Annotated in this window: 43 protein-coding genes and 1 pseudogene; 34 read left to right on the plus strand and 10 right to left on the minus strand. The window is 72.9% G+C overall.

Going from position 1 to position 49,343, the window contains the following annotated elements; genetic code table 11:
* Positions 1–61 precede the first annotated feature (61 nt).
* Genes PAI11_RS12255 through PAI11_RS12265 form a run of 3 tightly spaced genes read left to right on the plus strand, consistent with a single transcriptional unit; the run spans position 62 to position 3,444 of the window.
* Complete coding sequence (locus PAI11_RS12255) at positions 62–1,267, plus strand: glycosyltransferase (protein ID WP_040600058.1); 1,206 nt, start codon at positions 62–64, stop codon at positions 1,265–1,267.
* A complete protein-coding gene (locus PAI11_RS12260; protein ID WP_007575061.1) occupies positions 1,264–2,049 on the plus strand; it encodes a DUF2334 domain-containing protein in 786 nt (261 codons plus the stop codon). The genes PAI11_RS12255 and PAI11_RS12260 overlap by 4 nt, the downstream gene beginning before the upstream one ends.
* Positions 2,050–2,061: 12 nt before the next feature.
* Positions 2,062–3,444 (plus strand): MGH1-like glycoside hydrolase domain-containing protein, encoded by a 1,383-nt coding sequence (locus tag PAI11_RS12265; RefSeq protein WP_007575063.1) that lies wholly within the window; start codon positions 2,062–2,064, stop codon positions 3,442–3,444.
* Positions 3,445–3,494: 50 nt separating this feature from the next.
* Here the strand turns inward: PAI11_RS12265 and PAI11_RS12270 are convergent, their stop codons facing one another.
* Positions 3,495–4,133, minus strand: a complete 639-nt coding sequence (locus tag PAI11_RS12270; protein ID WP_007575065.1) for a DUF47 domain-containing protein — start codon at positions 4,131–4,133, stop codon at positions 3,495–3,497.
* Positions 4,134–4,261: 128 nt separating this feature from the next.
* Here PAI11_RS12270 and PAI11_RS12275 point away from each other — a divergent pair, with 128 nt between their 5' ends.
* From PAI11_RS12275 to PAI11_RS27205, 10 genes are all read left to right on the plus strand, one after another.
* Complete coding sequence (locus PAI11_RS12275; protein WP_050897224.1) at positions 4,262–4,624, plus strand: winged helix-turn-helix domain-containing protein; 363 nt, start codon at positions 4,262–4,264, stop codon at positions 4,622–4,624.
* Between the two features lie 152 nt (positions 4,625–4,776).
* Positions 4,777–5,892: a phosphate ABC transporter substrate-binding protein PstS gene (pstS, locus tag PAI11_RS12280; RefSeq protein WP_007575068.1), complete on the plus strand. Its 1,116-nt coding sequence runs from the start codon at positions 4,777–4,779 to the stop codon at positions 5,890–5,892.
* A gap of 111 nt (positions 5,893–6,003) precedes the next feature.
* The gene (gene pstC, locus PAI11_RS24340) at positions 6,004–8,004 is read left to right on the plus strand and encodes a phosphate ABC transporter permease subunit PstC (RefSeq protein WP_007575070.1); all 2,001 of its coding nucleotides are present in this window, start codon (positions 6,004–6,006) and stop codon (positions 8,002–8,004) included.
* Positions 8,001–8,906: a phosphate ABC transporter ATP-binding protein PstB gene (gene pstB, locus PAI11_RS12290; protein WP_007575071.1), complete on the plus strand. Its 906-nt coding sequence runs from the start codon at positions 8,001–8,003 to the stop codon at positions 8,904–8,906. The genes pstC and pstB overlap by 4 nt, the downstream gene beginning before the upstream one ends.
* A gap of 41 nt (positions 8,907–8,947) precedes the next feature.
* A complete protein-coding gene (phoU, locus tag PAI11_RS12295) occupies positions 8,948–9,757 on the plus strand; it encodes a phosphate signaling complex protein PhoU (RefSeq protein ID WP_007575073.1) in 810 nt (269 codons plus the stop codon).
* Between the two features lie 117 nt (positions 9,758–9,874).
* Positions 9,875–10,738, plus strand: a complete 864-nt coding sequence (locus PAI11_RS12300) for a response regulator transcription factor (protein WP_138974280.1) — start codon at positions 9,875–9,877, stop codon at positions 10,736–10,738.
* Positions 10,739–10,836: 98 nt separating this feature from the next.
* A complete protein-coding gene (locus tag PAI11_RS12305) occupies positions 10,837–11,196 on the plus strand; it encodes a hypothetical protein (RefSeq protein ID WP_007575077.1) in 360 nt (119 codons plus the stop codon).
* Between the two features lie 91 nt (positions 11,197–11,287).
* A complete protein-coding gene (locus tag PAI11_RS12310; RefSeq protein WP_007575079.1) occupies positions 11,288–11,620 on the plus strand; it encodes a TadE/TadG family type IV pilus assembly protein in 333 nt (110 codons plus the stop codon).
* Positions 11,617–11,955, plus strand: a complete 339-nt coding sequence (locus tag PAI11_RS12315) for a hypothetical protein (protein ID WP_007575081.1) — start codon at positions 11,617–11,619, stop codon at positions 11,953–11,955. The genes PAI11_RS12310 and PAI11_RS12315 overlap by 4 nt, the downstream gene beginning before the upstream one ends.
* Positions 11,955–13,799, plus strand: coding sequence for a lytic transglycosylase domain-containing protein (locus tag PAI11_RS27205; protein ID WP_007575083.1), 1,845 nt, complete (start codon positions 11,955–11,957; stop codon positions 13,797–13,799). The genes PAI11_RS12315 and PAI11_RS27205 overlap by 1 nt, the downstream gene beginning before the upstream one ends.
* A gap of 154 nt (positions 13,800–13,953) precedes the next feature.
* Here the strand turns inward: PAI11_RS27205 and PAI11_RS12325 are convergent, their stop codons facing one another.
* From PAI11_RS12325 to PAI11_RS27850, 3 genes are read right to left on the minus strand one after another with little or no spacing between them, the layout of a single operon-like run.
* Complete coding sequence (locus tag PAI11_RS12325) at positions 13,954–14,622, minus strand: histidine phosphatase family protein (RefSeq protein WP_007575085.1); 669 nt, start codon at positions 14,620–14,622, stop codon at positions 13,954–13,956.
* 34 nt (positions 14,623–14,656) lie between these two features.
* Positions 14,657–15,640, minus strand: a complete 984-nt coding sequence (locus PAI11_RS27845; RefSeq protein WP_040600061.1) for an alpha-ketoacid dehydrogenase subunit beta — start codon at positions 15,638–15,640, stop codon at positions 14,657–14,659.
* Positions 15,624–16,634 (minus strand): thiamine pyrophosphate-dependent dehydrogenase E1 component subunit alpha, encoded by a 1,011-nt coding sequence (locus tag PAI11_RS27850; RefSeq protein ID WP_007575089.1) that lies wholly within the window; start codon positions 16,632–16,634, stop codon positions 15,624–15,626. Before PAI11_RS27850 ends, PAI11_RS27845 begins: the two co-directional genes overlap by 17 nt.
* Positions 16,635–16,766: 132 nt before the next feature.
* Here PAI11_RS27850 and PAI11_RS12340 point away from each other — a divergent pair, with 132 nt between their 5' ends.
* Together PAI11_RS12340 and PAI11_RS12345 are read left to right on the plus strand one after the other, a co-directional pair.
* Positions 16,767–18,035, plus strand: a complete 1,269-nt coding sequence (locus tag PAI11_RS12340) for a dihydrolipoamide acetyltransferase family protein (RefSeq protein ID WP_007575091.1) — start codon at positions 16,767–16,769, stop codon at positions 18,033–18,035.
* 52 nt (positions 18,036–18,087) lie between these two features.
* A complete protein-coding gene (locus PAI11_RS12345) occupies positions 18,088–19,302 on the plus strand; it encodes a M20 family metallopeptidase (protein WP_007575093.1) in 1,215 nt (404 codons plus the stop codon).
* Positions 19,303–19,378: 76 nt separating this feature from the next.
* On the opposite strand, the gene PAI11_RS12350 is transcribed toward PAI11_RS12345, so the two are convergent.
* Together PAI11_RS12350 and PAI11_RS12355 are read right to left on the minus strand one after the other, a co-directional pair.
* Positions 19,379–20,092 carry a FadR/GntR family transcriptional regulator gene (locus tag PAI11_RS12350; RefSeq protein ID WP_007575096.1) on the minus strand — a complete coding sequence of 238 codons (714 nt, stop codon included), beginning with the start codon at positions 20,090–20,092 and terminating at the stop codon, positions 19,379–19,381.
* Between the two features lie 66 nt (positions 20,093–20,158).
* Positions 20,159–20,839, minus strand: coding sequence for a TetR/AcrR family transcriptional regulator (locus PAI11_RS12355; RefSeq protein WP_007575099.1), 681 nt, complete (start codon positions 20,837–20,839; stop codon positions 20,159–20,161).
* 136 nt (positions 20,840–20,975) lie between these two features.
* Here PAI11_RS12355 and PAI11_RS12360 point away from each other — a divergent pair, with 136 nt between their 5' ends.
* The 16 genes from PAI11_RS12360 (at position 20,976) to gpmI (ending at position 43,453) form a co-directional block, all read left to right on the plus strand.
* Positions 20,976–24,473 (plus strand): indolepyruvate ferredoxin oxidoreductase family protein, encoded by a 3,498-nt coding sequence (locus PAI11_RS12360; RefSeq protein ID WP_040600064.1) that lies wholly within the window; start codon positions 20,976–20,978, stop codon positions 24,471–24,473.
* Between the two features lie 167 nt (positions 24,474–24,640).
* On the plus strand, positions 24,641–25,945 hold the full coding sequence (locus PAI11_RS12365) for an ABC transporter substrate-binding protein (protein ID WP_040600067.1): 1,305 nt from the start codon (positions 24,641–24,643) through the stop codon (positions 25,943–25,945).
* 9 nt (positions 25,946–25,954) lie between these two features.
* Entirely contained in the window at positions 25,955–27,892 is a 1,938-nt protein-coding gene (locus PAI11_RS27210) for an ABC transporter permease (RefSeq protein ID WP_007575106.1), read from the plus strand.
* The gene (locus PAI11_RS12380) at positions 27,889–28,602 is read left to right on the plus strand and encodes an ABC transporter ATP-binding protein (protein WP_007575108.1); all 714 of its coding nucleotides are present in this window, start codon (positions 27,889–27,891) and stop codon (positions 28,600–28,602) included. Before PAI11_RS27210 ends, PAI11_RS12380 begins: the two co-directional genes overlap by 4 nt.
* A complete protein-coding gene (locus PAI11_RS12385) occupies positions 28,602–29,351 on the plus strand; it encodes an ABC transporter ATP-binding protein (protein ID WP_007575109.1) in 750 nt (249 codons plus the stop codon). Before PAI11_RS12380 ends, PAI11_RS12385 begins: the two co-directional genes overlap by 1 nt.
* An 18-nt stretch (positions 29,352–29,369) precedes the next feature.
* The gene (locus PAI11_RS24350; RefSeq protein ID WP_138974281.1) at positions 29,370–29,867 is read left to right on the plus strand and encodes a cupin domain-containing protein; all 498 of its coding nucleotides are present in this window, start codon (positions 29,370–29,372) and stop codon (positions 29,865–29,867) included.
* 22 nt (positions 29,868–29,889) lie between these two features.
* Positions 29,890–31,611, plus strand: coding sequence for a CocE/NonD family hydrolase (locus tag PAI11_RS12395; protein ID WP_007575113.1), 1,722 nt, complete (start codon positions 29,890–29,892; stop codon positions 31,609–31,611).
* Between the two features lie 62 nt (positions 31,612–31,673).
* Positions 31,674–32,528, plus strand: a complete 855-nt coding sequence (locus tag PAI11_RS24355) for an alpha/beta fold hydrolase (RefSeq protein WP_007575115.1) — start codon at positions 31,674–31,676, stop codon at positions 32,526–32,528.
* The gene (locus tag PAI11_RS24360; protein ID WP_007575116.1) at positions 32,529–34,664 is read left to right on the plus strand and encodes an alpha/beta hydrolase fold domain-containing protein; all 2,136 of its coding nucleotides are present in this window, start codon (positions 32,529–32,531) and stop codon (positions 34,662–34,664) included.
* 27 nt (positions 34,665–34,691) lie between these two features.
* Entirely contained in the window at positions 34,692–35,333 is a 642-nt protein-coding gene (locus tag PAI11_RS12410) for a VOC family protein (protein ID WP_007575118.1), read from the plus strand.
* A 7-nt stretch (positions 35,334–35,340) separates the two neighbouring features.
* Positions 35,341–36,345: a zinc-dependent alcohol dehydrogenase gene (locus tag PAI11_RS12415; RefSeq protein ID WP_007575120.1), complete on the plus strand. Its 1,005-nt coding sequence runs from the start codon at positions 35,341–35,343 to the stop codon at positions 36,343–36,345.
* Positions 36,346–36,485: 140 nt separating this feature from the next.
* Complete coding sequence (gene uvrC, locus PAI11_RS12420; protein ID WP_007575122.1) at positions 36,486–38,375, plus strand: excinuclease ABC subunit UvrC; 1,890 nt, start codon at positions 36,486–36,488, stop codon at positions 38,373–38,375.
* Between the two features lie 147 nt (positions 38,376–38,522).
* Positions 38,523–39,521, plus strand: a complete 999-nt coding sequence (gene gap, locus PAI11_RS12425; RefSeq protein ID WP_007575124.1) for a type I glyceraldehyde-3-phosphate dehydrogenase — start codon at positions 38,523–38,525, stop codon at positions 39,519–39,521.
* Between the two features lie 86 nt (positions 39,522–39,607).
* Positions 39,608–40,825 (plus strand): phosphoglycerate kinase, encoded by a 1,218-nt coding sequence (locus PAI11_RS12430; protein WP_050897226.1) that lies wholly within the window; start codon positions 39,608–39,610, stop codon positions 40,823–40,825.
* Between the two features lie 100 nt (positions 40,826–40,925).
* Positions 40,926–41,684, plus strand: a complete 759-nt coding sequence (gene tpiA, locus PAI11_RS12435; protein ID WP_007575130.1) for a triose-phosphate isomerase — start codon at positions 40,926–40,928, stop codon at positions 41,682–41,684.
* Positions 41,681–43,453: a 2,3-bisphosphoglycerate-independent phosphoglycerate mutase gene (gene gpmI, locus PAI11_RS12440; protein WP_007575132.1), complete on the plus strand. Its 1,773-nt coding sequence runs from the start codon at positions 41,681–41,683 to the stop codon at positions 43,451–43,453. Before tpiA ends, gpmI begins: the two co-directional genes overlap by 4 nt.
* A gap of 97 nt (positions 43,454–43,550) precedes the next feature.
* Here the strand turns inward: gpmI and wrbA are convergent, their stop codons facing one another.
* Positions 43,551–44,165 carry an NAD(P)H:quinone oxidoreductase gene (gene wrbA, locus PAI11_RS12445; RefSeq protein WP_007575134.1) on the minus strand — a complete coding sequence of 205 codons (615 nt, stop codon included), beginning with the start codon at positions 44,163–44,165 and terminating at the stop codon, positions 43,551–43,553.
* 167 nt (positions 44,166–44,332) lie between these two features.
* Between wrbA and PAI11_RS12450 the strand changes: the two genes are divergently transcribed.
* Positions 44,333–44,818 carry a MarR family winged helix-turn-helix transcriptional regulator gene (locus PAI11_RS12450; protein WP_007575136.1) on the plus strand — a complete coding sequence of 162 codons (486 nt, stop codon included), beginning with the start codon at positions 44,333–44,335 and terminating at the stop codon, positions 44,816–44,818.
* A gap of 57 nt (positions 44,819–44,875) precedes the next feature.
* On the plus strand, positions 44,876–46,168 hold the full coding sequence (gene tgt / locus PAI11_RS12455; protein WP_007575138.1) for a tRNA guanosine(34) transglycosylase Tgt: 1,293 nt from the start codon (positions 44,876–44,878) through the stop codon (positions 46,166–46,168).
* Positions 46,169–46,179: 11 nt separating this feature from the next.
* Here the strand turns inward: tgt and PAI11_RS24365 are convergent, their stop codons facing one another.
* From PAI11_RS24365 to PAI11_RS27220, 3 genes are read right to left on the minus strand one after another with little or no spacing between them, the layout of a single operon-like run.
* Positions 46,180–47,496, minus strand: a complete 1,317-nt coding sequence (locus PAI11_RS24365; RefSeq protein ID WP_007575140.1) for a protein kinase domain-containing protein — start codon at positions 47,494–47,496, stop codon at positions 46,180–46,182.
* On the minus strand, positions 47,493–48,098 hold the full coding sequence (locus PAI11_RS27855; RefSeq protein ID WP_007575142.1) for a hypothetical protein: 606 nt from the start codon (positions 48,096–48,098) through the stop codon (positions 47,493–47,495). Before PAI11_RS27855 ends, PAI11_RS24365 begins: the two co-directional genes overlap by 4 nt.
* 22 nt (positions 48,099–48,120) lie before the next feature.
* Entirely contained in the window at positions 48,121–48,852 is a 732-nt protein-coding gene (locus PAI11_RS27220; protein ID WP_007575145.1) for a metallophosphoesterase family protein, read from the minus strand.
* 121 nt (positions 48,853–48,973) lie between these two features.
* On the opposite strand from PAI11_RS27220, the pseudogene PAI11_RS27225 reads away from it, so the two are divergent.
* Positions 48,974–49,343 (plus strand): annotated as a pseudogene (locus PAI11_RS27225) (hypothetical protein); the annotation flags it as partial.

A 49,343-nucleotide genomic window follows, 5' to 3' on the forward strand; every position in this document is an offset into this window, starting at 1 on the left:
GACGCCGAGGCCGCCGCCACCCGCGAGGCGATCCTGGCAAACCACGCCACCCGGCCCCGGCGTGTCGCGTGAGCCGCTGAGCGCGGTCGCCACCCGCCCGCGGCCCGGCCGCGGGCGGGCGACGACCGAATCGGTGGCGCCCGACGGCGCCGGGCGGGGGCTCGGCCGTCACGGCCGCCGGCTGCGGGTCGCCGACGTCACCCTCTGGTACGGCGAGCGCAGCGGCGGGATCAAGAGCTACCTCGACGCCAAGCGCCGTCACGCCGCGATCACCGGGGCCTACGAGCACCACATCGTCGTCCCCGGCGAGCGCGACGAGGAGCGGGCCGGGATGCACCGGATCCGCGGCGTCCGCGTGACCCGCAACGACTACCGGATCCCGCCCGGCGGTCGCGGCCTCTGCCGCACCATCGAGCGGCTGCGGCCGGACGTGCTGCTGCTCCACGACCCGTTCTGGACCCCGCGCCAGGCGATCGCCGCCGCCCACCGCTCGGGCGCGATCGTGATCGCCGTCCACCACGGGTCGGCGGCGCTGGCGGCCGCCGGGATGCCGGGGCCGGACGCGGCCTGGCGGCCGATCTTCCGCTCGTGGATGCACCACGCCTATCGCGACGTCGACGCGATCATGTCGGTGATCGACCCGGTCCCCGACAGCGGCCGCGGGGCCGACCTGCCGCTGCGGCTGGGGCTCGACCCGGCGTTCCGCCCGCAGCCGGACGTCCGCCGCGGCGACCACGTCCTCTACGCCGGACGGCTGTCGCGCGCGAAGGGCGTCGGCGAGCTGCTGGAGGCGACCCGCCGCGGCGACTGGACCCTGCAGCTGGTCGGCGACGGGCCCTGGCGGACGGCGCTGCCGGCCGAGATCGCGGCGCTCGGCCTGGCCGATCGGGTCACGCTCGGCGACTACGTCAGCGACCCGGCCGAGCTGGCCCGCCGCTACGCCGCCGCGTCGTGCGTGGTGATGCCCGGGCCGAACGAGACCTTCGGGCTGGTCGGGCTCGAGGCCGCCGCCTGCGGCGCCCGGGTCGTGACCTGCGACAACGCCCCGTCGGCGACGACGATCGGCGCGCTCGGGCACACCTACAGCGCCGGCGACGTGGTCGGCCTGCAGCGGGCGATCGACGCCGCGCGGCGGGCGGCACCGGACGCGGGCGCGGCGGCGGCGCTGGCGTGGCGCCACGGCTGGACGGTCCTCTTCCACCAGGAGCTGCGTGACATGGTCGATCTGCTGGAGCGGCGCGAGCGCCGTCGGGAACGGGCGGCATGACGGTCCCGGGGGGTGGGGGAGCGGTCCGCTCGCTGGCGCTCCACCGCGGTCGCGGCCGGGTCGATCCGCGCGACGCGATGGCGGTCACCGTCCACGACGTCGAGCCCGCGACCTGGGAGCGCTGCGCGCTGCTGCGCGAGTGGCTCGCCGACCACGGCGTCGCCCGGGTCACGCTGCTGGTGATCCCGGCGCCGGATCTGCACCCCTTCGACCGCCGCAGCCCGGCCCTGCGCTCGTGGCTGGGGGAGCGGATCGACGCCGGCGACGAGGTCGCCCAGCACGGCTTCCGCCACGAGCAGACGCGCCCCGCCGCCCCGCTGCGGCAGGCGGTCGCGCTCTGGCAGGGCGGCCGGGCGGCCGAGTTCGTCGGCCTCGACGCGGCCGAGACCGACCGCGCCGTCGACGCCGGGCACCGGATCCTGACCGACTCGGGGATCGAGCCCGACGGCTTCGTGGCGCCCGGGTTCGCCTACACGCCGTCGCTGCACGCGGCGCTGCGCGAGCGCTACGCGTGGTGGGCGACCATCGACGCCGTCCACGCCGGCGCTCGCCCGCGGCCGCTGCGGGCGCTGGCGCTCGGCCTCGGCGCGTCGACCCCGATCAAGCGCTTCGCGTCGCCGACGGTCCTGCGGGCGGCGTCGCGGCTCGGCGGCGGACCGGTGCGGCTGGAGCTGCACCCGGCCGACCTCGACCACCCGCGGCTGATCGCGGCCGCCAAGGACATCCTGCGCCACCACGCGCACCGTCCGTCGGTCACCTACCGCGAGCTCGTCGCCGCCTGAGGCGCCGGCCCGATGGACCACGGGACGGTGCTGGGGGAGGACGAGCCGGTCGCGGCCGGTCCGCCGACGCCGCCCGCGTCCGGGCGCGACGCCGCGGCGGCCCGCCCGGTCGACGCGCTCGCGCTGGCGACCCTGCGGGAGAACTGGCGCAGCGGCGAGCAGCGCGGCGTCCGCTACGGCTACACCTGCCCGTCGACGCCGCGCTATCGCCACCAGTGGCACTGGGACTCCTGCTTCAGCGCGATCGCCTGGGCCCGCTTCGACCCCGCCCGCGCTCGCGAGGAGCTGCGGACCGTGTTGCGCAGCGGCGACCCGCGGATCGCCCCGCGGGTCGGCGCCCGCCCGGGCCTGCTGCCGCACACCGTCTTCTGGGATCGGCCGGCCGGCTGGCGGCGGGCGCCGTTCTACGCGACGCGATCGCCGCGCGGCGACCTGGCAACCGCCTCGATCGGGCCGCCGCTGCTGCCGCTCGCCTGGGAGCGGGTCGCCGCGGCCGACCTCGCGGGCGACCCGGGGTTCGGATCCGAGGCGCTCCCGGGCCTGGCCGAGCATCTCGACTGGCTCGCCGCCGAGCGCGACCTGGCCGGCGACGGGCTGCTGACGATCCTCTTCCCGGACGAGTCGGGCCTGGACGACAGCCCCCAGTACGACCTGCCGTTCCGGCGGGTGACCCACGACGGCCCCGGCTACTGGCTGCTCGTCGAGCGGGCGCGGCGGGTCGGCTACGACGCGCGTCGCTTCGCCGCGCGCCACGACCACCACGTCGTCGACGTCTGGACGAGCACCGCCTACGCGCTCTCGCTGCACGCGATGGCCCGGCTCAGCGGCGATCGCGCCTGGGCGACCCTGGCGGCGCGGACGGAGCGGTCGCTGGTCGAGCACTGCTGGGACGAGTCGGCCGGCCTCTTCCGCGACCTCGCCGGCCGTGGGCGCCGCCCGGTCGTGGCCAACGGCTGGTCGTCGATCTCGCCGCTGGTGCTGCCCGGGATCCCGGAGCCGATCCGCCGCCGGCTGGCCGAGGAGCAGCTGCTGGATCCGCGCCGCTTCGGCGCGCCGGTCGGGATCCCGTCGGTCGCGGTCGACGATCGCGCCCACGAGCCGCGCTTCGATCGCTGGCGGACCTGGCGCGGGCCGTCGTGGATCAACGTCGCCTGGCTGCTGCTGCCGACCGTCGCCGCGCTCGGCCACCACGACCACGCGGCGAGCGTCGCCGGGGCGCTGGTCGCCGCCGTCGAGCGCGAGGGCCTGCGCGAGTACTACGACCCGCGCCACGGCCGTGGCTACGGCGCCCGCGGCTTCGCCTGGTCGGCGCTGGCCTGCGACCTGGCCGACCTGGCCGACGGGAGCTCCGCCGAGCCGCCGGCGCCGATCGGCGAGGGGCCCAGGTGGGCGTAGCCGCGCGCGGCCGCGCCGGCGGCTCGGGTCCGCGCGGCGACCGCGGCGCCTCAGCGGCGACGCTTGAGGACGATCCCCTCCAGGTGGTGGGCGACCGTCTCGCAGGCGTCGATCGCGCTCTCGAGCGCCGCGTAGATGTCCTTCCAGCGGATCACGAACAGCGGGTCGACGCCGATCTCGAACAGCGAGGCGATCGCGTCGCGGCTGATCCGGTCGCCGTCGTTCTCGAGCCGGTGGATCTCGACCAGGAACGGCGACAGGTCGCTGCCGGTCCGCAGCGCCCGCAGCGCCAGCGCCAGCTGCTCGCCGCAGGCGACCAGGATGTCGGCCAGCTGGTTGGCCTGGTCGGTCGCGGCCTCGACCTGGTAGACGGAGAACATGTCGGCCGCCGCCTCGGCGTCGTCGACGATGTCGTCGAGCGCGGTCGCGAGCCGGTAGCCGTCGTCGATCTCGAACGGATGCGTCGGATGGCCGTTGGTGTGGCGGCTGAGCCGGTGGATGATGTCGTGGGCGATCCGGTCGCCCTCCTGCTCGCAGAGGACCAGGTCGCGGACCAGGCCGCCCTGCTCCGGGTAGTCGCGGATCAGGTCGCGCAGCAGCAACGTCGAGCGCTGGATCGTCCGGCCGTACTCCTCGAGCAGGTCGAGAAGCGTCGAGTCGGCGCCAGGTGCGCGGAAGAAGAGCGGCATCGGTCGCCCGAAGCTAGCGCCGAAAGCCCCGCAACAGAACGGCTTCCGCGCGGTTTCACATCGCGTTCACAGGTGGTTCACGGTCACGTAACGGAATCCGGCGCGCCAGCCCGGACACTCACGGAGCGATGAGCACCGTGACCCGATCCACGGACGACGTGCGCTCCGAGGGCCCTGACGGCCCGATCCGCGTCGCCCAGGTCGAGATCCGCCCCCAGGAGGGGCTGGCCGTCGTCGCCGGTCGCGTCGTGTCGCTGTCGGTCCGCGAGTTCGAGCTGCTGTCCGCGCTCGCCACGCGGTCCGGCCACGTCGTCGCCCGCGAGGAGCTGTTCTCCACGGTCTGGGGCGGTCCGCTCCGCCGTGGCGATCGGTCGATCGACGTCTACGTCCACAAGCTGCGCCAGAAGCTCGAGGCAGCGTCCCCGGGCTGGCGCTTCATCCACACCCACATCGGCTTCGGGTACCGGTTCGCGCCGGAGCCCGCGGCCTGAGCGGACCCGCCGTCGGCGGGCTCGCGCTCGACGTCGACACCTCACGTTCACATCGAGTTCACACCCCGGCCACACCCAGGTAACAGGATGCAGGGAAGCCGATGCCACGCTGCCCTGCGTCACGTTCCCCTGACTGATCCCAAGGAGACCACGTGCGATTTCGTACGTTCACCGCGGTCGGCGCATCTGCCGTTCTCGCACTCGGCGTCGCGGCTTGCGGCTCTGACGACAAGAAGTCCGACAGCACGGCGGCCAGCACTGGCACCGAGACCACGGCGACCGCGAAGTTCTCGGGGTCGATCAACGCTGGCGGCTCGACCTTCGCCAAGCCCGTGTACGACACCTGGGGCTCGAAGCTCAAGTCCCAGGGGCTGACCTTCAACTACGCCGGCACCGGCTCGGGCGCGGGCATCGCCGGCGTCACCGACGGCACGCTCGACTTCGGCGGCACCGACTCGGCGATGGACGACGAGGAGATCGCCGCCGCCAAGAAGCAGGGCGACATCGTCCACGTCCCGACGTTCTTCGGCGCGGTCGTCGCGGCCTACAACGTCAAGGGCATCGAGACCGGCCTCAAGCTGGACGGCGAGACCCTGGCGAACATCTTCCTCGGGAAGATCACCAAGTGGAACGACCCGGCGATCGCCGGGCAGAACGACGGCGTGACGCTGCCGGACGAGAAGATCACCGTCGTCCACCGCTCCGACGAGTCGGGCACCACGAAGGCGTTCCTCTCGTACCTGGGCGCCTACTCCAAGGAGTGGGAGAAGGGCCCGGGCGTCGACAAGTCGGTCAAGTGGCCGACCGGCACCGGCGCCAAGGGCAACGACGGCGTCGCCGGCCAGGTCAAGCAGACCGAGGGCGCGATCGGCTACGTCGAGCAGGCCTACGCGCTGCAGAACGACTTCGCCTACGCGAGCCTCAAGAACAAGGCCGGCAACTACGTCGAGCCGACGCTGGAGTCCGTCTCCGCCGCCGGTGACAACGTCGAGGTCCCCGCCGACCTGCGGTTCTCGATCGGCGACGCCTCCGGCGACCAGACCTACCCCGACGCGTCGGCGACCTTCATCGTCCTGCCGAAGGACCTCTGCAAGGCCGGCAAGAGCAAGGACGTCGCCAGCGACGTCAAGAACTTCCTGACCTACGGTCTCACGACCGGTCAGGAGGAGGCCAAGCAGCTCGCCTACGCGCCGCTGCCCGCCAGCGTCCTCGACAAGGCCAAGGCCGTCGTCGATTCCCTCGAGTGCAACGGAGCGCCGATCTCCTAGCCGAGGTCGAGCTCACCGCTCACGCAGGGTCCAGCCCCGTCGCCGCCGCGCGACGGGGCTGGACCCGCCGAGTGGCCGCGCGACCGGTTCCGCCGACGATCGGACGAGACCATGGAATCCAGCACAGCAACCGTCCCGAACCCCGACGCCGCATCGCGGCTGCGGGAGACGCTGGCCCGGACGAAGACCGGCAGCTGGCTCGACCCATGGGTCAAGAACGCCCTGACCGGCCTGGCGGGGCTGATCTTCGTCCTGCTCGCCTACTTCCTGATCAAGCTCGGGATCGAGTCCGAGCCGGTCTTCTCGAAGTACGGCTTCATCGACTTCATCACCAAGGTCGACTGGCTGCCGTCGAAGGACACCTACGGCGCCGGCGCCCTGGTCGCCGGAACGCTGATCACGTCGGCGATCGCGCTGCTGATCGGGGTTCCGATCGCGGTCGCGACCGCGCTCTTCGTCACCGAGCTGGCTCCGGCCCGCTGGCGCGGCCTGATCTCGGGCACGCTCGAGCTGCTGGCCGCGGTCCCGTCGGTCGTCTACGGCCTCTGGGGCTTCCTCTTCCTGGCGCCGAAGCTGAAGGGCGTCGAGCAGTGGTTCGCCGACACCTTCTCGTTCATCCCGTTCATCGGCGGCGACGTCTCGGCGGCCAACTACTTCATCACCGGGCTGATCCTGGCGATCATGATCATCCCGATCGTCAGCGCGATCTCGCGCGAGGTCATGGCGACGGTGCCGACCGACCACAAGGAGGCGGCGCTCGCGCTCGGCGCGACCCGCTGGGAGATGATCCGCACCGCGGTGCTCCCGTACTCGCGCGCCGGCATCGTCGGCGGCTCGATGCTCGGCCTCGGCCGGGCGCTCGGCGAGACGATCGCCGTCGCGATCCTGATCGGCGGCGCGACCGCCGGCGTCGGCGACTCGATCTTCTCGCAGGGCTCGACGCTCGCCTCGGTGATCGCGCTCGAGTTCCAGGAGGCGACCTCGAGCCCGGAGCACCGCGCCGCGCTGATCGGCGCCGGCCTGCTGCTGTTCGCGGTCACGCTGGTCATCAACGCGATCGCCCGCGGCTACATCACCCGCGCCGAGAGCCGCCTGAAGCGCGCCGAGCGCGACGCCAAGAAGGCGGTCGCGGCGGCCGAGCGGGGCGAGGCGCCGAAGAGCGGATCGCGGCTCTCGCTGCCGAGCATCCCGCGCCCGGAGCTGGTCACCACGCTGCGGGGCCGCAAGCGCGTCGACTCGATCGCGCGCGGCTGGGTCGCCGGCCTGACCGGCCTGGCGCTGCTGCCGCTGGCGCTGCTGCTCGGCTTCCTCGTGATCAAGGGCGGCGGATCGATCAGCTGGAGCTTCCTGACCAGCGACCCGACCGGCGCCGCCGGCGCGGTGGCGAACACCAACCGCTTCCTCGGCGACGCGGCGGTCACCGCCCAGGCGAACGACCTCGGCGGCATCCGCTCGGCGATCCTCGGCACGCTCGAGGTCGTCGGGATCGCCGCGGCCGTCGTGGTCCCGATCGGGATCGCGGTCGCGGTCTACCTGGTCGAGTACGGCGAGGGCACCTGGTTCGGCAACTTCGTCCGCTACCTCGTCGACGTGATGACCGGCGTGCCGTCGGTCGTCTTCGGCCTCTTCGTCTACATCACGCTGGTCGTCAGCCAGGTCGGCGGGGCGCCGTTCGCCGGCTGGAAGGCGTCGGTCGCCCTCGGCCTGCTGATGCTGCCGATCGTGATCAACTCGGCGCTGCCGGTGCTGCGGCTGGTGCCGCAGCAGCTGCGCGAGGCCGCGCTGGCGCTCGGCGTTCCGCGGTGGAAGGTGATCCTGCGGATCGTCCTCCCGACCGCGGCGCCCGGTCTCGTCACCGGCTCGCTGCTGGCGATCGCCCGCGCCGCCGGCGAGACCGCGCCGATCATCTTCACCGCCGGCGTCGCGACCGCGCTCGCCGGCGATCCCAACGGGCCGCTGAACACGCTGCCGGCCCAGATCTACGCCGACGTGACCGCGTCCTCGTCGGCCCAGCACGACCGGGCTTGGGGTGCCGCCCTGACTCTCGTCGTGCTGATCCTCCTCCTCAGTCTCATCGCCCGCCTCGCCCAGCGCAGGAGCCGCATCTCATGACCTCCGACCCCGCCCCGGTGCGCGAGCCGCGCACGACCGATCCGCAGACCTCCGGTGGTATCCCCGTGAGCACCCACGACTCGCCGCTCCAGACCCCGGCCACGGTCGCCGGCGGCCGCGCGCCGGTCGCGCCCGCGCAGGGCTCCACCGGCCACACGGTCACCCTGCACGGCGTCAAGTCGTTCTACGGCGACAACATGGCGGTCAAGGGCGTCGACCTGGAGTACCGGGCCAACGAGGTCACGGCGATGATCGGCCCGTCCGGCTGCGGCAAGTCGACGCTGCTGCGCTCGATCAACCGGATGCACGAGGAGATCCCGGGCGCGCGCGTCGAGGGCGAGATCCTGCTCGACGGCGTCGACATCAACGCGCCGGGGACCGACATCGTCGCGATCCGGCGGATGATCGGCATGGTCTTCCAGCGGCCGAACCCGTTCCCGACGATGTCGATCCGCGAGAACGTCGCGGCCGGGCTGAAGTTCAACAAGATCAAGGACGTCGACCACGACGAGCGCGTCGAGTGGGCGCTGCGCGGCGCCGGCCTCTGGGACGAGGTCAAGGATCGCCTGAACGCCCCGGGCGTCGGGCTCTCCGGCGGTCAGCAGCAGCGGCTCTGCATCGCGCGCACGATCGCGATCAAGCCCGACGTGATCCTGATGGACGAGCCCTGCTCGGCGCTCGACCCGATCGCGACGCTGAAGGTCGAGGAGCTGATCCAGGAGCTGAAGCAGGACTTCACGATCGTCCTGGTGACGCACAACATGCAGCAGGCGGCGCGCGTCGGCGACCGGACCGCGTTCATGTACCTGGGGGACCTGGTCGAGGTCGACGCGACCGAGAAGATCTTCACCAACCCGAGCGATCCCCGGACCGAGGAGTACGTCTCCGGGAAGTTCTCCTGACCGGCCGGTCGGGCGTGCGGTCGTCGGAGTAGGGTCGGCCCGTGGCTGTCACCAGAAGCCAGTACCGGGAGGAGCTGCTCGAGCTCGAGCGCGCGACGCTGGGGGCGCTCGACTTCGTCGCGCGCCAGGTCGAGCGCGTGACCGAGGCGCTCGAGCAGCAGGACGTCGAGCTCGGCACGTTCGTGATGGCGGACGACGACCGGATCGACGGCCGCTACCTGGAGGTCAACCAGGGCGTGCTGTCGCTGTTCGCCCTCCAGGCGCCGGTCGCGGGCGACCTGCGGCTGGTCGCGAGCCTGCTGCACACCGCCAAGCACTTCGAGCGGATGGGGGATCAGTGCGTGAACATCGCCAAGCTGATCCCGCTCACCGGCAACGACCCGCCGCGCCGCGCCGAGGTGCTCGAGCCGATCCTGCGGATGGGGATCCTGGCCCGCGACGAGGTCGTCCAGTGCCGTCAGGCGCTGGAGTTGCGGGACGTCGACCTGGCGCTGGACCTGGTCCGCCGCGACCAGGAGCTGAACGAGCTCAACCGCGAGATCTTCCGGCTGGCGATCGACCTCGGCGACGACATCGACACCCGCGAGTGGCTGATGACGATGACGATGGTCGCCCGTGCCTTCGAGCGGATCGGCGACAACGCCGTCGACATCGGCGAGCAGGTCGTCTTCATCGTCGAGGGCCCGTCGCCCGAGTTCGGCGAGTCGGCGACGCGGGCCTTTCGCCGGGCGCAGCGCGGCGGCCTCGGCCCAGCGCGGCCGGGCGGGCTGGGAACGGGCCCGGCGGACGGCCCGGCGCCGGGCGACGCCCCGCCGTCGGACGACGGCCCCGGCACGCCGCCGTCGGCCTGACGGGCGGTCCCGGTGGCCGCTCGTCCAGCCGTTCACCGGGCGAGCGGTTGTGAAGAAACGGTGACCGTGACCCGCCAAGTCGTTTCAGGTCCCTCCCGCCGACTAGACTTCGACGCGATGCAGGAGAACTCCTCCGTCTCGAGCGTCGGCAGTTCAGCGGCCGCGGGCGGCGCCCTGCGGGTCGCGCTGATCGACACCGACAGCGGCTTCCTCCACGTCCTCGGCAAGCGGTTCGAGCGCGCGGGCTGGCAACAGCGCGTGCTCGCGAGCCCAGTTCCGGTGGAAGACCTCGTCGCGATGCGGCTCAGCGCCCTCGTGGTCGACGTCGGCGTCCTGGGCGCCCAGGCGTGGGAGTACCTCGAGAAGGTCGCCGCCCGCATGCCCGGGCTGGGGATCATCGTCTGCACCGGCCAGTCGAGCGTCGCCCAGCGCGTGCGCGGGCTGCGGCTCGGCGCCGACGACTGGGTCGGCAAGCCCTGTCACCCGGAGGAGCTGATGGCCCGGATCGAGGCCGTCGTGCGCCGCCGCCGCCGGGTCGAGCCGCAGGAGGACCGCGGACCGCGCGTCAGCGGCGAGCTCGAGATCCGCGGCGACCAGTTCCAGGCCTTCGTCGCCGGCCAGTCGGCCGAGCTGACCAAGCGCGAGTTCGAGCTGATCGACCTGCTGGCGCGCGCCGAGGGCCGGGTGCTGGAGCGCGAGGAGATCTACCAGCGCGTCTGGGGCTACGCGATGGCCCGCGGCGATCGCTCGGTCGACGTCTTCGTCCGCAAGCTGCGCCAGAAGCTCGACAAGGCATCGCCCGGGTGGCGGTACATCCACACCCACTTCGGCGTCGGCTACCGCTTCGCCCCGGAGCCGGTCGAGCCGCTGCCCGTCGCCGAGCCGGACCGCCGCGTTCGTCCCGCGTCGGCCGTCGCCGAGCAGGCCGGCGACGAGCTGGCCGAGCTGGAGCCCGCGCTCACCGAGCGCGCGGCCAGCTGACGCCGAGATCGGGGTCGCGTCCGACGGCGGGCCGGATCCGGCCGATCGTCGCGTGCGCCGGCCGCCAGCCGGCCGTGCGCGGTCGGTAGGCTGAGGTCGTGACCAGCAACGGCCTGCGCACCGCTGCGATCGTCGTCGGCCTGGCGGCGATCGTCTGGCTGGTTCCCGGTGGCGGAACCGGCGGCGAGGCGGTCGGCGCCACGCTCGGGATGCTGATCATGGCCGCGTTCGTCTTCCTCGGCGTCCGCGTCTACCGCGAGACCCGCGGCCGGATCGAGCTGCTCGGCGACGCCCACCGCCTGCTGCTGTACGGCGGGATCGGGATGATCGTCGTCGCGATGGCCGCCCGCCCGCGCCTGGTCGAGACCGGCAGCGGCACGATCCTCTGGATCGTCCTGATCGGCTCGGCGGTCGCGATGCTGTTCGCGGTCTTCCAGCGCTGGCGCGACGTCGTCTAGCGCACGCCGCGCAGGTTCGTCACGAAGCAGGCACCGAATCGGTGCCGTTGGGGACTGGAGCCGGCACAGGGGTTCGCGGCAGTCTGGCCGCATGCCATCGGAACCCCTCGATCGCGGGCAGGCGTCGGTCGAGCTCGTCGCGCTGCTGCCGCTGCTCGTCCTGCTGCTGCTCGGCCTCGTCCAAGCGGTCCTCGCGGGTCACGCCGCCTGGTCGGCGACGACGGCCGCTCGGGCCGGGGCGCGCGCGGCGGCGGTCGGACGCGATCCGGCCGTCGCCGTGCGCCGATCCGCGCCGGTCGGGGGCGCGGCGGCCCGCGTCGTCCGCGAGGGGGACACGGTCCGGGTTCGCCTGCCGGTCCCGAGCGTCCTGCCGCTGTCGCTGGGCACCGTCCAGGGCAGCGCCCATCTGGAATCCCAGCGATGAGCCCGGGCGAGCGTGGACAGGCGTCGGTCGAGGTCGTGGCGGTCGTGCCGCTCGTGCTGGCGGCGGCGATCGCGATCGTCGTGGCGCTGCAGGCCCATCGCGCGGGCGAGGCGGCCGGCCTGGCCGCGCACGCTGCCGGCATCGCCCGGCTGCAGGGCCGGGATCCGGTCGAGGCCGCCCGGGCCGCCGTGCCCGGGCTGGCACGGGACCGCCTGACGATCGCCGTCGTCGGCGACCGGATCACCGTCCGCGTCCGCGCCGGCGGCCCGCGGGCGCTCGTCGCCCGGTTCGACGCGCGACGCCAGGTGCGGGCCCGTCCGGTGGGCGATCGCTGATGCCGTCACGGCGATCGCGCGAGCAGCGTGGCGCGGGCGCCGGCGAGGGCGTCGCCGTGGTGCTGGCGCCCAGCGACCGTGCCGACGTCGCCGGTGCTGCCGTGAGCTGTGGCCTGCGCCCGGCGCGGGGCCGAGCCACGGTGATCGCGCTCTGGGATCCGTCGGTCCGACCGACCGCCGCGACGGTGACGGCGACCGCCGCCGCTCGTCGGAGCCGCGAGCGGGCGGCGTCGTGCGGGCTCGACGCGCAGGCGGCCGGGCGCGTCGTGCGGGTGCTCCTGCCCTCCGACGACGCTCAGGCGGTCGCGGCGATCGAACGGCTGGTGGCGGTCGGCGACGGGGACCCGGTGGTGGTGGTCCTGGCCGGTGCGTGGGGCGCTCCCTTCCTCCCGCTGCTGGAGCGCAGCGCCGTGGTCCGCGCCGACGGCTCGCCGGCCACGGTCGCCGCCTGCGCGGGCATGCTGGCGCGTCACGGGATCGAGGTCGTGCCCGTGCCCGTGCCGACCGGGCCGGTGGCCCGGATGCTGCTGCGCTGCGGTTGGACGGGGCGTGCCCAGGTCCGGCGTCCCGCGGTCGGCGAGGACGGGCAGGCGCTGCTGCTGGTGCTGCTCGCGCTGCTGGTGGCGCTGATCCTGGCCGCGGCGCTCGGCGCGGTCGCCTCGGCGATGGGCGGGCGCGAGGAGCGCCAGCGGACGGTCGACCTGGCGGCGCTGGCGGCGGCCGATCGGATGCGGGCCGACTGGCCGGCGCGCGCCGGCGTCCCGGCCACGATCAGCGTCGCCCGCTTCCGGGCCCGTGCCGCCGACGCGGCCCGCCGCAGCGCGACGGCCAACGGGCTGGACGACGTCGAGGTGCGCTTCCCCGACACCACGGACGACGACGCCGGTCCGCTGACGGTCCGCGTCCGCGCGGCGGGTTCGACGACCGTGGCCGGCGTCGCGCTGTCGCAGTCGGTCGCCGCCACGGCGGAGCTGAGCCCGCCGGCGGCGTCGCTCGCCGATGCGGCCGACGGTGCCGAGTACCACGGCCGGCTGGCCCGGCGCGACGGCAAGCCGATGCGGCCGGACGTCGCGTCGGCCTTCGATCGGATGAAGGCGGCAGCGCACCGCGACGGACGGACGCTGGTGGTGGTGAGCGGCTTTCGCTCCAACGCCGAGCAGGCACGGTTGTTCGCGGCCAACCCGAACCCCAGGATGGTGGCGCCGCCCGGCCGCAGCAACCATCGGCTGGGGATCGCGCTGGACCTCGGACCGAGCGCGTCGTACGGCTGGCTGGCGGCCAACGGTCGGCGCTTCGGGTTCACCAAGCCGATGAGCTGGGAGCCGTGGCACTGGGAGTACCGGCCGAATCCCGGAAGCGCGCTGGAGGCGGGTGCGCCGAAGCGCGTCGGGACGGGCGGGACGATCCCGCCCTGGGTCCCGGCCGCCTACCGCGACGCGATTCGCGGCGCCAGCATCCGCTACAGCATCTCCGCGGCGCTGCTGTCCGCCCAGCTGCGTCAGGAATCGGGATTCGATCCGCGCAGCGTGTCCTCGGCAGGCGCCGAGGGGATCGCCCAGTTCATGCCGGGGACCGCCGCCGCAGTCGGACTGCGCGACCCGTTCGATCCACGGGCGTCGATTCACGCCCAGGCCCGCCTGATGAGCGGCCTGCTGCGGCGGTTCGGTTCCGTGCAGCTGGCGCTCGCGGCGTACAACGCGGGGGAGGGCGCCGTCGCGCGCTGCAACTGCATCCCGCCCTACCCCGAGACGCGGCACTACGTCGCGGTGATCATCGCGATGATGCGCGGCTACGACCCGAGCGGCGGGTTCGCCGACGCCCTCGCGATCCGGTTGGTCGGATAGCGCGCGGTGTCCGATGGGGCGGTCTCCCCCCGCACGGGCGGAGATGCGAGAGATCGCCAAGGCCCCGATCCCTTGGGAGCAGGCAAGGCCGACCTCGGTCGGCACCGGCGCGACCACCGCGGCGGAACCGGCCGCGGGAGCTTGGTGCAGGCGCTCATCGGTAGGTCACGAGCCCGGGCCGCGCGCGCAGCAGGTGTCGGTGCTCGTTGAAGGAGACGAGGGACATGCCGCCGCGGCCGCGAACGATCGTCGTGATGCTGCCGTTCACGACCACGCGGCTGAGCGGCAGGAACGTCGCGTCCGGCGCGCCCAGCAGCGCGGCGCAGACCGCCGCGATCGTGCCGCCCGACGAGACGCAGACGACGACGTCGCCGGATTGCGTGCCGGAGAACGCGACGTCGAGCGCGGCCCGCGTCCGGCGGCGGAACGCGTTCCACGACTCGGCCGCGGCGGTGCCGTCTCCGGCGGCGATCCACGAGGCCAGGGCCGCATCGATCATCCCCTGGAAGGCGCGAGCGGGCACGCCCGACGGGTCGTCCAGCCGGACCGCCGCTGAGGAGTGCGCGGCCAGCACGTCGTCGGCTGCGTACTCATCCCACCCGCGGTCGACCTCGAGGGGCAGGCCGAGCCGAGCGACCAGCGGCTCGGCGGTCTGGCGCTGCCGCTGCAGACCGCCGGCCACGACCCGGACGATTCGGACGTTCGACGTCGTGAGCAGGCGTCCCGTGACGTTGGCCTGCCACCGGCCGAGCGTGGACAGGCGGTCGTAGTCGGCGGTGCCGAACGACGCCTGGCCGTGACGGATCAACTGCAGCGTCGGCACGAGCGGCCTCCGTGCTCGACCGCGCGGACCGGGCTCATCCCTCGGCCACCATCTCGTCGGCGGCGCGGACGATCTGATCGCGCTGCGGCATCAGCAGCTGCTCGAGCGTCGGGGTGAACGGCATCGGTACCGACGGGGTGCCGATCCGCCGGATCGGCACCCGCAGCAGGTCGAACAGCTCCTGCCCGGCTCGGGCCGCGATCTCGGCGCCGGCGCCGAAGTCCTGGACCGCCTCGTGGACGACGAGTAGCCGGCCGGTCCGTGCGGCGGAGGCGAGCACGGTGTCCATGTCCAGCGGGACGAGCGACCGCAGGTCGATGACCTCGATCGACGCCGACGACGCTTCGGCGGCGGCCATGCACTCGCGGACCATCTGTCCCCAGGTGACGACGGTGACGTCGTCGCCCGGGACCGCGACGCGGGCCTGCCCGAGCGGTCGAGGATCCTCGTCGAGGGCGCCCTTCATGCTGTAGAGCCTGCGGTTCTCGACGTAGACCACCGGGTTGGGATCGGCGGCAGCCTGAATCAGCAGGTCTTTCGCGTCGGTGACTGTGCCCGGCATCACCACCTTCAGGCCGGGGACGTGCGCGACCATCGCCTCGAGGCTCTGCGAGTGCTGCGCGCCCGCGCTCTTCCCGGCGCCGGTCTGGGTCCGGAAGACGATGGGGATCTCGAGTGCGCCCGCCGTCATGTAGCGCAGCTTCGCCGCCTGGTTCATGATCGGATCGAGGCAGACGCCGAGGAAGTCCATGAACATGATCTCGACGATCGGTCGCAGGCCGGTCATCGCCGCGCCCACGGCAGCGCCGACGTAGCCCATCTCGCTGATCGGCGTGTCGATCACCCGATCGGCACCGAAGCGCTCGGACAGGCCCTTGGTGACGGTGAAGATGCCGCCGCCGGCGGCGACGTCGATACCCATCACGACGGCGGTCGGGTCGCGCTCGAGGACGTCCGCCATGCCCGCGTTGATCGCGTGCATGTAGCGGGTGGGAACGGTCTCAGGCGCCGAAGACATGCTCGTACGCCTCCTCTCCGGCCGGCAGCTCGGCGGCACGGGCGGCGGTCACCGCTCGCTCGATCCGCTCGTCGGCCACGCGCTCGACGGCGTCCAGCTCGTCGTCGGAGCCGAGGCCCTCGGCCACGATCCGCGCGCGGAGCACCGTTAGGGGGTCACGCTCCCGCCATCGGCTTGCCTCGTTGTCGGGCTTGTAGGTCTGCCCGTCGCCCTCGTAGTGGCCATGCCAGCGGTACGTCATGGCCTCGATCAGCACGGGCCCTTCGCCGCGGCGGCACCGATCGGCCGCGTCGACGGTCGCCGCGTGCACCGCGGCGGCGTCGTTGCCGTCGACCGTGGCGGCGTGGACGCCGTAGCCGCCGATCGCGCGCTCGGCGACGGATCCGATCCGCGTCATCGTGCTCGAGTCGGTGAACTCGGCGTAGAGGTTGTTCTCGCAGAGGAAGATCGCGGGCAGGTTCCAGATCGCGGCCAGGTTGACCGCCTCGTGGAACGAGCCCTGGTTGACGGCGCCCTCGCCGAAGAACGCGACGGCGACACGGTCCTGCCCGAGCTGCTTGCTCGACAACGCCGCCCCGACGATGAGCGGAATGCCGGCGCCGACGATGGCGTTGGCGCCGAGGATCCCCAGCGCCGGATCGGCGATGTGCATCGAACCGCCCTTGCCGCGGCCGAGGCCGGTGACCTTGCCGAAGAGCTCGGCCATCATCGCGTCGACGTCGGCACCCTTCGCCAGCACGTGACCATGCCCGCGGTGGGTGGTGGCGAGGTAGTCGTCGGGTCGCAGCGCGGCGGCGACACCCGCGGCGACGGCTTCCTGCCCGAGCGACGTGTGGACGAAGCCCGGGACTTCTCCGTCGCGGTAGAGCGCGGCGACGGCCAGCTCGAACGCCCGGACCAGCGCGACGGTCGCGTGCAGCTCCCGCAGCGGGGGCGCCTGATTGGGCGGCGTGGGCCTCGCGTCGGGCTGGGCTTCGGGCGGTGCGGGCGTCATCGGGAACTCCTACTGTCAGGTCAAAACCGAGAATATCGAGAAATCTCTTGAGATCACATGCTACGGTCATACCATCGTGAACACCAGTCGACGTTCAGAAGGCGGCACTCGCCAGTGATCACTCCCGTCGTCATGCCGCAGCTCGGCCTCGAGGTGACCGAAGGTGTGGTCGTCGAGCTCTTTGTCTTGCCCGGCGCTACCGTCACGAAGGACCTCCCGCTGCTGGAGCTCGAGACGGACAAGGCCAGCACCGAGGTCGTAGCCCCGCGCGACGGCGTGTTGCGGGCCTGGTCGGTCGGGGTCGGCGACGCGGTGCCGGTCGGCGACGTGCTGGCGTTGATCGCCGACACCGCGGACGAGCCGCTGGAGGCCGAGTCCTCCGCCGTCGACACGGCAGCGGCGGAGGCCGGAGTCCCACCTGGGGCCGACGATGCCCGCGCCGCGGGGGTCGGAGCCGCCGTATCGGGGGCGAGCGGCAGCGGATCGCCCGGCGCCGGCGACGCACCCGATGGCGCGCCTCGCCGTCGCGTCGCGCCGGTGGCGCGCCGGGCGGCAGCGGCTCTGGGCGTCTCCCTGGCCGCAGTCGAGGGAACGGGCCCGCGCGGCCGCGTGACGCTCGATGACGTGCGCCGAGCGGCGGCCGCCGAGAGCGCGCCCGCTACGTCCGCCGGGCCGCTGGCCGCGCCCGCGCCCGGTGCCGCCTCGGGGACCGCCGAGGAACTGCCGATCAGCGCGATCCGACGCGCGATCGCGCGCCGGATGCGTGCCAGTCAGCTGATCCCGCAGTACCAGCTGCAGCGCGACATCGACGCGAGTCACCTGTTGGCGCAGAAGGCGGCGCAGGCGGAGGGACGGAACGCGGCCGCGCGGATCGGCGTCAACGACCTGCTGGTGCAGGCGCTGGCCGAGACCGTTCGACGTCACCCCGAGTTGGCCGTGACCTGGGTCGACGGCGACGACGGGCCGCGGATGATCCGCAGCGGTGCCGACGGCGTCGGCCTGGCGGTCGCGAGCGACAAGGGCCTGGTGGTGCCGGTGATCCGCGACCCGCAGACGGCGGGTCTCGCGGCAATCGCCGAGCAGCGCCAGCGGCTGGTCGCGGCGGCGCGCGGTGGAACCCTCGGCCTTGACGAGATGGCCGGCGCGGCGATCACGCTGTCGAATCTCGGCGGCTTCGGCGTCGACCGCTTCACGGCGATGCTCAACCCCGGCGAGTCCGCGATCGTGGCCGTCGGCCGGACCGTCGAGCGTGTCGTGCCGCGACGCCGCGGCACTGCCGTTGTGCCCGTGCTCGCCGTGACCGTGAGCTTCGACCACCGCGTGATCGACGGCGCCGTCGGCGCCGCCGCGCTCGGCACGCTCGCCGCGCTGCTCGAAGGCGACCTGGCATGGCGTCCGTGACGGCGCCGCGCTGCTCCGAAGATCTACCACCCTGGACCACCGAAAGGCATCCATGAGCACCCAATCGCAGGACGTCTCCGTCGACGTCGGCCGCGCGGAGCAGCTGCTCCGCGAGATCGTCTCCATCCGCAGCGTCGTCGGCGAGCCGACGACCGCCCACCTCTGGGTCTCCGAGCGTCTGCGCGAGCTCGGCATGACCGTCGAGCACTACGCGGTCGAGGGGCGCAAGACGCCGCTCGTCCTCGGTGTCCTCGAGGGCGAAGGGGACGGTCCGGGGGTGCTCTTCGACGGCCACTACGACACCGTCGGCGCCGTGCCGTCCGACTGGTCGCGCGATCCGTTCGAGGCCGAGGTCATCGACGGCGAGCTCTACGGCCGCGGCGCCGTGGATTCGAAGGGCACGATGGTCTCGATGTTGACCGCGATCGAGCAGGTCGTGACGTCGAACCAGCCGCGTAGCGGACCGCTCTACTACATGTCGGACTCCGACGGTGAGGACGGCTTCCGCGGAGCGGTGCTGATGAAGGACCTCGGCGTCGCCAAGCGGGTCGGCACGGTCTTCTCGGCCGAGGCGACGAGCAACCGCCGCGTCGAGATCGCCTACCCGGGCATCTCCACCTGGAAGATCACCGCCGTCGGTCGCACGGCGCACCCGACGGAGCCCGAGCGCGGGATCAACGCCGTCACCAAGATGGCCAAGCTCGTGCTCGCGGTCGACCAGGGTCGCCTGGCGATCCCGCAGGGCGATTCGCAGTTCTTCGGTCCCCGGGTCTCGATCCAGGCGACCCGTACCTCCCACGTCGGCGGCTGGGCGATTCCGGGCCGCTGCGACGTGATCCTCTCCGTGATGTCGACGGTCGGCGTCTCGCTGGCCGAGGTCCGCGACGCGATCGACGCGTTCCTTCGCACGCTGGAGCAGGAGGACGGCGAGGTGCGGTTCGAGCGCAAGCTGCTGCCGATGGGCGCCGGTCGCCTGTGGCTGCGTCCCGGCGAGGTGGACCCGCGCCACGCGGCGGTCGCGGCGATGGCCGACGCGGTCGAGGCCGTCACCGGCAAGCCCGCCGTGGTGCAGCACTTCAATGGTGGCTGGGTCGACGCGGTCGAGCTGATGGAGGCGGGCGAGGACGGCTTCGGCACCCCGGCGGCGATCACCTTCGGGCCCGGCGATTTCGAGCTCGCGCACATGGTGGACGAGCACATCTCGGTCGCCGAGGTCGCGCAGGCGGGCGAGATCTACGCCCGCGCGACGCTCGAGCTGCTGGGCTGACCGGCCGGTCCTCGGCGCCGCGTGCCATCGGCGGCGCGTAGCGTCGAGGACCGGCTCGGCCGTCGCCCGACGCCCGTCACGGCTTGGTCAGCCGCACTCCGGCGGCATCGATCAGCGCGCTGATGTCCTGGTGGTACTCGAGACCCGACCGGTCCCATGCCTGTCGGAAGTCCTCGACGTGGCGCCGGGCCATCAGCGCGGCCAGGTCGGGATCGCCCTCGGCAACTGCATCGAGGATCCGCTGATGGAAGTCGGTGGCAGCGGTCGCGGTGCGCTCGTCGGTGACGAACTGCGCCACCGTCGGCACGATCACCTGCCCGAGCGACGCGCGAGCGAGCACCAGCGGCGGGTTGTCGCTGGCCTCCGCGATCGCAACGTGGAACTCGTCGTCCAGCCGGCACCAGCGGAGGAAATCGCCGCCGCAGTCGCGCTGGGCCCGAACGATCCGGCGCAGCACGGCAAGATCGTCGTCGCTGCGGCGCAGCGCGGCGAGCCGCGTCAGCTCGGGCTCCAGCAGGAGCAGGGCCTCGTAGAGCGCGGCAAACGTGACCGTGCGCCGGCGGAGGGCCTGGCTGATCGCGCGCGACGCCGGTTCCTCCGTCGGCGTGCGGACGACGAAGATTCGCGGGCTCGAGCGTTCGATGAAGCCCGACTCCTGGAGCACGCGCAGGGCCTCCCGGACGGTCGGACGGCTGAACCCCGACTGCTCGGCCAGCGCAACCTCGGACGGCAGTCGCTGCCCCTCGGCGAGCTCGCCGGCGACGATCGACGCGCGGATCCGAGCGGCCATCCGCTGGTATGCCGGACCGTCGTCGCTCGTGGCTGCGGGTCCCGGCTGCTCCGGTCGGGCCATCGATCAGCCCGACCGGCGGCCAGCTGCGACCTCGGGGGCCGGGGCGCCTTCGAGGGTCGCGATCGTCTGGGCCACGTCGGGGCGGCCCTTGCCGCCGATCCGCAGGTTCTCGACGAGCGTGTCGTAGGAGAGCTCCGCGATGTCGCTGTGGTCGAGGTCGCGGTGCTTGACCCAGTCGAGGGTCAGCTCGTGGGTGTAGCCGACGAACCCGCGCAGCGCGGCGCGTAGGCGGGGCGGCTGGTCGCGTTCGAGCTGCAGGATGTCGAGGATCTGGCCGACGGCGGCGCTCCACGCGGCCTCGGCGATCTCGTGGACCTCGTCGTGGGTCGCCCGCGACTGGAACAGGTTCAGCCACCGCTGGGGGTCGGTCTCGATGTACTCGTAGTGGCGGCGCAGCAGGCCGCGCAGCTGCGCCTCCATCGTCAACTCGTCCGGGCGGGGGCGCTGGTAGTCGAGGAAGTCGTCCCAGATTCGCTCGAGGACCTCGGTGTAGAGGCCGCGCTTGCCGTTGAAGTGGTACGCGACGAGGCCGTGCGAGATGACGCCGGCCTGCTCGCAGATCTCGTCGAGGCTGACGTCCTCGTAGGCCCGCGAGCTGAAGAGCATGGTCGCGGCGTCGAGGATCAGCTGCTTCCGTGCGCCGTTCGGTGCGCGTCGGCTCTTCTTTCGCGGTTCGGTCGACAAGGTCCGCCGAGTGTATAGGCGCCTCACGCGGATCGGAACGCCGGACACCGATCTAATTGCCCACTGGGCAAAAGTGCTAGCGTCTCGACGATCGGTGAATTGCCGAGCGGTCAATTCAGAGGGAGAGGGGACGACGATGGTGGCCTTCCGGCTCGACGACAAGTACACGGTCGAAGACGGCGTGATCTTCGTCACCGGCACGCAGGCGCTGGCTCGCGTGCCACTCGATCAGCACCGCGCCGACGTGCGCGCGGGGCTCGACATCGCGGGGTACGTCTCGGGGTACCAGGGGTCGCCCCTGGGCACCTACGACCTCGAGCTCGGTCGCCAGCGCGAGCGCCTGGCCGCCGCCGGGATCCAGCATCAGCCCGCCGTCAACGAGGAACTCGGGGCGACGGCGGTGATGGGCACGCAGCTGGCCCCGAACGTCGGCACGCTGAAGCACCAGGGCGTCGTCGGCTACTGGTACGGCAAGGCCCCGGGGCTCGACCGCGCGGGGGACGCGCTGCGCCACGCCAACCTGATTGGCACGCAGCCGCTCGGCGGCGCCGTGGCGTTCGTCGGCGACGACGCGACGGCCAAGTCGTCGAGCATCCCGTCCAGCTCGGAGTATGCGCTCTTCGACCTCGGCATGCCGGTGCTCGTGCCCGGAGATGTCCAGGAGATCCTCGACTACGGCCTGCACGCGGTGGCGATGTCGCGGGCGTCCGGCCTGTGGACGGCGCTGAAGCTGGCGACCTCGGTGGCCGACGGCTCCGGCACGGCGCTGGTCGGCCGCGACCGCGTCCGGCCGGTACTGCCCGACGCCGCGGCGACGCGCCACGCGCCGCACGCCCAGCTGATTGGCGCGGCGCTGCTCGAGCTCGAGCGCTCGATGCTCGAGGAGCGGCTCGACCTGGCGCGCGAGTACGGGCGCCTGAACCGGCTCAACGAGGTCGTCGTCTCGCACCCGGACGACCGGATCGGGATCGTCGCGGTCGGGCGGATGTACCAGGAGGTCCGGCAGGCGCTCCGCGACCTGGGCCTCGACGACGACGGGCTCGCGCGCAACCGGGTCCGGGTGATGAAGGTCGGGATGCCGTACCCGGTCGACCCCGCCGACCTGCGGGAGCTCGCGCACGGCTTGGACCGGATCGTGGTGGTCGAGGAGAAGCGCGCCTTCGTCGAGACCCAGCTCAAGGATGCGCTGTTCGGCCAGCCAGCCCCGCCCGTCGTCACCGGAAAGCGGGACGCGGATGGGGCGTCGCTGTTCCCGGCCGCGGGGGAGTTCGACGGCGGCCTGATCACGCGGACGCTCGCCGCCGCGGTGCTGGGCGACGAGGACGCGGCTCCGACGGCGGCCCGCGCACGCGTGCTGCGGCTCGACGGCATCCGCACGCCCGAGCCGCTGCCGCTGGCGCGGACGCCCTACTACTGCTCCGGCTGCCCGCACAACTCGTCGACGACGAGCCTGCCCGAGGACAGCGTCGTCGGCGCCGGCATCGGCTGCAGCGGCATGGTGATGGTGATGGACGAGGACCAGGTCGGCGCGGTCGCCGGCGTGACGCAGATGGGGGGCGAGGGCGCGCAGTGGATCGGGATGGCCCCGTTCGTCGACTCCCCGCACTTCTTCCAGAACCTCGGCGACGGGACGTTCCTCCACTCGGGCTCGCTGGCGATCCGTGCGGCGATCGCCGCCGAGGTCGACATCACCTACAAGCTGCTCTACAACGCCGCGATCGCGATGACGGGTGGCCAGCAGCCCGCGGGCGGCGGCCTCTCGGTCCCCGAGATCTGCCAGATGCTCACCGCTGAGGGGGTCTCTCGGATCCTGATCACGGCCGACGACGTGAGCGCCTACGCGGGCGTGCGGCTGCCCGACGGGATCGAGGTCTGGGCGCGCGACCGGCTGGTCGAGGCGCAGGAGCGGCTGGCCGCGATCAAGGGCGTCACGGTGCTCATCCACGACCAGGAGTGCGCGACCGAGCTGCGTCGGAAGCGCAAGCGTGGCCTGGCGCCGGCCCGCGAGAAGCGGATCTTCATCAACGAGCGCGTCTGCGAGGGCTGCGGCGACTGCGGCGCCAAGTCGAATTGCCTGTCGGTGATCCCGATCGAGACCGAGTTCGGTCGCAAGACCGCGATCCACCAGGCGTCCTGCAACACCGACTACTCCTGCGTCGACGGCGACTGCCCCTCGTTCCTGGAGATCGTGCCGGCGACCGGCGGGGCGCAGCACCAGATGCCGCCCGACCTTGCCGCCGATGCGCTGCCGGAGCCCGCAGCCGACCTGCCGTCCGAGGCGACGATCCGGATCACCGGCGTCGGCGGGACCGGCGTGGTCAGCGTGGCGCAGATGCTCGCGATCGCGGCCCATCTCGAAGGCCGGCACGTCCGCGGCCTCGACCAGATCGGCCTGGCGCAGAAGGGCGGTCCGGTGGTGTCCGACCTGCGGATCCAGGCCACGGCGACGGACGGGTCGAACCGATTGGGCAGCGCCGACTGCGACGTCTATCTGGGCTGCGACCTGCTCGTCGCGGCCGAGGGTCGCAACCTCGCCGCGGCGGACCGCGCCCGCACGGTCGCGGTGCTGTCGAGCAGCGAGGTCCCGACCGGCCACATGGTCTCCGACCCGCTGCTGCGCTTCCCGCCGCTGCGATCGCTGACCGACCGGGTGCTCAGCCGCGCCCGCGAGGATCGGTCGCTCTGCTTCGCGGCGCAGGACGACGCGACGACGCTGTTCGCCGTCGATCAGGTCGCGAACGTGATGCTGCTCGGCGCGGCCTTCCAGCTCGGTGCGCTGCCCGTCAGTGCGGCGGCGATCGAGCGCGCGATCGAGCTCAACGGCACCCAGGTCGAAGTCAACCGGCAGGCGTTCCGCCGCGGTCGACAGCGGGTGGCCGATCCCGAGGCGTACGACGCGCTGCTCCTGGCCCGCATGCCCGTGGTGGGCGCCCTGGAACTCGATCCGGAGCAGCGGGCGATCGTCGACGACGTCGGCGCCGCTCCGGGCTCGGAGCTCGAGCGCCTGCTGGAGCGGCGCGTGTCGGAGCTCGTCGGCTTCCAGGACGTCGCCTACGCACGGCGCTACGCGGAGGACGTTTCCCGGGCGCGCGCGGCGGAGCACGCCGTCGCGCCGGGCTCGACGGCGTTGGCCGAGGCGGTGGCCCGTGGCCTGCACAAGCTGCTGGCCTACAAGGACGAGCCGGAGATCGCCCGTCTGCACCTCGACCCGCAACTGCAGGCCGAGATCGAAGCGGCGTTCGGTCCTGGGGCTCGCTACGCCTGGAAGCTGACGCCGCCGTTCCTGCGGGCGCTCGGGTTCGAGGGGAAGATCACCCTCGGCCGGTGGTTCCGGCCGGTGTATCGCCTGCTCTACGCGATGCGACGGCTGCGCGGGACGGCGTTCGATCCGTTCGGCCGTAGTGAGGTGCGGCGGGCCGAGCGCGCGTTGATCGACGAGTACCGCGAGCTGCTCGCTCGCGTGCTGGCCGGTCTCACGGAGCAGAACCTCGACGTTGCCGTCGAGCTCGTCGGGCTGCCGGACATGGTCCGCGGCTACGAGGAGATCAAGCTCGCGAACGTCGCGCGCTACCGCGAGCGGATCGGCGAGCTGCTGGTCGAGTTCGAGGCGTCGCGGAGCTTGCTCGCGGCGTAGGACCTGCCCCTGGGCGGCGCGGGGCGACGGGCTCGTTCGCCGGACGAGGCGAATCCCCGGGATCGGGGTTGACTTCCGATCAGCGATCTGCGAAGAACTGTCCAGCAGGCAAATTGCCGACTGGGCAATAAGGCGGCGCGGGGCGCGGCCGGACCAAGGAGAGAGAGATGGGAATCAGGTCCGTAGGGCGGGCGGCTCGCGCCGTCGGCATCGGCATCGGCGTCGTGGGTGCGGTCGCGCTGGGCGGCTGCGGCTCGGACGACGGGGAGGGGACCGTCGCGGCCGCGAGCGGTCAGGAAGCCGCGGCCGTGCTCGCATCGTGCGGCAAAGGCGCGAAGGCCGCGAGCGGCAAGCCGATCACGGTCGGCGCGATCGTCACCAAGCTGCCGGGCGTCGACCTGACGCCGGTCAGCAACAGCACCAAGGCCTACTTCGACTGCGTCAACGCCCACGGCGGCGTGGGCGGTCGGCCGATCGAGCTCAAGGTCGAGCACGACCAACTCAACCCGCAGGCCACGTCGGCCCTGGCCTCGAAGCTGCTCGACCAGGACCACGTAGCGGCGATGGTCGGCAACACGAGCCTGATCGACTGCTCGGTCAACGGCAAGGCGTACCAGCAGGCCAAGCTCAACGTCATCGGCGCCGCGGTCGACACCGCGTGCTTCCGCCTGACGAACTTCGCCGCGGCCGGGCTCGGCCCGATGCTGTCGGCGCAGCTGGTCGCACAGCACCAGGTCGCCGAGCAGGCAGCCGACACGCTGCACGCGATGACCACGCAGGCGCCGGGCTCCGAGGCCCTCAACGCCGGTGTCGTCGGGGTCGGGAAGGACCGCGGCGTGAAGGTGGTCGAGACGATGGTCAAGGTCCCGATCACGGATCCCAACGGCGTCGCGCTCAGCGGTGCCAACAAGGCGGGCGACGACGGCGGCGTGATCCTCGACCTGGCGCCGCCGGAGCTGGCCAAGCTGCTCGGCGCGGCGGGCAAGCAGGGGCTCGCCGATCGCGCCCACTGGGGCTGCGTCAACGCGTGCGCCAACCCGACGCTGCTGAAGGCGCTCGACTCGAGCTGGGACGACAAGCTCGTCGTTCCGAACGAGTTCCCCGTCGTCGACGCGGACTCGCCCGACATGAATCTGTACCGCGCGGTCAACCAGAAGTACAACGGCGGCGCCGACCTCAGCACGTTCGGGCAACTCGGCTTCCTGATGGCCAAGCTGTTCGCCGACGCCGTGCAGCAGCTGCCGGCCGATCAGCTCGACCGCGAAGGAATCAACAAGGCGGTCGGTGCGATCTCGAACTACAAGACCGACATGCTGTGCGAGCCGTTCAGCTTCGACGCGGGCAAGCCGCACGTCTCGGTCGCGGCCGCTCGACTGTACGTCCCGTCGGACGGCAAGCTCAAGCAGGTCCAGGACTGCACCCAGGTCGACGCGGTCACCCCGATCGTTCGCGCGGCGCGCGCCGCGGGCTGAGCTGAGCTGATGCTGGCTGCCATCGATTTCGCGCCGTTCGTCGTCATCGGCCTGGCGCTCGGAGGGCTGTTCGCAGCCTCCGGCGTGGGGCTGGTGGTGCTCTACCGCACGACCGGCGTCATCAACCTGGCCTACGGCGCGATCGGAGCCCTCGGCGCGATGGTCGCCTGGGAGTTGATCGAGGGAGTCGGCACCCCGAAGGTCGTCGGCTACGCCGTCTGCATCCTCGGCGCCGGAGCGCTGTCGTGGGCGTACGGTGCCCTACTGGCACCGTTGCTCGCCCAGCGCGACGCGATGGTGAAGGCCATCGGGTCGCTCGCCTTTGCCTTGATCCTCCTCGGGATCATGGCGTGGATCTGGGGTGACGATCCGCGCTCGCTCGCGCTGCCGACGAGCGAGTGGTCGTTCCGGGCCGGCGACGTCCGGTTCGACGCGACCCAGCTCGTCGCGATCGGCCTGAGCCTCGCGGTCACGGCGGCGATGTCGCTGTTCCTTCGGCGCTCGCGGGTCGGCAGCGCGATGCGCGCGATGGCGGAGGACCGTGAGATCGCCGCGACGCTCGGCGTGCCGGTCCGCCGGATCGAGAGCGCCGCCTGGTTCGGGTCCGGGCTGCTCTGCGGGGCTACCACGCTGATCCTGGCGGATACCTACGGGCTCGACTATGCGGGCCTGACGTTCCTGATCATCTCGTCGCTCTCGGCGGCCCTCGTCGGCCGGATGCGGTCGCTCTGGGTGACCCTGATCGCCGGTCTGGCGATCGGCGTCATCCAGTCGTGCCTGACGCCGGTCGAGTCGCTCTCGAAGTACTCGGCGATGACCCCGTTCGTCGTTGCGATCATCGCGTTGCTGTGGCTCGGGCGCAACCGCAGCGCGACCCGTTCGGAGGCGCTCCGGCTGCCACCCGTCGCGGCACGGGCGACGGGCCGCCCGGCGCGGAGCCGCAGTGTGGCGGTCGGCGTCCTCGCCGTCCTCGCCACCGCGGTGCTGGTGCCGGCGCTGCTGACCGACTACTGGGTCGAGATCGGCACCGCCGTCGTCATCTACAGCGTGGTCGCGCTCGGCGCGGGCCTGCTGCTCGGGCGCGTCGGCCTGGTGTCGCTCTGCCAGGTCGCGCTGCTCGGCGTCGGTGGCTGGACCGCCCTGCGGCTCGGCTACGCCACCAGCCTGCCGTTCCCGGTGGTGCTCGTGCTTGCCGGCACCGTCACGGCCCTGATCGGCGTGCTGCTGAGCTGGCCGGCGTTGCGGCTGGGCAGCCTGTACTTCGCGCTGATCACGCTGATGGTGGCGGGGGCGGTGACCGTGCTGCTGACGCAGTTCAACTTCCCCAACGGCGGCGGCGGATTCCTCGGCTACGACGCCAGCGCGTCGGCGACGACGCCGTTGCGCAACCCCGTGATCGCCGAGACCACCAACGGGCTGTTTCGCTACGCGACCGTCGTCGCCGGGCTGATGTTCGCGCTCGCGGTCTGGGCGATCCGCGGTCGCGCGGGTCGTGCGTGGGCCGCGATCCGCCAGGACGAGGCGGCGGCTGCGGCGGCCGGAATCCCGGTGACCGCCTACAAGCTGTGGGGCTTCGCCCTGGCCTCGTTCATGACCGGCGCGGTCGGCGGGCTGATGGCCGCAACCGGCGGTGGCCTGACCTCGTACCAGTTCCCGACGCAGGACTCGCTGATCCTGCTGGCGGTGGTGATGATCGGCGGCATCTACAGCGTCTGGGGAGCAGTGCTCGCCGGCATGTTGGCCAAGCTGCTGCCGGCGCTGTTCTCGGGGTGGGGCTTCAACCCGGACTTCGTCCTGGTCCTGTTCGGGATCGGCGTGGTCGCGACGCTCGTGCACGGTCCGTCCGGCATGGCCGGCCAGCTGAGCGATCTCGGCCGGACGCTCCGCCGCCGGGTCGGCGGATCCCGAATGCTGTCGAGCGCTCCGGCGCGGGAGGGGAACGCATGATCGTCGTCGACGACCTCACGGTGCGCTTCGGCGGGGTGACCCCGCTCGACGCGATGACCGTCACCTTCGGCGGCGGCGTCAGCGGGCTGCTCGGGCCCAACGGTGCCGGCAAGACGACGTTCTTCAACGTCCTCAGCGGGTTCGTCCGGCCGGCGGCGGGCACGGTCCGTGCCTTCGACGACGACCTGCTGGCGATGGTCGACTTCCGGCGTGCGCGCTGGGGTCTCCGCCGCTGCTTCCAGCAGGAGCGCGCGATCGCGCAGCTCTCGGCCACCGAGAACGTGCTGCTGCTCGCCGAGCAGGTCGGGATCCCGCGGGGGGACCGTCGGCGTCGGGTGCTCGACGCGCTGGAGTTCGTTGGCCTCGACGACGCCACGGACCAGCCGGTTGGGATGCTGAGCGCCTACGATCGCCGCCGCGCCGAGCTGGCGCGGGCGATCGTCGGCGCGCCGCGGCTCGTCCTACTCGACGAGCCGGCCGCCGGTCTGCCCGACAGCGAGTCGCGCGATCTGGCGCGACTGATCGCGTCGATTCCCGACCGTCGCGGGGCGGCGGTGATCGTCGTCGACCACGACATCGATCTGGTGCAGAGCTGCTGCGCCACCGCCACCGTCCTCGACTTCGGTCGGGTGCTCGCTTCGGGTCCCACCGCGGACGTCCTGGCGGACCCTCGCGTGATCCACGCCTACCTCGGAACGGAGGGCAGCTGATGGTGCCCAGCAACGCGTCGCCGGACGGCCTCGTGATCGCCGACCTCGCGGTGTCCCGCGCCGGACGGTCGATCCTCCATGGGGTCTCGCTCGAGGTCCCGGCCGGTGCGATCACCACCCTGCTCGGCCCCAACGGGGCGGGCAAGTCGACCCTGATGCTGACGATCGCCGGACTGCTTCCGGCGACCAGAGGCCGGGTCGCGCAGGGTGATCGCGACCTGCTCGGTCTGCGCCCGGAACAGATCCGCAGCACAGGCGTGGCGGTGGTCGCCGAGGGGCGTCGCCTGCTCGGCGACCTCAGCGTCCACGACAACCTGCGCGTGGCGACCTACGCGCTCGCGGGCGACGACGCCGGCGCCGGGCTCGATCGTGCCCTGCAGCTGTTTCCCGAGCTGGAGAAGCGCTGGGACACGCCCGCGCGCTTGCTCTCCGGGGGCGAGCAGCAGATGGTCGTGATCGCCCAGGCGATCGTCTCGCGACCGTCGACCCTGCTGATCGACGAGCTGTCGCTCGGACTCGCCCCGGTGGCGGTCCAGCGCCTGCTTCCTGCGCTCGAGGCGGTCGCCGCCGACGGCGTCGGGGTCCTGTTGGTCGAGCAGTTCGCGCACGTCGCGCTCTCGTTGGCCGAACGCGCCTACGTCATGCACGCCGGACGCATCGACTTCCGCGGCGAGGCATCCGAGCTCCGGGAACGCCCGGAGCTGCTCGAGTCCGCCTACCGCCTGAGCGGGACCGCTTCCGCCGTCTAGAACACGAAGGAGTCATCGTTGCCCAGTCGTATCTTCCATGCTCGCTTGGAGGACCTGCCGAAGGAGACCACCTTCGAAGGGACCTACCAACGTACCGGGGTCGTCTCCGACCACGCGCTCTTCGCATTCGCGTGGGTCGACGCCGGGTTCGGCGCCGACTGGGCGGAGGACGAGCCCTTCCCCAACATGCACAGTCACGAGCACGATCAACTGATGGTGCAGATCCGCGGCGAGCAGGAGATGGTCGTCGGCGACGAGCAGATCTCGCTGCGGGCCGGCGAGGTGCTGTACATCCCGTCGCGGGTGCTGCACGGGGGGCGGCCCGTCGGCGACGAGCCGACGTTCTTGATCGAGGCCTTCGCGCCGATCCGGACCGACTACCTCTACATCGCCGAGCATCAGCTCTCCGTCGGGGCGCCCGAGCGGCTTTCCGACGGCTCACGGGTCGACACCAAGTCGAAGCGCGAGGCGATGAGCCAGGTGCTCTCGGACTCGGGCCTGCCCAGTCTGCGCTGAGCGGCGCTCGACCGTGGCCTCCGTGAACGTCCTGATCGAGCGCGATGTCGAGGTGCCGATGCGCGACGGCGCCGTGCTGCGGGCCACCGTCTTCCGGCCGGACGACGACGGCGAGCACCCGGTGCTGTTGCTGCGCACCCCGTACGGACGGGACAGCGCCGCGACGACCCACACGGCGATCGACCCGGAGCGCGCCGCAGCGTCCGGCCACGTCGTGGTGATCCAGGACGTTCGCGGGCGGTTCGGCTCGGACGGCGCGAGCTTCGATCCGTACGTCCACGAGTTCGACGACGGGTACGACAGCGTGCAGTGGGCGGCCGGCATCCCGGGGGCCGACGGGCGGGTCGCCACCTACGGCATCTCGTATGCGGGGACGGCCGCCTGGCAGGCCGCGGCCGCGACACCGCCCGCACTGCGCGCCGTCGCCGCGGCCCAGTCGACCAACGATGCCTTCCTCGACCTGAGCTGGCGGGGTGGGGCGTTCAACTGGGGGATGCACCTGACATGGGTGCTGGGCACGCTGGCTCTCGCCCAGCAGGCGCGCGACGGTGGCGACGGCGCCGTCGCCCGCGCGCTGCTCGCGGAGGTCGTCACGGCGGTCGACGCGTACGAGCGGACGGCGGCGCGGCTGCCACCCGACGGCCTCGCCGTCGCTGCCCGCGTGACCGAGCGGGTCCCGTTCCTCGCCGACGCGATGGCCCACGACCGCCGCGGGGCGTACCACCGGGCACGCTCGGTCGCCGGCCGCTACGGCGCGATCACGGCTCCGGCCTTCGTGGTCGCCGGCTGGTACGACGTGATGCTCAGCAACGACCTCCGGCACTTCGCCGCGATCCGCTCGCAGGCCCGCAGCGCCGTCGCCCGCGAACGGTCGCGGCTGGTGATCGGTCCGTGGACCCACGGGCCCGGCATGCTCGCCGCGTCGGCGGGCGAGGTCTCGTTCGGGATCGGGTCCAGCGGTGCCGCGCTCGACCTCCACGCGATGCTGGTCGACTGGCTCGACGAGCAACTCGGCCGACGCGAGCCGATCGAGCATCCGCCGGTGCGGGTCTTCGTGATGGGCGCCAACCGGTGGCGCGCCGAGGACGCGTGGCCCCCGCCCGATACTCGGGAGCAGCGGTGGTTCCTGCACGGGGAGGGGCGACTATCGCTCGAGCCCCCTGGGCAGGAGACGCCACCTGCGCGATACCTCTACGACCCGGCGGACCCCTGCCCGACCGTCGGCGGGCCGCTGCTGATGCCCGACACGTATCGCCGCGGTCCGGTCGACCAGACCCCGATCCTCGGGCGCGAGGACGTCCTGACCTTCACGTCCGACGTGCTGAATGGGGACCTGGAGATCGCGGGACCGGTCGGCGCGAGCCTCTACGCGGCGACGTCGGCAGTCGACACGGACTGGGTGGTGAAGCTCTGCGAGCTACTCCCGGACGGGCGGACGATCAATCTCTGCGACGGGATCCTGCGGGCGCGCTTCCGCGGCGGGGACTGGTCGGCGCCGGAGCCCGTGCGACCGGACGAGGTCCTGCGCTACGAGGTCGACCTGTGGGCGACCGCGGTCGTCGTCCCGGCGGGCCACCGGTTGCGCGTGCTGGTCACGTCGAGCGACTTCCCGCGGTACGACCGCAACCCCAACACGGGCATCGTCGGGGTGCGCGCGACGCGCTTGGTGTCAGCTGAGCAACGGGTCTTCCGGGATACGGAGCGGCCGTCGCACGTGACCTTGCGCATCCGCGGACGAGATTGAATTGCCCAGCGGGCAAAAGAGTGGCTAGACTCTCCAATGGTTCGAGAGGAGAGAGGGACGAGATGATGGAACGACTGGCTGTCGGCTCGGCGCAGATCGCCTACGCCGACAGCATGGGCGAGGGCGATCCGCTGCTGCTGCTGCACGGCGGCTTGCTCAGCGACTGGTTCGTCCCGGTCGCGGCCGATCCCCGCCTGGCGGGGTGCCGCGTCGTCCGGATGGAGCGCGCCGGCTACGTGCGGCCCGAGGACGCGACCGTCCCGTTCACGATCGCCGAGCGGGCGGCCCACGGTGCCGAGTTGCTCGCGGCGCGCGGCATCACGCGGGCCTACGTCGGCGGGCACTCGAGCGGCGCGATCATCGCGCTCCAGATGGCGCTCGACTTCCCCGATCTGGTCGCCGGACTGGTGCTGATCGAGCCGGCGCCAGGGGGCGAGCTGGCCAGTGCGACGGCGATCGACGTCGCCCAGGGACCGATGCGCGCGTCGATGGAGCGATTCGCGGCGGGCGACGCGGAGGCCGGCTACGACCTGTTCATGCGGGCGACGTGCGTCGCCGACCACGCCGACGTTCTCGAGGGCGCTCTGGGGCCGGGCGCGCTCGCGCGCGCGATCGAGCAGTCGCGTGCGTTCCCCGCCGAGGCGGCCGCGTTCGCCGACTGGACGTTCGGCGCGGCGGAGGGGGAGCGGCTGACCACGCCGGTGCTCGCGATCGCCGGCACCGCGACCGAGCACGATTGTCCGCTGCCCCCGGACTCGGTGCCGCGCCTCCAGGCGCTGGTGCCGCAGACGGAGATCGCGTGGCTCCCGGGCGGCAACCACATGATGACCCTGACCGATCCGTCGGGTGTGAGCGAGCTGATCGGGTCTTTCGTGGCCCGCAACCCGATCCCGGCGCCGGCCGGCAGGGAGGGCTAGATGCGCGTCGTGATCGCAGGCGGCGGGATCTCCGGTCTTGCCCTCGCCGTCGGGCTGCAGCGTCGCGGGGCCGAGGTCCGCCTGCTCGAGCAGGCCGATGCGTTCGGCGAGATCGGCGCGGGGATCTGGCTGACCGCCAACGCCGTCAAGGCGCTCGGGCACCTCGGCGTGGACATCACGCGGCGGAGCGTGCCGACGCAGTCCCTGGTCTACAGCGACTACGCGTCCGACGAGCCGCTCTACGCCAACCGGCTCGCCGGAGCGGCCCAGAGGTACGGGGCGCAGGCCTACTTCGTGCACCGCGCCGACCTGCTGTCGGCGCTGGTCGAGGCGGTCGACGACGCGGGCGTCCGCGTCGCCAGCAGGGTCGTCGGGGTCGAGCAGACGGCGACCGAGGCCGCGGCGGTCCTCGCGGACGGCTCGCGGATTGCCGGTGACGCGCTGGTCGGCGCCGACGGGCTGCGCTCGACCGTACGACCGGCGCTGTTCGGCGCGGCGGAGCCGGACTTCGCCGGGGTCGTCGCGTGGCGTTCGATCATCCCGTTCGAGCGGGTCGCCGAGATCGGCTTGGAGCCGGCCTGCCAGCACCTCTGGCTCGGCAACCGACGCACGACGATCTCGTACCCGCTGCGGGACGGCGAGCTCTACAACTTCGTCGGCGTGGTGCCGGCCGAGGAGGTGACCCCGGAGTCGTGGTCGCGGTCCGGCAGCCTCGACGACCTGCGCGGGTCGTTCGTCGGGGCGTGCGAGCGGCTGACGTCGATCGTCGAGGCGGTCGACACGGCGTTCGTGACCGGGCTCTACTACCGCGACCCGCTGCCCGAATGGGGCGTCGGCCGGGTCGGCCTGATCGGCGACGCTGCTCATCCGGCGCTGCCCACGGCCGGCCAGGGCGCGGCGATGGGCCTGGAAGACGCGGTGGTCCTGGCCGAGTGTCTCGTGCGTCACGGCGCCGACGGCGTCGCCGAGGCCTTTGCCGAGCTCGCCGATCGGCGGCGGGAACGCACCGGTCGGGTGCTCGCGCTGTCGCGCGCCAACGCCCGGATGCTGACCTTCGACACGCCGGATCTCGCGCGGGCCCGCAACGGCCGCTGGCGGGGCATGCGCGCGCTCGATCCCGACGGCCTGGACTTCTGGCACGGGCTGTGGTCCTACGACGTCGAACGCGAAACGGTGCGGCCGGCGGAGCCGTCGAGGCCGCCGGCCCCGTCCCCCTGGGCCGGGGTGCTGACGCCCACCGACCGCGCGCTCGGCTGGGCCGGAGAGCGGGCCGCCTACGATCGGTTCTGGGCCGAGCGGGCCCCGCTCGACGCCGACGCGGTGGTTCGCGAGATCGCGGTGGAGTCCGTCCGGGGACTGATGGTCGGCCGCGGGGCGCAGGGCCCGGTCATCCTCCACGTCCACGGTGGCGGCTTCACGATGGGCGGTCCGCGGTCCTCGGCCGAGCTGGCCGACTCGCTGGCGGGTGCCGTCGGCGGCACGGCGTTCGTGCCCGAGTACCGGCTGGCGCCGGAGTTCCCGTTCCCCGCCGCGGCCGACGACGTGCTCGCCGCATGCCGCTGGCTGATCGGCGAGGTCGGAGCGGAGAACGTGGTGCTCGGCGGGGAGGAGGCAGGGGCCGGCCTCGCGCTCGGCGCCGCGATCGCCCTGCGCGACGCCGGCGACGCGCTTCCGCGCGCGCTGCACCTGATCTCGCCGTTCGTCGACTTGGGGCTGCGCGGCGACGAGCTCGCCGCGCAACCGGGCGGCGACGGCTGGCACAGCCGTGAGGGGCTCGGCTACGCCTCGGCGAGCTACCTGCAGGGGGTGGACCCGGACGCGGCCGACGCGTCGCCGCTCAACGCGGATCTGCGCGGGCTGCCGCGGATGCTGATCCAGGTCGGCGCGCGCGAGGTACTCGCCGAGGACGCACGGCGATTGGCCGTCCGAGCCACGGACGCCGAGGTCGGCGTCCGGCTGACGGCCTACGACACGTCGGTGCACGCGTCGCTGCGCTTCGCCGAGCTGTCGGAGGCCCGGCAGGCGATCACCGAGCTCGCGGCGTGGATCGAGGCATTGCCGATCGGGCAACGGCCGGGACAGGTCCCCGGTCATCAGACGTGGCGCTCCGGCGCCGAACCAACGACGAAGAGGTAGACGATGCCGACAGCAGGTGAGGGAACCGTGGAGGACATCCGGTACGTCGAGCCCGAGGGCGTGATCGCGCCGGTGCTCCACCACATCAATCTGAAGACCACCCGCAAGGACGAGATGATCGCCTGGTACCGGACGGTCTGCGGGATGAAGGTCAACTACGACAGTCCGTTCGGGGCGTTCCTGACGAACGATCGGGCCAACCACCGGATCGCGCTGCTGGCGCCGCCCGGGCTCGAGCCGGACACCGAGCGGCGCACGCACGACGGCCTGCACCACTCCGCGTTCGAATACGCGTCGCTGGAGGACCTCGACGCGTCCTATCGCCGGATGCGGGACGAGGGGATCGAGCCGCTGCTCTGCGTCAACCACCGCAACACGATCTCCTACTACTACGAGGACCCCGACGGGAACCTCGTCGAGCTGCAGTGCGACGCGTTCGGGGACTGGGAGGAGTCGACCGCCTGGATGAAGAAGGAGCTGATGGAGATCACCGAGCATCAGCTCGGTGTCGTCATCGACCCGGCGCTGGTCTCCGTCGATGTCCTGACCGGCGTGCCGATGGAGCAGATCCAGGCGCGTTCCGAGGAGGGTCGCTACCACTGGGACGGCGAGCCGGACCTGCGGCTGCCGGCTCCGCCTCCGGGCGCGCCGGAGATGTTCAAGCGGTAGCCGGCCGATGCTCGCAGCCGTCTTCCACGGGCAGGGCGACGCGCGCGTCGCGCCGCGTCCGGTGCCCGAGCCCGCCGAGGGGGAGATCACCGTCGATGTCGACGCCTGCGGGGTCTGCGGCTCGGATCTCCACGTCATGGGCGGCAGCGTCGTAGTGCCGACGCCGCTTGTGCTGGGGCACGAGCTCAGCGGCCGGGTGCGGGAGAGTCGGGTCGATGGGCTCGTCCCCGGCACGCCGGTCACGGTCCTGCCGCTGCTGCCCTGCGGTACGTGCGCCGCATGTCGGGACGGACGGACCAACCACTGCGTCGACCGAATCGACCTTGGCCTGACGGTCGACGGGGGGTTCGCCGAGGTGATCCGGGTGCCGCGGGCGCGCGTCGGGGAGACGGTCTTCGTGCTGCCGGCGGCGGTGAGCGCGGTGGCGGCGGCGGTCGTCGAGCCGCTCGCCGTCGGACTCCGCGCCGCGTCGCTGGCGGGGGCGGAGCGCGGCGACCGGGCGCTCGTGCTCGGCTGCGGGATGATCGGCCAGGCGGTGATCGCCTTCCTCCGGCAGAGCGGGGTCGGGACCGTCGTCGCGGTCGACGTCTCGCCGGAGCGTCGGGCCCAGGCGCTCGCCCGTGGCGCCGACGACGCGTGTGGCCCCGACGAGCTGCGCGAGCTGCTCGGCGGCGAGCCGGTCGCCGCGGCGATCGACTGCGCGGGACACCCCGACACCGTCGCCGCGGCCGTCCGGCACACCGGGCACGGCGGCACGGTCGTGCTCGCTGGCGTCTACGGACGGCGGGTGCCGGTGACGCTCGACGCGGTCGTGGGACGCGAGCTGCGCGTACAGGGCTCGTTCGCCTACGCGTCCGAGTTCGGTCACGTGATCGAGATGCTCGCCCGCGGCGACATCGACGGCGAGGCGTTCGTCAGCCGTCATGTGTCCCTGACCGAGGCGCCGAGCATCCTCGATCGCAGCGGCTCGTCGCTGGACGACGTGAAGGTCCTGGTGCGTCCGGCGCGCTGACGGGCGCGCCGCGTCGGGCCGCGGCCTCTTGGAGCGACTGGTTGCGTCCTGGGGCAGGAGATCGAGCCCGGGGGACGCGCAGCGGCCGCCCAACGACGGCCAGAGCAGGAACCGCGTGCGCGATCCTTATGCTCGGAGGGATGGCCTCGCGCGCCTCACCACCGTCCCGCCGCAGCCGGCTCGCCGAGCAGCGCAAGTCGCTGCCCGACGGTCCGGGCGTCTACCTGTTCCGCGACGACGCGGGGGACGTGATCTACGTCGGCAAGGCGAAGTCGATCAGGAAGCGGGTCGCCAGCCACTTCGTCAACCCGGTCACGCGCGGCGCGGTCGAGATGGTCGACGTGATCGACAACATCGAGTTCGTGCTCGTCGCCAGCGAGACCGAGGCGCTGCTGGCCGAGAACGGCTTCATCAAGCAGTACCAGCCGCAGTTCAACATCCGGCTGCGGGACGACAAGTCCTACCCCTACGTCTGCGTGACGCTCGACGAGGACTTCCCGCGGGTCTTCATCACGCGCGAGAAGCACCGGCCGGGCCGTCGCTACTTCGGGCCGTACTCGAACGCCAAGCGGGTCCGCCACACGCTCGACCTGCTCGGGCGGCTGTTCCAGTTCCGCACCTGCGAGGGCGCCGAGCCGGGCCGCCGGTCGGGCTCGCCCTGCCTGGACTTCCACATCGACCGCTGCACCGCGCCCTGCGTCGGCTACGTCACCAAGGACGAGTACCGCGACGCGATCGACGGCGTGATGGCCTTCCTCGCCGGCCGCTACCGCGAGATCGAGTCGACGATCGAGGCCCGGATGCACGACGCGGCCGCCGCCCAGGAGTACGAGCGCGCCGCCCGCGAGCGCGACCGCCTGCAGGCCGTCCGCTCGCTGCTCGAGCGCCAGCGGGTCACCAGCGACAGCATCGGCACGCTCGACGTGGTCGCGGTCACCGTCGACGGCGACGACGCCAACGCCCAGGTCTTCCAGGTCCGCGACGGCTCGCTGACCGACCGCCACTCCTTCTACCTGACCGGCGTCTCGGGCGAGGTCCCCGACGTGCTCGAGCAGTTCGTCCTGCGCTACTACGGCGGCGCGACGGTCCCGCCGACGGTTCTGGTGCCCGACGAGGTCGAGGAGCACGGGGCGCTCGCCGAGGCGCTGGCCGAGCTGCGCGGCGGGCGGGTCGAGGTGATGACGCCGCAGCGCGGCGACCGCCGGCGGATGCTCGACATGGCCCGCCGCAACGCCGAGCTGGCCCTCGGGCAGGAGCGGCTGAAGGCCGAGCGCCGGCGCGAGCAGCGGGTCGAGGCGCTGACCGACCTGCAGCAGGCGCTCGGCCTCGACCGGATCCCGGTGCGAGTCGAGTGCTACGACATCTCGCACCTGATGGGGACCGAGACCGTCGCCTCGATGGTCGTCCTGGAGGGCGGCGCGCCGGCCAACGACCACTACCGCCGGTTCGTCATCCGCGACCTCGAGGACGACACCCCCGACGACTTCAAGAGCATGAACGAGGTCCTCCGCCGGCGGCTCGCGCAGTGGACCCGCCAGCAGGAGAAGCCGGTCCACGAGCCGGGCCGCGACGAGTCGTTCGCCAGCCTCCCGGACCTGATCGTGATCGACGGCGGCAAGGGCCAGCTGTCGGCCGGCCTCGAGGCGCTGGAGCCGTTCATCGAGCGCGGGGTGGCGGTCGTCTCGCTGGCCAAGCGGATCGAGGAGGTCTTCCTGCCCGGCCGCTCGGCGCCGATCGTGATGGGCCACGACACCCCGGCCCTGCAGCTGCTGCAGCGCGCCCGCGACGAGGCGCACCGGTTCGCGATCACCCACCACCGCGGGCGCCGCGACCGCAACCTGACCGGCTCCGTGCTCGACGACCTGCCCGGCGTCGGTCCGGCGCGCAAGAAGGCGCTGCTGCGGCACTTCGGGTCGCCGGACCGGGTGGTCGCGGCCAGCCGCGAGCAGCTCGAGGCGACTCCCGGCCTGCCGGGCAAGGTCGCGCGCGAGGTCTACGCGCAGCTCCACCGCACCCGCACGGGGGAGTAGCGCCCCGGCTCCGGGCCCTGGCGGACGGCGCACGCGGCGGCCCCTCCGATAGCCTGCAGTGGGTCGCCCGAGCCTGCCGCGATCGCCGGTGGACCCGGGCCGTCGTGGTTGCACTCTCGCTCTGACTCGGACCCCAAGGACGGTTCCATGCCCGTACGTGTCGGCATCAACGGCTTCGGCCGGATCGGCCGCAACGTCTTCCGCGCCGCCAAGGCGGCCAACGCGGACATCGAGTTCGTGGCGGTCAACGACCTGACCGACCCGAAGACGCTCGCGCACCTGATCAAGTACGACTCGATCCTCGGGCCGTACCCGGGAACCGTCGAGGCCACCGACAGCGGGCTGCTCGTCGACGGCAACGAGATCAAGGTCTTCGCCGAGCGCGAGCCGGGCAACATCGACTGGGCGTCGGTCGGCGCCGAGGTCGTGATCGAGTCGACCGGCTTCTTCACCGACGCCGAGAAGGCCAAGGCCCACCTGGTCGGCGACGTCAAGAAGGTCGTCATCTCGGCCCCGGCCAAGAACGAGGACGTCACCCTCGTGCTCGGCGTCAACGACGACGCCTACGACAAGGCCAACCACCACGTCGTCTCGAACGCGTCCTGCACCACGAACTGCCTGGCGCCGTTCGCGAAGGTCGCCAACGACACGGTCGGCATCAAGCACGGCCTGATGACGACGATCCACGCCTACACCGGCGACCAGCGCCTGCTCGACGCGCCGCACAGCGACCTGCGCCGCGCCCGCGCCGCCGCCACCAACCTGATCCCGGCCTCGACCGGCGCCGCCAAGGCCGTCGGCCTGGTGCTGCCGGAGCTCAACGGCAAGCTCTCCGGCTTCGCCGTCCGCGCGCCCGTCCCGACCGGCTCGGTCGTCGACCTGACGTTCGAGGCCGAGCGCGAGACCACCGTCGAGGAGGTCAACGCCGCGCTCAAGGCCGCCGCCGAGGGCCCGCTGAAGGGCATCCTCGAGTACACCGAGGACCCGATCGTCTCCAGCGACATCGTCGGCAACCCGCACAGCTCGATCGTCGACGCGCAGCTGACGGCGGTCATCGACGGCACGCTGGTGAAGATCGTCTCCTGGTACGACAACGAGTGGGGCTACTCGAACCGCGTCGTCGACCTGGTCGGGCGCCTGCTCTAGGACCCGCCGACCACCGCGCGGCCGGCGATCCGGCCGCGCGGAGGACGACCACCCGCCGAGCCGACCCGACGCACCGAAGGACCCACATGAGCACCGACGCCCCGACCGACCGTCGCGCCCCGATCCGGACCCTCGAGGACCTCGCGGTCGACGGCAAGCGGGTCTTCGTGCGCGTCGACTTCAATGTCCCGCTCGACGGCGACGGCGCGATCACCGACGACACCCGGATCCAGGCCGCGCTGCCGACCCTGCGGCGGCTGCTGGACGAGGGCGCCGCGCTGATCCTGGCCGCCCACCTGGGCCGGCCGAAGGGCGTCGACCCGGCGCTCTCGCTGGCGCCGGTCGCGGCGCGGCTCGGCGAGCTGCTCGGACGCGGGGTCGCGCTCTCGCCCGAGGTCGTCGGGGCCGAGTCGACGCGGCTGGCCGCGGCGCTGGAGCCGGGCCAGGTGCTGATGCTGGAGAACGTCCGCTTCGAGCCGGGCGAGACGAAGAACGATCCCGACCTGGCGCGGGCCTACGCAGCGCTCAGCGACGGCATCTTCGTCAACGACGCGTTCGGTGCCGCCCACCGCGCCCACGCGTCGACCGAGGGCGTCGCCCACCACGTCGAGCAGGCGGCCGCCGGGCTGCTGCTGCAGGGCGAGGTCGAGACGCTCGAGGGGATCCTGGCCGACCCGGGCCGGCCGCTGGTGGCGATCGTCGGCGGCGCCAAGGTGACGGACAAGATCGGCGTGATCGACGCCTTCCTGGAGCGCGCCGACACGATCCTGATCGGGGGCGCGATGTGCTTCCCGTTCTTCAAGGCCCAGGGCCACGAGGTCGGCTCGTCGCTGTGCGAGGAAGCCGGCGTCGAGCCCGCCGCCCGCGCGCTCCGCGACGCCGAGCTGAAGGGCTGCCGGCTGCTGCTGCCGATCGACCTCTCGCTCGGCCGCGAGTTCTCGGCGACGACCGAGCAGCGCGACCTCGACGGCGTCGACACGCCCGACGGCTGGATGGGCCTGGACATCGGCCCGAAGACCGCCGCGGCCTACCGCGAGGAGATCCTCGGCGCGGGCTCGGTCTTCTGGAACGGGCCGATGGGCGCCTTCGAGCTGGAGCCCTTCGCGCCGGGCACCCGGACGGTGGCCGAGGCGGTCGCCGAGACCGAGGCGACCACGGTCGTCGGCGGCGGCGACAGCGCCGCGGCGCTGCAGCAATTCGGCCTCGGCGACCAGGTCACGCACCTCTCGACCGGCGGCGGCGCGTCGCTGGAGCTGATCGAGGGCAAGGCCCTGCCCGGCGTCGAGGTCCTGCGCCAGGCGTAGGCTCCGGCCGCGGCGCTCGCGTCCTGCCGCACCGGCTCGCGCCGAGCCCCGCGCGCCCCATCCTTCGAACCCCGAACCGACCACCGGAGCAGCACCACCGATGACCCGCACGCCCTTCGTCGCCGGCAACTGGAAGATGCACAAGACGATCGCCGAGGCCGAGGCGTTCGTCAGCGGCGCCCTGCCCCTCGTGGGCGCGATCGACGACGTCCAGATCGGCGTCTGCGTCCCCTTCCCGTCGATCCAGGCGGTCGTCGACTCGACCCGCGGCTCGTCGCTCCAGGTCTACGCCCAGAACGTCCACTGGGCCGAGCAGGGCGCCTACACCGGCGAGGTCTCGGTCGCGATGCTCGACGAGCTCGAGGTCGCCGGCGTGGTCGTCGGCCACTCCGAGCGTCGCCAGTTCTTCGGCGAGACCGACGCCGACCTGCGCAAGAAGCTGCCGGTGATCCTCGCCGCCGGCCTCGAGCCGATCTTCTGCGTCGGCGAGACCGAGGAGCAGCGCGAGGCGGGGGAGACCGAGCGGGTCCTGCGCCACCAGGTCCAGGAGGGGCTGCACGACGTGGCCGACGGCGACCTGGCGAAGGTCACGATCGCCTACGAGCCGATCTGGGCGATCGGCACCGGCAAGGTCGCCACCCCGGAGCAGGCCCAGGAGGCGTGCGCGTTCGTGCGGGCGCTGGTCGCGGCCCGCGACGCCGAGCAGGGCGAGCAGGTCCGGATCCAGTACGGCGGATCGGTCAAGCCGGAGAACGCCGCCGAGCTGCTGGCGCTGCCCGACGTCGACGGCGCGCTCGTCGGCGGCGCGGCGCTGGACCCGGCCTCGTTCGCCGCGATCGTCGAGGCCGCACGGGCATGAGCGGCACCGGCGCGGACGACGAGCGGGCGAACGCGGCGCCCGGCGAGGCCCCGGACGCGCTTCCGGCGACGCCCGGGTCGCTGGCCGCGTCGCTGACGGCGACGGTCGGCGTCACCCGCGAGGACTGGGCGCCGGGCGTGGCGCTGATCATCCTCGACGGCTTCGGCCTGGCCCCCGACGGGCCGGGGAACGCCGTCAGCCTGGCCCGCACCCCGACCTTCGACGGCCTCTGGGACCGCTACCCGCACGCGCAGCTGATCGCCTGCGGGCCGGCGGTCGGCCTGCCCGAGGGGCAGATGGGCAACAGCGAGGTCGGGCACCTGAACCTCGGCGCCGGCGCGGTCGTCAAGCAGGACCTGGCGCGGATCGACGACGCCGTCGCCGACGGCTCGATCCGCGAGGTCGAGGCGATTCGCGACGCGCTCGCCCGGGTCGCAGGCGCGCAGGGCGACGTTCCGGACGCCCAGCGACCGGAACGTGACAAGGACGGCGACGGACAGCCTGCGGGCGGGGATCGCCTGCACCTGGTCGGCCTGGTCTCCGACGGCGGCGTCCACTCCTCGATGGAGCACCTGCAGGCGCTGATCGAGGCCGCGGCCGCGGCGGGCGTTCCCGACGTCGTGATCCACGCCTTCACCGACGGCCGCGACACGCTGCCCAAGGCCGGCGCCGGCTTCCTCGAGACCGTCGAGGGCTGGTGCGCGGCCGCGTCCGACCCGGCCGCCGGTCGCCGCGCGCGCGTCGGCTCCGTGATCGGTCGCTACTTCGCGATGGACCGCGACTCGCGCTGGGACCGGGTCCAGCAGGCGTACGACCTGCTCGTCCACGGTCAGGCGCCGCACCGGGCCGCCACGGCGGCCCAGGCCGTCCGCGACGCCTACGCGCGCGACGAGACCGACGAGTTCGTGACCGCGACCGCCGTCGGCGACGAGGCGACGATCCGGCCCGACGACGTCGTCGTGGTCTTCAACTTCCGGCCCGACCGGGTGCGCGAGATCACCCGCGCGCTGGCCGAGCCGGCGTTCCTCGAGGTCGACCGCCAGGCCGCCGCGCCGCACCCCGAGCTGGTCGATCCGGTGATCCCGCCGGTCGCGGTCGCCAACTACGTCTGCATGACGCAGTACAAGGCCGACTGGCCGTATCCGATCGCCTTCCCGCCGCGCAACCCGGAGGTCACGCTGGCGGACGTGATCGAGGCCACCGGCGGGACCCAGATCCACGTCGCCGAGACCGAGAAGTACCCGCACGTCACGTACTTCTTCAACGGCGGCATCGAGGCCGAGCACCGCGACGAGTTCCGCGACGTCGTCCCCAGCCCGCGCGACGTCGCGACCTACGACCTGAAGCCGCAGATGTCGGCTCGCGACGCCGCCGACGCGTTCGTGCGGCTGTGGCGCGACCACGGTCCGACGTTCGGGATCATCAACTTCGCCAACCCCGACATGGTCGGCCACACCGGGGTGATCCCGGCGGCCGTCGAGGCGATCGAGGTCGTCGACGGCTGCCTGGCCGACGTCGTGCGGACGGTCACCGAGAGCGGCGGCGTCTGCGTGATCACCGCCGACCACGGCAACGCCGACCACATGCTCGAGCCGGACGGCTCGCCGAACACCGCGCACTCGCTGAACCCGGTGCCGTTCGTCATCACCCGCGAGGGACTGACGCTGCGCGGCGAGGGGATCCTCGCCGACGTCGCCCCGACCGTCCTCGACCTGCTCGGGATCGAGCAGCCGAAGGCGATGACGGGCCAGTCCATGATCTCCGCCTAGACGACGAGGGAGCGGGCTCCCGTCCCGGAGAGCCCGCTCCCGTCTGTCCCTTGGCCGTCCGGCGGGATCCCGTCCCGGAGGTCCCGTCGGTGCGCTGCTAGCCGCGCAACGGCCCGAGCAGCGCGGCCACCTTCGCCAGGCGGGCGCCCTGGTAGCGGGCGATCCCGAGGATCCCCTCGGGCACGGCGCCGTCCTCCAGGGCGCCGCTCGCGACCGCGGTGCCGTACGGGTTGCCCCCGTTGGCGAAGATCGAGGCGTCGGTGTAGCCCGGGGGCACGATCACGGCGCCCCAGTGGTGGAAGACGTTCTCCACCGCCAGGATCGTGGACTCGTTGCCGCCGTGGGTGTTCATCGCCGACGTGAAGGCGGTCGCGGCCTTGTTCGACAGCGCGCCCGACTGCCACTGGCCGCCGAGGGTGTCGATGAACTGCTTGAGCTGGGCGGCCGGGTTGCCGAAGCGGGTCGGGGTGCCGAGCGCGTAGCCCTCCGACCAGACGAGGTCGTCGGGGGTCACCACCGGCACGTCCTGGGTGGCGTCGTGGTGCGCCTGCCAGGCCGGGTTGGCGGCGATCGCCTCGGGCGGGGCGAGCTCGGCGACGCGGCGCAGCCGGACCTCGGCGCCCTCCTGCTCGGCGCCCTCGGCGAGCGCCTTGGCGAGCTGGTGCACGTGGCCGGTGGCGGAGTAGTAGACGATCGCGATCTTGGTGCTCATGGGTGCTCCTCGGAACTGCTCGGCAGGTGAACGTTGCATCTGCAACTGTTGCGTCCTCACCATATCGGGACTGCGGTCCGCTTGCAAGCTCGGAGGCCGACGGCGGGCGGCTGGGCCGGCCGTTCTTTGCGGATGCAACAATGGAACTGAACGACGTAGGAGCCGAGATGTCCGAGACCGCCACCGCCACCGCCCCCCGCCTGCTGGACCGTCGCGAGCTGGCCGCCTGGCGCGGGATGGTCCGCACCCAGGTGCTCCTGGCCCGCGAGTTCGAGGCCGAGCTGGTTCGCGACCACGGCCTGCAGCTGACGGCCTACGAGGTCCTGATGCACCTGGTCGACGCCCAGGACGGTCGCCTGCGGCTGTCCGACCTGGCGACCCTGGCGGTCCTCAGCCGCAGCGGCCTGACGCGGCTGATCGACCGCCTGGAGCGCGAGGGGCTGGTCGTGCGCGAGCGCTGTCCCAGCGATGCCCGCGGCTACTTCGCCGTGATCACCGCGAAGGGGCGCGAGCAGGTGACCGCCGCCCGCAAGGACTACCTCGACAACGTCCGCGCCCGCTTCCTGGACCTCGTCAGCGACGAGGAGCAGGAGCAGCTGGGGGCGATCTGGACCCGGATCCTGCAGGCGCTGGAGCCCGGTCTCAAGCCCTGACCCGGATCCGGCGACCGGGCGTCGCCGGAGGGCCCGCGCCGCCTACGATGGCTCGCGATGGATCCCTCGTCCGCTGCACCGAGCCTCGACGCGCCGCCGCGACCCGCCGCCGAGCGCCCGCGCGAGGTCTTCCGGATCGAGGCCCGCGACGGCGGGTCGCTGGCGCGCGCGGGCGTCATCGCCACCGCCCACGGCGAGGTCCGGACGCCCGGCTTCGTGCCGCTGGCGACCAAGGCGACCGTCCGCGGGCTGCTGCCGTCCGAGGTCCGCGAGCTGGGCTTCGACATCGTCCTCGGCAACACCTTCCATTTGATGCTGTCGCCGGGCCACGAGCTGATCCGCGGCCACGGCGGACTGCACCGGTTCATGGGCTGGGACGGGCCGATCATCACCGACTCCGGCGGCTTCCAGGTCTTCTCGATGGGCCACGGCGCCGTCGCCGACGAGATCAAGGGCCGCACCGGCAGCGGCGGCAAGGGCGGCACGGCCACGGCGGGCGGCGGGATCCGCTCGCACGGGCGGATCGACGAGATCGGCGAGCAGGGCGTCGCCTTCCGCTCGCACCTCGACGGGTCGAAGCAGTTCCTCTCGCCGGAGCGCTCGATGGAGGTCCAGGCGGCGCTCGGCACCGACCTGGCGGTCGTCTTCGACGAGTGCACCCCGTTCCACGTCGACCGCGACTACACGGCCCGCTCGACCGAGCGCACCCACCGCTGGCTGGAGCGCTGCCTGACCTGGCACGAGCAGCACGCGCCCGGCTGGCAGCTGGTCTACGGGATCGTCCAGGGCGGCGTCCACGAGGACCTGCGGATCGAGGCGGCGGAGACCGTCGCCAGCTCGCGGGCGGACGCGATCGCGATCGGCGGCTCGCTCGGCAGCCACAAGGACCAGATGTACGAGGTCGTCGGCTGGACCACGGCCCGCCTCGGCGGCGTCCACGAGCGCAAGCCGCGGCACCTGCTGGGGATCGGCGAGATCGACGACCTCGTGCGCGGGGTCGAGCAGGGGATCGACACCTTCGACTGCGCGATGCCGACCCGCCTCGGCCGCCACGGGATGGCGCTCGTGCCCGATCCCGACAGGCGCTGGCGCGTCGACCTGACCCAGGCCCGCTGGAAGGACAGCGACGAGCCGCTCTGCGAGGGCTGCCCGTGCCCCGCCTGCGCCCAGGGCTTCAGCCGCGGCTACCTGCGCTACCTGGCCCACCAGCGCGAGCTGCTGGGGATGCGGCTGCTGACCCAGCACAACCTGGCCTTCGTCGCGCGGGTGCTGGCGCGGCTGCGGCAGGCGATCGTCGACGGGCGGCTGGCCGAGGAGGCCGCCGCGATCCGCGGCGGGCGCCTGCCCTAGCCCCGGCGCCGCTACTTCTGCTGGTTGTTGTTGATCAGCTTGTCGAGCTTGTTGCTGACGTCGTTGACCGTGTTGCCGACGACGTCGTTGAGGCGCGGCGCGATCTCCTGGCCGACGACGTAGTAGATCGCTCCGCCGACGATCGCGGCCAGCACCAGCAGGATCAGGATCGCCCGCAGCAGGCGGCCGAAGCAGCCGCGCCGCTTGACCCGCGGCTCCTGCTGCTGGACCCAGCCGCCAGGGGCGGGATCGCGCCGGGGCGCCGGGGCGACCGCGGCCTCGCGGTGCCGCGGCTCGCGGACCGTGCGCCGCGGCACCGCCGGGCGCTCCTCGGTGCCGCTGCGGCGGCGGCCGGCCGCCGGCTGCAGCAGCGTGCGGTCGTCCTCGTCCTCGTCGACGGGATCGAAGTCGCGGGCGATGCTCTCGATCGCGTCGCGGGGGACGATCGCGGTCGCGCCGGTGGCCGGGTCGACGACGCGCGTGCGGTTGTCGACGTCGACGTCGGTGCCGGCCGCGCCGTCGTCGAGGGCGGCGGCGTAGGCCTCGGCGCTCGCGTAGCGCATCCCCGGGTCGAGGCTCAGCGCCCGGTCGACGACCAGGCCCAGCTCCGGCGGGACCTCGGCGTTCAGCTGGTCGAGCAGCGGCGGGGCCTCGCGCTGCTGCTTGAGCGCCAGCTCGGCCAGCGAGTCCGCCTCGTAGGGCAGCCGCGCCGCCAGCATCTGGTAGGTGACGACCCCGAGCGCGTAGATGTCCGAGGCCGGTCCGACGTCGCCGCCGGTCGCCTGCTCGGGCGCCAGGTAGCTGGCGGTGCCGACGACCGAGCCGATCTGGGTGATCGAGGACTCCTCGGCCATCGCCTTGGCGATCCCGAAGTCGGCGATCTTGACCGTGCCGTCGTCGGACAGCAGGATGTTGCCCGGCTTGACGTCGCGGTGGATGACGCCGTTGCGGTGCGCGTAGTCGAGCCCGCGCGCGGCCTGACCGACGATCGAGACGGTCTCGGGCACCGACAGGTAGCCGCGCTCGTGCAGCAGCTCGGCGCCGGACTGGCCGCGGACCGCCTCCATCACGATGAAGTAGCGGCCCGAGTCGTCGTCGAAGCCGAAGTCGAAGACCTGGACGATGTTGTTGTGGACGAGCCGCGCGGCCGACAGCGCCTCGCGCCGGAAGCGGCTGACGAACTGGCGGTCGTCGGCCAGGTGCTCGGCCAGCAGCTTGACCGCGACGTGGCGCTCCAGCCGGCGGTCGAAGGCCAGGCGAACGGTCGACATCCCGCCGCTGCCCAGCCGCTCGCCGAGCTCGTAGCGACCCACCAGCAGGTCGGTCATCCGTTCCCCCCGGCGGCGTCGCGCAGGTCCTTGAGCGCCTTGCGGGCGTCCTTGCGGGCCTGCTTGGCGGCGTCCTTCAGCCGCTGGCGAGCGCCCTCGAAGCTGCGCGGGACGCCCGTGTCGCCGCTGGCGCCGGGGTCGACGCCGCCGGAGCCGTCCGGGGTCGTCGGCGTCGTCGGGACGGTCGGGGTGGTCGTCGTCGTGGTTTCGGTGCTCGGCGTGGTCGTGGTGTCGGTCGTCTGCGTCGACGTGTCCGTGGTCTCGGTCGTCGTCGTGTCGGTGGTCTCGGTCGTCGGCGTCGGGATCGTCGTCCCGGAGCACTCCCTGCGGATGCGGTCCTGCAGCGTCTGGAAGCCCTCGCGCAGGCGCGCGACCAGGCGATCGTCGACGTCGCCCGGCAGCCGCTCGACCTGCTGCGTGCCGGTGGCGGCCGCCTTCGCGGCGGCGGCGCACTCGCCCCGATCGACCGCGGCGCGGGCCTCCTGGAGGCTCGCCTGCAGCGTCTTCGCCGACTGCTGGTCGAGCAGCTTCGAGCCGCCGCAGCCGGTCAGGGCCGCGGGGACGGTGCACAGCAGGACGAGTACGGAGATGAGGGCTCGCATTGGGGAGGCGATCCGCTGGAGGCTACCGGCCGAACTGCAGGCGGTCGGCCAGTGACGGGGGCAGGCGCGCGTCGCGGATCGCTCGTGCGGCGCCCTCGACGTCGTAGCGGACCCGGTGCCAGACGGCCCGTCCCTCGACGGGATCGAGCTCCAGCCAGGCGGCGCGCGGATCCTCGTCGCGGGGCTGGCCGACGCTGCCGGGGTTCAGGAGCCAGCGGCGGGCGCCGAGCAGGACCTCGTCGCCGTCGTCGCGACGGGCGAGCTGGACCGGATCGAGCCCGGCCTTGGCGAACGAGAGGGCGACGTGGCTGTGCCCGATCAGGGCGACCTGCTCGTCGAACGCCTCGAGCGAGCGCTCGGCCTGCTCGTTGCTCAGCACGTACTCCCAGATCGGGTGCAGCGGGCTGCCGTGGGCCAGCGCGCAGCCCTGGGCGCTGCCGCTGGGCTGCAGGCCGGCCAGCCACTCGCGGTGCTCGGGGCGCAGCTCGTCGCGGGTCCAGGCGGCGGCCGCGGCCGCGTCCGGCGTGAACTCGGCGCTCGAGAGCGTGCCGATCGCCACCAGGTCGTGGTTGCCGGCCAGGCAGACGGTCGCGAACTGCCGGATCGCGGCGCAGCAGCCGTTCGGATCGGCCCCGTAGCCGACGATGTCGCCGAGGCACCAGATCTCCTCGCAGCCGCGATCGTCGGCGTCGGCGAGGACCGCGTCGAGCGCGTGGCGGTTGCCGTGGATGTCGGAGAGGACCGCGACGTGCATACTCGGAGGGATGGTGCGTGCCAGAAGGCCGCTCGTCGCCGGGGCGGCGACGCTCGTCGTGGCCCAGGTGGCGGTGGTCGTGCTGCGTCCGAGGACGCGATTGCCGCCCGCCCAGCCAGGCTTGGCTCGACCGATCGACCCGGGATCGTACTTCACCCCGGACCACCTGGACCGCGCGCGTCGCTTCCGCCGTCCACAGGCCGCTCTGGGACTGGCGACGCTGGCCGTCGAGGGCGGGCTGCTGCTGGCCCTCGCACGCGGTCGCGGGTGGGCACCGTGGCGGCGCGCCGGGGAGCCGGAGGCGCGATCGTCCGCTGCCGACGGCCTGTCCGACGCGGTGCCCGACGGACCGCCGTCGAGCACGGCGCCGACCCCGACGCCGTGGCTGGAGCGCCATCCGCTGCTCGCCGGCGCCGCAGCGGGCGCGACGGTGACCGTGGCGATCGGCCTGGCGCCGCTGCCGCTGGCCGCGCTCGGACGGCGGCGGGCGC

Source organism: Patulibacter medicamentivorans (assembly GCF_000240225.1).
GTDB classification, from domain to species: domain Bacteria; phylum Actinomycetota; class Thermoleophilia; order Solirubrobacterales; family Solirubrobacteraceae; genus Patulibacter; species Patulibacter medicamentivorans.

What these genes read in the sequence shown, in the direction of transcription:
- uvrC (WP_007575122.1), top strand. Translation starts at nt 36,486, where the DNA reads ATGGCCTCGCGCGCCTCACCACCGTCCCGCCGCAGCCGGCTCGCCGAG.
- PAI11_RS12270 (WP_007575065.1), bottom strand. Translation starts at nt 4,133, where the DNA reads ATGCCGCTCTTCTTCCGCGCACCTGGCGCCGACTCGACGCTTCTCGAC.
- PAI11_RS12315 (WP_007575081.1), top strand. Translation starts at nt 11,617, where the DNA reads ATGAGCCCGGGCGAGCGTGGACAGGCGTCGGTCGAGGTCGTGGCGGTC.
- PAI11_RS12275 (WP_050897224.1), top strand. Translation starts at nt 4,262, where the DNA reads ATGAGCACCGTGACCCGATCCACGGACGACGTGCGCTCCGAGGGCCCT.
- gpmI (WP_007575132.1), top strand. Translation starts at nt 41,681, where the DNA reads ATGAGCGGCACCGGCGCGGACGACGAGCGGGCGAACGCGGCGCCCGGC.
- tgt (WP_007575138.1), top strand. Translation starts at nt 44,876, where the DNA reads ATGGATCCCTCGTCCGCTGCACCGAGCCTCGACGCGCCGCCGCGACCC.
- PAI11_RS12265 (WP_007575063.1), top strand. Translation starts at nt 2,062, where the DNA reads ATGGACCACGGGACGGTGCTGGGGGAGGACGAGCCGGTCGCGGCCGGT.
- PAI11_RS27850 (WP_007575089.1), bottom strand. Translation starts at nt 16,634, where the DNA reads ATGACGCCCGCACCGCCCGAAGCCCAGCCCGACGCGAGGCCCACGCCG.
- PAI11_RS12450 (WP_007575136.1), top strand. Translation starts at nt 44,333, where the DNA reads ATGTCCGAGACCGCCACCGCCACCGCCCCCCGCCTGCTGGACCGTCGC.
- PAI11_RS24360 (WP_007575116.1), top strand. Translation starts at nt 32,529, where the DNA reads ATGCGCGTCGTGATCGCAGGCGGCGGGATCTCCGGTCTTGCCCTCGCC.
- PAI11_RS27220 (WP_007575145.1), bottom strand. Translation starts at nt 48,852, where the DNA reads ATGCACGTCGCGGTCCTCTCCGACATCCACGGCAACCGCCACGCGCTC.
- PAI11_RS27205 (WP_007575083.1), top strand. Translation starts at nt 11,955, where the DNA reads ATGCCGTCACGGCGATCGCGCGAGCAGCGTGGCGCGGGCGCCGGCGAG.
- PAI11_RS12310 (WP_007575079.1), top strand. Translation starts at nt 11,288, where the DNA reads ATGCCATCGGAACCCCTCGATCGCGGGCAGGCGTCGGTCGAGCTCGTC.
- PAI11_RS12345 (WP_007575093.1), top strand. Translation starts at nt 18,088, where the DNA reads ATGAGCACCCAATCGCAGGACGTCTCCGTCGACGTCGGCCGCGCGGAG.
- pstC (WP_007575070.1), top strand. Translation starts at nt 6,004, where the DNA reads ATGGAATCCAGCACAGCAACCGTCCCGAACCCCGACGCCGCATCGCGG.
- PAI11_RS12430 (WP_050897226.1), top strand. Translation starts at nt 39,608, where the DNA reads ATGAGCACCGACGCCCCGACCGACCGTCGCGCCCCGATCCGGACCCTC.
- wrbA (WP_007575134.1), bottom strand. Translation starts at nt 44,165, where the DNA reads ATGAGCACCAAGATCGCGATCGTCTACTACTCCGCCACCGGCCACGTG.
- PAI11_RS12300 (WP_138974280.1), top strand. Translation starts at nt 9,875, where the DNA reads ATGCAGGAGAACTCCTCCGTCTCGAGCGTCGGCAGTTCAGCGGCCGCG.
- PAI11_RS12360 (WP_040600064.1), top strand. Translation starts at nt 20,976, where the DNA reads ATGGTGGCCTTCCGGCTCGACGACAAGTACACGGTCGAAGACGGCGTG.
- PAI11_RS12260 (WP_007575061.1), top strand. Translation starts at nt 1,264, where the DNA reads ATGACGGTCCCGGGGGGTGGGGGAGCGGTCCGCTCGCTGGCGCTCCAC.
- PAI11_RS12365 (WP_040600067.1), top strand. Translation starts at nt 24,641, where the DNA reads ATGGGAATCAGGTCCGTAGGGCGGGCGGCTCGCGCCGTCGGCATCGGC.
- PAI11_RS12415 (WP_007575120.1), top strand. Translation starts at nt 35,341, where the DNA reads ATGCTCGCAGCCGTCTTCCACGGGCAGGGCGACGCGCGCGTCGCGCCG.
- tpiA (WP_007575130.1), top strand. Translation starts at nt 40,926, where the DNA reads ATGACCCGCACGCCCTTCGTCGCCGGCAACTGGAAGATGCACAAGACG.
- PAI11_RS12385 (WP_007575109.1), top strand. Translation starts at nt 28,602, where the DNA reads ATGGTGCCCAGCAACGCGTCGCCGGACGGCCTCGTGATCGCCGACCTC.
- PAI11_RS27855 (WP_007575142.1), bottom strand. Translation starts at nt 48,098, where the DNA reads ATGCGAGCCCTCATCTCCGTACTCGTCCTGCTGTGCACCGTCCCCGCG.
- PAI11_RS12380 (WP_007575108.1), top strand. Translation starts at nt 27,889, where the DNA reads ATGATCGTCGTCGACGACCTCACGGTGCGCTTCGGCGGGGTGACCCCG.
- PAI11_RS24355 (WP_007575115.1), top strand. Translation starts at nt 31,674, where the DNA reads ATGATGGAACGACTGGCTGTCGGCTCGGCGCAGATCGCCTACGCCGAC.
- PAI11_RS27845 (WP_040600061.1), bottom strand. Translation starts at nt 15,640, where the DNA reads ATGTCTTCGGCGCCTGAGACCGTTCCCACCCGCTACATGCACGCGATC.
- PAI11_RS24365 (WP_007575140.1), bottom strand. Translation starts at nt 47,496, where the DNA reads ATGACCGACCTGCTGGTGGGTCGCTACGAGCTCGGCGAGCGGCTGGGC.
- pstB (WP_007575071.1), top strand. Translation starts at nt 8,001, where the DNA reads ATGACCTCCGACCCCGCCCCGGTGCGCGAGCCGCGCACGACCGATCCG.
- PAI11_RS12350 (WP_007575096.1), bottom strand. Translation starts at nt 20,092, where the DNA reads ATGGCCGCTCGGATCCGCGCGTCGATCGTCGCCGGCGAGCTCGCCGAG.
- gap (WP_007575124.1), top strand. Translation starts at nt 38,523, where the DNA reads ATGCCCGTACGTGTCGGCATCAACGGCTTCGGCCGGATCGGCCGCAAC.
- PAI11_RS12340 (WP_007575091.1), top strand. Translation starts at nt 16,767, where the DNA reads ATGCCGCAGCTCGGCCTCGAGGTGACCGAAGGTGTGGTCGTCGAGCTC.
- PAI11_RS27210 (WP_007575106.1), top strand. Translation starts at nt 25,955, where the DNA reads ATGCTGGCTGCCATCGATTTCGCGCCGTTCGTCGTCATCGGCCTGGCG.